This window comes from Streptomyces sp. NPDC005496, from assembly GCF_042872045.1.
Lineage (GTDB): Bacteria > Actinomycetota > Actinomycetes > Streptomycetales > Streptomycetaceae > Streptomyces.
Genome location: NZ_JBIAJQ010000001.1, coordinates 277,212 through 332,482 on the forward strand (window position 1 = coordinate 277,212; position 55,271 = coordinate 332,482).

The window sequence follows — 55,271 nt, forward strand, 5'->3', positions numbered from 1 at the left end:
CGAGAGGCATCCCGACTTCATCCGCCTGGTGAGCATCGAGAACATCCACGGCGCCGAGCACATCGCCGCGTCCGAGGAGCTGGGCAGGATCGGCTCGCCCGCACTGGACGTGATCCGCCGCATCCTGGAGGCGGGCCGCAGCTCGGGCCTGTTCACGGCCGACGTCGACGCCGTGGACCTGCACGCGATGATCAGCGCGTTCTGCTTCTTCCGGGTCGCCAACAGGCATACCTTCGGCGCCCTGTTCGGCCGTGACCTGGTCGCCTCCGGCCGGCGCGAGCACTACCGCACCATGCTCGGCGACATGGTCATCGCCTATCTGACGGCCGACCGCTCCGCGGACTGAGCTCGCCGCCGCCCGGCCACCGACCCACCATCAACAGCGCGCCCGAGCTGCGCTTTCGCCGCCGGTCGTCAGCCGAGGGGCGATCAGCGGACCGCGGGCCGGGGGCCGGCATGGGTCCCGAGGTCCCCCGGCGCGACCTCTTGACAGGACGGAAACGCGGGCGCAACATCCGTAGCCAATCCGCTACTAACTATCCAGTGGGTTAATTAGCCGGGGCGCGCACCCGGCGCAGCCGACCCGCACACCCCAGGGATCCGGCTCCTCCCCCTCCGTCACTCCCGTCCCCGGAGTTCCCTCGAAGGAGCACGCCGTGCCTGCCCCCGCCACACCGCTCGACGCCCCTCCCGGCCAGCCCCGGAAGGCCGCCATGGCCGCCTGGATCGGCAGCGCCCTGGAGTACTACGACTTCTTCATCTACGGCAGCGCCGCCGCGCTGATCTTCCCCAAGGTCTTCTTCGACGAGTCGGACCCGGCCACCGCGACGCTGCTGTCGCTGGCCACGTTCGGTGTCGCCTACGCCGCGCGCCCGGTCGGCGCGCTGTTCCTCGGGCACTTCGGCGACCGCGTCGGCCGCAAACGGATCATGGTCTTCACACTGATGCTGATGGGCCTCTCCACGTTCCTCATCGGCTGTCTGCCGACCCGGAGCCAGGTGGGCGACCTCGCGCCGGTCCTGCTCGTGCTGTGCCGGGTGCTCCAGGGCATCTCCGCGGCCGGCGAGCAGGCCAGCGCCAACTCCATGTCCCTGGAACACGCTCCGGCGGACCGGCGCGGCTTCTTCACCAGCTTCACCCTCAGCGGCACCCAGGGCGGGCAGCTCCTGGCGACCCTGGTCTTCCTGCCGATCGCCGCGCTCCCCGAGGACCAGCTCCTGTCGTGGGGCTGGCGCGTCCCGTTCTGGCTGAGCGTCGCGGTCGCCGTCGTCGGCTTCGTCATCCGCCGCACGCTCCAGGAGACTCCGGCCTTCACGCAGCAGGCCGCCACGGAAGGGGTGGTCCGGCTGCCGCTGGCCGTACTGCTGCGCGACCACCGCGCGGACGTGCTCCGGGTCGTCGCGGGCGCCGTCATCGCCTCCGTGAGCACGATCTTCACGGTGTGGGCGCTGGCGTACGCGACCAGCGACGCGGTCGGCATGTCCCGCTCCGGGATGCTGTGGGTGGGCGCGCTCGCCAACGTCGTCGCCCTCGGCGCCATCCCGCTGTGGGCGACGCTCTCCGACCGCATCGGCCGGCGTCCGGTCTTCCTCGTCGGCGCCGTCGGCAGCGCGGTCGCCATGTTCGGTTACCTGTGGGCCATCTCGACGGGCTCCTACCCGCTGGTGCTCGTGCTGGGCATCGTCGCCTTCGGTGTCGTCTACAGCGCCGCGAACGGCGTGTGGCCCGCCTTCTACGGCGAGATGTTCTCCACCCGGGTGCGGCTGTCCGGCATGGCCATCGGCACCCAGATCGGCTTCGCCGTGGCCGGGTTCGCCGTCACGTTCGCGGCGCGGATCGCCGGCCCGGACGGCGACGACTGGTCCGCCGTGGCCCTGTTCACGGCGGCCCTGTGCGTCCCGCCGGTCATCGCCGCCGTCACCGCCCGCGAGACGCACAAGGTGCCGACCGAGGAACTCGGCGTGCGGACGCCGCGCACGGCCTCCCGACAGGAGTCCGTCCCCGCCTGACCGTACCGAGGCCGCCCGGTCCCCGACCGCACAGCGCAGTTGGGGACCGTGGGCAACGGCGGCCCCCTCAAGTCCCTTCTCCTGTACGGCTGTTCAGGACGCCGGCGACATCCGACACCCTTCGTCCGTCGCCCCCGTCGCCCGGCACGGACCGTCGCTCAGGTGGTCCGCCCGGGCACCGAATCCCTCACACCGGAGCGATCAAGGCGCCGCTACGGGCGGACACCGCACGCCCGGCGTCGTAGAGTTCGACTTCGCGCACACCGGCCGGGTTCAGGGACGGCCGGTGTGCGCGGAGCGCGCCGCCCCACGGTGAGGGCGGCGAACGACACTCGGCACCACGGCTCCCCCGGCCCGCTCACACGAGAGCGCGCGGAGCTGCCGGCGAACTCCAGCGCGGCGAGAGCCACTTGGCAGCGGTCACGCCCCGCGGTCGACACTCGCGTCCAGCAAGGGGCCCAGCTCACGGGCCACGGTCGTCAGGGCGCGTACGTCCTGTTCGGTCCTGGCGATCAGCAAAGCGCCCTCCAGCGCGCTGATCATGAGCGTCGCGAGGGGCTCGGCCCGGTCGGCCGGTACACCCATGTCCGTCAACGCCCCCGCCACCGGCCCGGTCCAGGACGCGAACGCGGCGGCGGCGGCGGCGGCGGTGCGGGTGGACTCGGTGGATCCCACGCAGTCCACCGTCGCGGCGGCCACCGGGCAGCCCGACGCGAAGCCGAGCGAGCCGTACTCGTCGGTCCACTGCCGCACCATCGCGGCGAACAGCCCACTCGGGCTCGGTTCGTCCAGTTCGGCGAGGAAACGCGCGACGCGCCGTCCGGCGTAGCGCCCCGCCCAGCCGACCGCCTCGTTGACCAACTGCTCCTTGCCGCCCGGGAAGTAGTGCTGGAGCGATCCGCGTGGCGCGCCCGCGTGCGCGGCGACGTCCCGCATCCCGGTGGCGGTGACGCCCTGGCGGCGGATGAGCTGGGCCGCGCTGAAGACCATCCGCTCGCGCGGCCCCCGCTCGGAATCCTTCATGTCCGACCTCCCGTCGCGCCCGCGTCACTCTCGCCCGGCTGGACCGGGCGTCCGTGGAAGCCCCCGGGCACGGGCCGCCGGGCGGCCCGGCGGGAAACGTCCACTCCCACTATGACAGCTGTCATGAAGCTGGCTACTATGACAGCTGTCATAGTCGGCGAGCGGTGGCCCACGGGCCGGCCGGAGAAGGCGGTGCGTCGTGCGGGTGGGATTCCTCGGCCTCGGGGTCATGGGGCAGCCGATGGCCCTCAATCTGGCCCGGGCCGGTACGCCCCTGATCGTGTGGAACCGCACCGCCGCCAGGGCGGAGCCCCTGCGCGCCGCGGGTGCCGACGTCGCCGCCGGTCCCGCCGAGGTCCTGGCCCGCGCGGACGTCACGTTCCTGATGCTGGCCCACGAGACGGCCACCGACGAGGTCCTCGGCCGCGGTACCCCCGGCTTCGCGGCCCGCGTCGAGGGGCGCACCCTCGTGCACATGGGCACGACGTCACCGGAGTACTCGCGGGAACTCGGAGCCGACGTGCTGGCGGCGGGCGGCCGTTACGCGGAGGCGCCCGTGTCGGGTTCCCGGGTGCCCGCCCAGGAGGGACGGCTCGTGGCGATGCTGGCCGGGGACGAGGCGACCGCGGCGGCCGTACGCCCGCTCCTCGCCCCGATGTGCCACGAGACGTTCGACTGCGGTCCGGTGCCGAACGCCCTGCTGATGAAGCTCTCGGTGAACCTGTTCCTGATCACGCTCGTCACCGGTCTCGGCGAGGCCTTCCACTTCGCCGAACGGCAGGGTCTGGACCGGAAGTTGTTCCTCGACGTGCTCGACGCGGGCCCGATGGCGAGCGGGGTCTCCCGGATGAAGGCGCCCAAGCTGCTGACCGGGGACTTCTCGGTCCAGGCGGCCGTCCAGGACGTACTGATGAACAACCAGCTGATCGCCGGGGCCGCCCGCCGGGCGGGGCTCGCCTCGCCCCTCCTGGACGTCTGCCACGCCCTGTTCGGCGAGGCCGTGTCGCAGGGGCACGGGGGCGCGGACATGATCGCCGTCCTGCGCGCGATCGAGGCCCGGACCGACGCCGGCGCGAGGTCCGACGACGGCCGGGACGCCTCGCCCGGCTCCGGGTCAGCGCTCGCGCGGGATGCCGTACGCGCGCTCCACCCGCAGCCGTAGGACGAGACGGCGGTCGCGGACCATCGCGGCGCGGTAGTCGTCCCAGTCCGGGTGCTCGCCCTGGACGTCCCGGTAGAGCCGGATCAGTTCCTCGACGGTCTCGTCGTGCGGGTCCCGCGCCACGGGCGTGAGGTCCGCCGTGCCCTCGGCCACCGTGTACGCCCACCGGTCGTCGCTGGTCACGTGGTACGACGCCCGCGGGTCCCGGCGCAGGTTCCGGGTCTTGGCGCGGTCGTCGGTGAGCGAGACCCGGACGGTCCGCTCGTCCGGGTAGTACGCGTGGTTCACGTTCGACAGCTGGGGCCTGCCGTCGCGCTTGAGGGTGACCAGCACTCCCCCGTCGTGCTCGGTGAGCAGAGCGAGCAGGGCGTCCTGCGCATCGTCGGGCCGCCCGCCCGCCCCGGTCCGGAGCGGGGTGGTCACGTCGTTCACGTCGTCGTGCGCTTCGTGGGTCATGCCTGCTCAACGCCGCGCCGCGCGTGGGGCATTCCGCGCGGGCGAGGCCGGTCCGACAGGGCGCCCTCCCGCCCGGCCCAGGCACCGAACGGCGTCAACCGCCCGGTCGCCGCGCCGCTTCCCATGGGACCGGCGGCGGAGTAGACAGTGTCCACTCGATCCCGCCACATCCGTAGACACTGTCTACTCGGCCTGGTAGACAGTGTTTATGCATGAGCCGGAACCGGGGCTGCGGGCCCGTCTGATCCAGGTCGGGGTCGACCTGGTCACCACCGAGGGAGCGCAGGCCCTGTCCCTGCGGGAGATCGCCCGGCGCGCGGGCGTCTCGCACGGCGCCCCGCGGCGCCACTTCCCGACGCACCTCGCCCTCCTGTCGGCGATCGCGCGCCGCGGCTTCGAGGACCTGGGCGCCCGCGCGGCACAGGCGCTCGGCGACGGCGGGACGGACCCGCGCACCCGCCTGATGACGCTGGGGCGCGTCTATCTGGACTTCGCCTTCGACAACCCCGGCATGTACGAGTTGATGTTCCGTCACGACCTGCTGCGCAGTGACCAACTGGGGCTGCGTGAGACGAGCCTGCCCCTGTTCGGCGTCTGGGTGGACCTGGTCGGGGAGGCGTGCCCGCGGGCCGACGCGCCGCTCGTGGCGGGCGCGTTGTGGGCCAACCTGCACGGCATCGCCCAGCTGTGGAGCTGGGGCAGTCTGCAACTGGCCACGGGGAGCGACGACTTCACACCTCTGCTGCGGGCGGCGCTGGACGCGTATCTCGGGGCGGAGGCCCGATGACCCCGCACCGCCTGCTCGTCCTCACGAGCAGCGTCGCCGGCGCGGCGATCGTCGCCCTGGACGGCACCGTGCTGACCATCGCGCAGCCCACGCTCCGCCGGGAGCTGCACGCCTCCTTCGCCCAGGTCCAGTGGACCAGCACCGGCTATCTCATCGCGGTGGCCGCGCTGCTGGTGTTCTCCGGACGGCTCGGCGACCGCTACGGGCACCAGCGGGTCTTCGCCACCGGAGTCCTCGGCTTCGGCGCGGCCTCGGCCGGGATCGGCCTCTCGTCGGGCATCGGCTGGGTGATCGGGCTGCGTGTGGCCCAGGGCGTCTTCGGCGCGCTGCTCCAGCCGGCCACGCTCGGGATGCTCCGGGCGGCGTTCCCGCCGGACCGGCTCGGCATGCCCGTCGCGCTGCGCACCAGCGCCATCGGCGTGGCGGCGGCGGCCGGTCCTCTCGTCGGCGGGGTGCTGGTCACCCACCTGGGCTGGCGCTCGGTCTTCTTCCTCAACGTCGTGCCGGCCCTGGTGCTCGGCGCGCTGGCCCTCGCCGTCCGTGCCCCCGCCCCGGCCGTTTCCGCGCCCGGCGACGCGAAAAGCGCGGTTGGCGCGCCTGGGGCGGGGACGGAACCCACCCCGCTCGACGTGCCCGGCGCCTGCCTGCTCGCCACCGCGCTCGCCCTCCTGGTGCACACGCTCGTCGGCACCTCGACGGGGAGCGGCGCGACGGGCACCGTGCTCGGACTGCTCGCGGTCCTGGTGCTGGCAGCCGTGTTCGTCCGCCACGAACGGCGCACCGAAGGCCCGCTGCTGCCCGCCGAGATCGTCGGTTCGGCGACCATCGGCGCGGCGCTCGGCATCCTGGTCACCGCGTCGGCGGCGATGCTCGGCGCCCTCTTCGTCGGGACCTACTTCCTCCAGGACGTCCTCGGGCTCGACCCGCTCCAGAGCAGCCTGCGCGCCCTTCCCGGACCCGTGATGATGATCCTGGGCGCACCGGTCGCCGCGGTCGTGATGCGGCGCTTCGGACCCCGGCGGACGGCCCTCGCCGGGACGGCGCTCCTCACCGTCGGCATCCTCGCGCTGTCCCGGCTCGGACCGGGTTCGGGCGCCCCGCAGATCGGGTTCGGCTTCCTGCTGCTCGGCGCCGGCTTCGGGACGGTGATGGTCACGGCGACGGCCGTCGTCGTGCGGCAGGTGTCCCCGGGGTCGGCCGGTGTCGCGGGCGGGCTCCAGCAGACGGCGATGAACGTCGGACCCACGGTCGGGGTGGCCGTCGCGACCACGCTGATGACGCATACCGGCGTCGAGATGGGCCCCGCGCTGACCGTCCTCGCCGCGGTCTCCGCCCTGGGGCTCCCGCTCTCCCGCGCCCTGCCGGGACGGCCCGCCGTCACCGCCGCGGCGACGGCGGCCGTCGCCCCGGGGGCGCATCCGCCAGCGCGCGTGGGGGAAGCCCCGTAGGACCCGGTGATCTCTGGGTACAGGACCATCAAGGTCAGCCAGTCCACGAGCCGCAGCCCGGAGGAATGCCATGGGAGCCCTGCAGCAGGAGGTCGAGCCCGGCGAGGCCGGACTCGATCCCAAGGCGCTCGTCCGGCTGGACGAGCACTTCGCCCACCTCGTCGACTCGGGCCGCCTGCCCGGGTACCTGGTGTCCGTGTCCCGGCACGGCCGCGTCGCGCATCTGACGGCGTACGGCCACCGCGACCTCGCGGCGCACCTGCCGGTCACCACCGACACGCTGTGGCGGATCTACTCGATGACCAAGCCCGTCACCTCGGTGGCCGCGCTGATGCTGCTGGAGGAGGGGCGGATCGCTCTGGACGACCCGGTCGGCCGCCACCTCCCCGCCTTCGCCGACCCGCGGGTCTACGTGGCGGGCGAAGGAACCGGGGTCATAACCCGGCCTGCCGCCCGGCCCCTGCTGGTCCGGCACCTGCTGACGCACACCGCCGGTCTGACCTTCGGCTTCTACCGCACGCATCCCGTCGACGCGCTCTACCGGGCGGCCGGAGTGCGGACGTCGGTGGTCGAGGGCACGGACCTCGCCGCGACCTGCGAGGTCTACGCGAGTCTGCCGCTGCAGTTCGAGCCGGGCACCCGGTGGAACTACTCCGTCGCGACGAACGTCCTCGGCCACCTGGTCGAGGTGGTCTCGGGGCGGCCCCTCGACGCGTTCTTCGCCGAGCGGATCTTCGGCCCGCTCGGGATGACCGACGCCGGGTTCCACGTGGACGAGGAGCAGTCCGGACGGCTCGCCGAGCTGTACGGAGAGGACGGCGAGGGCGGCATCACGCCGATCCCGGGCCTGCCCCTGCACGGCCGGCCGCGGCTGCTGTCCGGGAGCGGCGGCCTGGTGGCCACCGCCCGCGACTACCACCGCTTCATGGAGTTCCTGCGCCGCCGGGGCGAACTCGACGGCGTCCGGCTGCTGACCCCCAGGACCGTGGACCTGATGACCTCCAACCACCTCCCGGGCGGCGTCGACATCCGCACCCACGGCAGCCCCGGCCACGACGAGCCCGGCAACGCGGGCCTCGGCTTCGGCCTCGGGGTCTCGGTCGTGACCGACCCCGCCGTCACCGCGGCCCCGGCGGGCCCGGGCACGTACGGCTGGAACGGCGTGGCCAGTACGACGTTCCTGGTCGACCCGGGCCGGGACCTGACCGTGCAGTTCATGACCCAGCTGCGTCCCACCGGGTCGCACACGGTCTTCCCCGACGTCCGGCGCCTGGTGCACGAGGCGGTCGTCGACTGAGAAGCCTGCCCGCCGCCCGGGACACGGGGCCGGGGTCCGGGGCGCCCCCGTCACTCCTCGGCGGCGCCCGCCTTCGCCGAACCGCAGAAGACCGCCTCCTGCCGGGCACCGTCCAGGTGGGGCAGGTAGTGGTCGAGGCGCTCGCGCTTGGTGAGCAGGTAGGCGAGGTTCTCCTCGCAGGGCGGGATCAGCAGCGGGACCTGCTCGGTGACCCTGATGCCGTGCCGCAGCAGCGCCTCGCGCTTGCGCGGGTTGTTCGACAGCAGCCGCACCGACCGCACCCCGAGGTCGTGCAGCATGTCCGCCGCCACCCGGTAGTCGCGGGCGTCCACCGGAAGCCCGAGGGCGAGGTTCGCCTCGACGGTGTCGAGGCCCTCCGCCTGGAGCTTCATCGCCCGCAGCTTGCCGAGCAGACCTATCCCCCGGCCCTCGTGGCCGCGGAGGTAGACGAGGACCCCGCGGCCCTCCGCGACGATCTCCCGCAGCGCCGTGACGAGTTGGGGACCGCATTCGCAGTGGGTGGAGCCGAACGCGTCCCCGGTCAGGCACTCGGAATGCAGCCGGGTGAGGACCTCCTCCTCACCGATGTCCCCGTACACCAGGACCATCTGTTCCTCGCCGCGGTGGTGATCGAGATAACCGACGGCCTGGAAATCTCCGTACACCGTGGGCAAGGGGGCGGTCACGACTCGGGTGACACCCGTGGAGTGGGCATTTCCGCCGAGCACGCCGACGTTCTCTGTCATGATCTGTTTCCTATCTGCCGAGCGCGAACGCGGGCGGTACGAGACGAAAGGCCGGGACAACATGAGCACTTCGGGCATCGAGCCGACGGAGGCCGGGACGGTACCGGCGGGGAATTCCGCGTCGCCCGCCGGAAACCAGCCTTTCCCCGGTCGCGACTTCCCGACACCCCTGCCCAACTCCCTGGCCCCGTCGGACACTTCGGAAGACGTACGCAATCGCCGGGACGGTGTGCGCCGCGAGGTCGCCGTCCTGCCGGTCGGCAGCTTCGAGCAGCACGGCGCCCATCTGCCGCTGGCGACCGACACCTTGGTGGCCTGCGCGATCGCCCGTGAGATAGCCGCTGCCCATCCCGTCCACCTCCTCCCTCCGGTGACCATCTCCTGCTCCCACGAGCACGCCGGGTGGCCGGGGACCGTCAGCATCTCCTCCGTCACCCTGCACGCGGTAGTACGGGACATCGCCGAATCCCTGCGCCGGTCCGGGGTCGACGCCCTGGTCCTGGTCAACGGCCACGGCGGAAATTACGTGCTGGGCAATGTCGTTCAGGAATCCGTCGGCAGCGGGACGCGTATGGCGCTTTTCCCCGCTCCCGAGGACTGGGAGGCGGCGCGCGTCGCGGCCGGTGTACAGACCTCCCTGCTCAGCGATATGCACGCCGGGGAAATCGAGACCTCCATCCTTCTGCACACTCATCCGGAGTCGGTGCGGCCGGGTTACGAGACCACCGATTTCCTCGCCGACGACCGGCGGCATCTCCTCACCACCGGCATGGCGGCCTATACCGAGTCCGGTGTCATCGGGCGGCCCTCACTGGCCTCCGCCGAAAAGGGAAAGGCACTGCTGGCGGAGCTGGCCGACTCCTTCGACGCGTATTTCTCCCTGCTCACCTCGGACGCGGTGCTCCCCGGGGACACGGCCGCCGACCGTCGCCGGCCGTGACGCGCCGCCGGCTTCGGCCGGGCGGGAGGTGAGCGCGGGAAGGGCGCGGGAGACACGGGGTGGCCGCGCAGGTGCCCGGCACCGGGCACGGCCACCGGGACGGCCCCGCGCACGGCGGTGGCGGGAACGGCCCCCGGCGTACGCGATGGGCCGGTCGGCTCGTACGACGGGACGGGCCGCGCGGGTCCGGTGACCGGGGCGGGACGGACCGCCGTCGCACCGGACCCCGCGTCCCGGACACCGGGCGGGACGAGGTCCGGCACGGCACTGGCGACGCGGACCGGGCCGGCCTCCCGGGCGGAGCGCGCCCCGGCGGGAACCGGCTCGCCCACGAGGACGGCGCTCACCCCCGCGAGCGGCGGAACGGACTCCGGACCGGTGCTCGTCCCGGTGACGGCGGGGGACGGGTGGGGCTCCGCGAGCGGGCGGGCCGGGGCCACGGTGGCCGCCCGGGAGGCGAAAGAGTGCCCGCCGGGGCGCCGGACTCCGGCGTACCAGCGGACGACCAGCACGAGGACGCCCGGCAGGGCCGCCACGAAGCTGAGCACGCCGTACACGACGGCGACGGTCAGTCCCGTGCTCGCTCCGAGGCCCGCCGCGCCGAAGGCCCAGGCGGTGACGCCCTCCCGGGGACCCCAGCCGCCGATGTTGAGCGGCAGGCCCATGGCGAGCAGCGCCATCAGGGCGAGGGGCAGCAGCTCGGCGGCGGACGCGGTGGATCCGGCGACCCGGGCGGCGAGCAGGAACATGGCGAGGTGGCCCGCCAGCACCACCGTCGAGGACACCAGCACGCCGGACCGGCTGCCGCGGCCGAGGAGCGCCTGACGGGCCTCGGCGAGGGCGGCCCGTACCGCGCGGCGACGCGAGGAGGAGCCGGGAGTGCGGCCCATCCGGACCGCCGCCAGCACCGCGAGGGCGCCCAGCGCGGCCGGCGCGAGCAGCCCCGTGAGGTGACGGGCCTGCTCCAGCACCGGCGAGGGCTGGGTGAGCAGGACCGCCGCGCCGAAGACGACCAGGACCGCCTGGCCCGCCGTCCGTTCGAGGACCACCGCGCGGACGCCGCGGCCGAGGTCGCCGGCGCTCTGCCCGTGCCGTACCGCGCGGTGGACGTCGCCGAGGACGCCGCCGGGCAGTGCGGCGTTCAGGAACAGGGCCCGGTAGTAGTCGGCGACGGCCGCGCCGAGCGGAAGCCGGAGGCCGAGGCCGCGGGCGACCAGGCGCCAGCGCCAGGCGCTGAACACGGTGGTGAGCAGGCCGAGGCCGAGCCCCAGGAGGAGCGCCGGCCCGTCGACGCGCCGCAGGCCGTCCAGGAAGACACCGGTGCCGAGCCGCCACAGCAGCACGGCCATGATGGCGGTTCCGGCGACCGTGCCGAGATGGGCCCGCACGAGCCGGAGGCCCGCCCGCCCGCGGCCGCCCGGCGCACCGGTCCGGCCCCGCGACGCCCGCGCCTGCGGACCTGTCCCGGCGTCGGGCGCACCCGTGCCGTCCGCCAGGTCCTCGGGCCGCGCCTTCCCGAGGCCGGCCGTCCCGCGGGAGCGGTGCCCGGCCCCCGTCGGACCGGCGTCGGAGTCCAGCAGCCCGACGGACCCGGGCCCGCTCACCGACGGCCGGAGCGTCTTCGCCACCTCGGGCGCTCCCGCTCCCGTCCGCGCCCCCCGTGTGTTCATGAGTGGCCGCCCTCCGGTCCCGGCAGTGCCAGGAGGTCGGTGTGCTGGACGTCGACCAGCAGCTCGCCCGCCTCGCACGCGGCGAGACGGCGGCGCAGAAACGCCTCGGCGGCGTCGGCCAGCTCGGGCCGCTGCTCGACGGCCGCCGCCACCCAGCCGCGCAGCCACTCGGCGGTCAGCGCGGCGTGCGCGGCGCCGAGCCGCCAGGGGCTCGCGTGCTCGCGTACCGTCGCGCCGTGCCGGACGAAGGTCTCGCGGGCGACGGTGACGGCGTCGGGTCCGAGGAGTCCGCCGCGCCGCTGGTGCGCGTTGAAGGCGTCGGCGATCTCGTCGTCCAGCGGGTCGGCCGGGGTGAGCCGCACACGGCCCGCGACGGACAGGGTGAGCAGCGCCGGGCAGCCCGCGTCGACGCAGGCCGCGGCGAGCACCTCCACCTCGTCGCGGGTGAGCACGTCCAGCAGGGCGGACGCCGTCACCAGGGACGCGCCGGCCAGCCCGTCCGCGGTGAGCCGTCCGATGTCGCCGCGCTGCGTGGTGACGGTGACCGGGCTGCCGTCGGCGGCGGCGCGGGGTGCCCGCACGCTGGCGAAGTGCAGCAGGTAGGGGTCGCGGTCGTGCAGGACCCAGTGCTGGGGGCCGTCGAGCAGTGGCGCGAGCCAGCGGCCCATGGAGCCGGTCCCGCAGCCGAGGTCGTGGACGACCAGGCCGTTGCCCCCGCGCGACAGGTCGGCGAGCCGCGTCCGCAGCGGGCCGAGCAGGTCGTGCGCCCGGGCGGCGGCGTCCGCGGCCTCCCGCAACTCCAGCCAGCGGGGCGCGAACCGGGGGACCTCGACGGATTCCTGACCCGCGGAGTCCGTGTCGTCCCCGTGCGCGTCGGCCGCCCGCGTCCGTTCCGGTGATCCTGACGGAGTCGTCACGTTCATGCCGCCCTCCGCGGTTCCTGCCCGAGGTGTTTGAGGACGCCCGCGAGGCTCCGTGCCGTCGCCGCCCAGCCGCCGAGAGCGGCCCGGCGTCCCCGTGCGGCCGACTTCAGCCGGCGCCGCACGTCGGCCTCGCCGAACCAGCCGCGCAGTTCGGCGGCCAGGGCGGCCGGGTCCTCAGGCGGTACGAGGATGCCGGGCACCCCGCCGTCCGGGGCGCGGCCCACCGCTTCCGGGACTCCGCCGACGTCGGTGGCCAGCACGGGGATTCCGCGCGCGAGGGCCTCGGTGACCGCCATGCCGTACGTCTCGGCGTAGGAGGTGAGGACCATCAGGTCGGCGGCGGCGTAGCTCGCGTCGAGTTCCGCGCCGGCCTGCGGTCCCGCGAGGCGCAGCCGGTCCTCGAGTCCGAACTTCGCGATGAGGGCGCGGAGTTGGGTGACGTACTCCGGGTCGTGGCCGAGCGGGCCGACGCAGACGCAGTTCCAGGGCAGGTCGGTGACGGTCGCGAGGGCCTCGACCAGCCGGTGCTGGCCCTTGCGGGGGGTGACCGCGGCGACGCACAGCAGTTGGGAGACGCCGTCGGTGCCGGCCGCGAGGGGGGCGATGTCGGCGCCGGGGACGGCGACATGGACGCGCTCGGGGGCGAGTCCGTGGTGGGCGACGAGCCGGCGGACGGCCCAGTCGCTGGTGGCCACGACCGCGGACACGGCCCGCAGCGTGGTGCGTTCCAGCGCGTCCAGCTCCGCCGCGACGGCGGGAGCCAGTCCGCGTTCGTCGCCGAGCGGCAGGTGCACGAGGACGGCCAGCCGCAGCCGCCCGGCCTCGGGGACGACGACCTCGGGGACGCCGCAGGCGACGAGGCCGTCCAGCAGGACGACGGTGCCGTCGGGCAACTCCGCGAGGGTGCGCGCCAGTTCGGCGCGGGCCGCGGGCTCCGGCCGGGGCCAGGAGCCCGCGACGGCGTGCCGGCGGACCTGCCAGCCGAAGCCGGGCAGGTCGAGACAGACCCGCCGGTCGTAGGCGTTGCCGCCGCTCGGCGCGGTGGGGTCGTCGACGCCGCCGGGCATCACGAAGTGCACGGAGCTGAGGGACATGGGGATGATCTCGGCGTTCTTCAGGGCCGCGTGCTGTACGGGCACGTAGTCGAGGCGGCCCTCGGCGGCCTGTTCCAGGGTCACGTCGGTCACAGGCCACGCTCGTAACTCGCCCACGCGATGTGCGACTCGTGCAGCGTGACGGTGATGCCGGCGAGGCCGCGGGCGCCCTCGCCGAGCGCCCCGGCGTGCACGCGGTCGGCGAGGCGGTCGGCGATCACCTTGGCGAGGAACTCCGTCGAGGTGTTGGTACCGGCGAAGTCGGGCTCGTTGTCGAGGTTGCGGTAGTTCAGCTCGCTCACCACGGCGCCGAGCTCCTGTGTGGCCAGTCCGATGTCGACGACGATGTTGTCGTCGTCCAGCTCGGCGCGCCGGAAGGTGGCGTCCACGAGGAACGTCGCACCGTGCAGGCGCTGGGCGGGTCCGAAGACCTCGCCCTGGAAGCTGTGGGCGATCATGAGGTGATCGCGGACGGTGATACTGAACAACGGACGACCCTCCAGGTGCGGTGCGTCTGATCCCCTGCCGGGGGCCATGCCGTGTAGTACGGCTGGCCCGTTCGCGTTGTTCAGCCGCCCGTTCTCCTTCTTTCCGGGGCCCTCGCGGGGTTTCCCCTGAGGTCAGGCGGCCGTGCGGGGAATCAGCCGGCTCGGTAACGGACTCGGTGGCACAGCCCCGGGATCTCACCGGAGGCGAGCCGGGGCAGGACGTCGGGCAGCTCCTCGAAGGCGCACTCGCCGGTGATCAGCGCGTCGAAGGCGGGATCGGCGAGCAGTTCGAGGGCGAGGGCGAGCCGGTCGGCGTAACCGCGGCTGCCGCGCCGGGCCGGGGAGACGGAGCCGACCTGGCTGCTGCGCAGGACGAGCCGGCGGGAGTGGAACGCCTCGCCGAGCGGCACCCCGACCCTGCGGTCGCCGTACCAGCTCAGTTCGAGCACGGTCCCCTCGGTGACGGCGAGTTCGAGCGACCGGGCGAGGCCGGCGTCGGTGGCGCTGGCGTGGACGACGAGGTCGCGGTCGCCCGCCGCGTCCTCGGGCAGGGCGAAGTCGGCACCGATCGCCCGGGCGACCTCCGCGCGCGCGGGGTTCGCGTCGACGAGCTGGACGCGTACGCCGGGGAACCGCGCGAGCAGCGCCGCGACCGAGGAGCCGACCATGCCGCCGCCGACCACGGCGATGCGGTCGCCGATGAGGGGGGCCGCGTCCCAGAGGGCGTTCACGGCGGTCTCGACGGTCCCGGCGAGGATCGCCCGGCCGGCCGGGACGTCGTCGGGGACGACGGTGACGGAGCTCGCGGGGACGACGTAGCGGGTCTGGTGCGGAGCGAGGCAGAAGACGGTCCTGCCGAGCAGGTCGGCCGGGCCCTCCTCCACCTCCCCGACGCTCAGGTAGCCGTATTTCACCGGGCCGGGGAAGTCGCCTTCCTGGAACGGCGCCCGCATGGCGCCGTACTGGCTCTCCGGCACCCCGCCACGGAAGACGAGGGTCTCCGTGCCCCGGCTGACCCCGGAGTACAGCGACCGCACCAGGACCTCCTCGCCGGTGGGCGCGGACAGGGCCGACTCCCTGATCTCGCCGTGCCCCGGGGACCTGAGCCAGAAGGCGCGGGCCGTGGGTTGCATGTGCGTCCTCCTGAACGATCGGCCGACTCCCCACGTACGCAGCTGTGAGAAGTCGCGGACAACGTACGCGGCGTTGATCGAATCTGTCACTCGGCCGGAGGGTGAGCGGTGGCCCTGAACAACACGTACGACGCGAGGCTCGCGCAGCAGGAGACGGCGGTGGGAGCCGGCGCGCAGCTGCTGCTCCTCGCGTTCCTGGGGGCGGCGATCGGGCTGGGACCCGCGGGCTGGCTCACGGGCCTGGCCTTCGGGATCGCGACCTGGGCCGTCCTGAACCGGGCCCTGCGCCGTTCGCAGCCGCTGCCCTTCGGGCCGGCGAACCGCGTCACCCTCGGCCGGGCGATCCTGGTCGGTGGTGTGACCGCGCTGGTCGCCGACTCCTTCGAGAGTTCGCCGCCGCTGACGCTGTTCGTCGGTCTGACGGCGGTGGCGCTCATCCTGGACGGCGTGGACGGCAAGGTGGCCCGCCGGACCGGCACCTCGTCCGCGCTGGGCGCCCGCTTCGACATGGAGGTCGACGCGTTCCTGATCCTCGTGCTGAGCGTGTACGTCGCCATGGCGCTGGGGCCGTGGGTGCTGCTGATCGGCACGATGCGGTACGTGTTCGTGGCGGCGGCGCGGGTCCTGCCGTGGCTGAACGGCGCGCTGCCGCCGAGCATGGCGCGCAAGACCGTGGCGGCGCTCCAGGGTGTCGTGCTGCTGGTCGCGGCGGCGGGCGTGCTGGCCCGCCCGCTGACGTTCGCGCTGGTCCTGCTGGCGCTGGCCCTGCTGAGCTGGTCCTTCGGGAGGGACATCGCGTGGCTGTGGCGGACGGCGGCCCGCCGGGCCGGGAGTGCCGGGTACGGGGCCGCGGTGCCGTCGCCGGTTCGCGCGGCCGAGGTCAGCGCTGCCGGGCGAGGAAGGTCTTGACCTGCTTCCACACGTCCGGCTGCTGGGTGAGGATGTCGTTCCCGTGGGCGGCTCCCGGCACCAGCCGGAGTCTCCCGCCCCGCGACCTCTTCGCCAGCCCGTGCAGTTCCTCGGCGTCCTCGCCGAACGTCCCGTCGCCGCGCGCCGCCACCAGGTAGAGGGGCATGGTCAGCCCGGGCACCGCCTCCGTGGCGTCGAGGCCGTGGTAGAAGCCGGGGCCGGAGAGCGAGACGACCGCGGCCACCTCGGGCTCGATCTCCGCGGCGGCGACCAGCGAGGCGGTACCGCCCTTGGAGGCCCCCATCAGGATGATCTTCTCGGCCCCCTCGTGCCGCAGCCGGGCGGCGGCGGCCACGAGTTCCGGCACCTCCGACCCGCTGCTGTCGACGGCGAGCACGCGGTACCCGTCCCCGGCCAGCTCGTCGGCGGCCGGGACCCAGGAACAGACGTTGTTGTTCGACTGGTGGGACAGGACGACGCCGGCGGCACCGCTGCCCGTGGCGTAGCCGCCGACCTCGTTGCCCTCGGTGTCCTCGAACGTCACCGATCTCTTGAGCTGCTTGCCGGTCAGGCACCCGAAGTCGTCGGCCGCGTCCTCGGCCGTCGAAGTCGCCGTCGCCGGTTCGCGGCCGGTGCGGTCGTCGGTGCCCCCGCCCCCGTCGTCGCAGCCCGACAGCGCGAGCGCCGCCGCGCAGACCGCCGTGACGGCGGCCAGGACCGGTCGCTTCATGTCTCTCCCCCCGCAGGAAACTCGCCGCAAGCTAACGGCCGGGCGGGACCGCGTCAACGGAATGGACGGGCCCGCCGCCGCGAAGGGGGCGGCCCTGTCGTGCGAGGGGGCGCCCGGAGGGGCGCACAGCCGTCGTGCGCCCCTCCGGGCGCCTGTCACTTCCGCCACGACTTTCCCACTGATCACATTTTTTGTTTCCCGTCACGTACATCCCTTTTGTGGGCGTGGGTACTCCGGTGCCAGTCACATCACGCCGCTCCGTAGCGGCCGACCCACAGGGAGACATCCGTGAAGACCCTCGTGGACCCCACGCCGGCGACGCCGCGGACGGCACGGCCCGAGCGCCGGGTCCGCGTCGCGTCCGTACCGGCCGGGCACGTGTACGTGGCGCACCTCCTGTCACCCGACGGGAACGGTGTGGTGGACCTGCTGGCCGATCCGCGCCCCAACGGTGCCCCCAGCACCTCCCAGCGCTGGTGGCCGCCCGTCATGCTCGACCCGGCCTGGGTCGAGGCGCACCACGGGGACTTCGACGTCTACCACCTGCACTTCGGCTTCGACGCGCAGTCGCCGGACGAGCTGCGGGCGCTGGTGGCGGCGCTGCGCCGGCACGGCAAGCCGTTCGTGCAGACGGTGCACGACCTGCGCAACCCGCACCAGCCCGACCCGCGCCCGCACCGGGCCGCGCTCGACGTGCTGATCCCGGCGGCCGACCGGCTGATCACGCTCACCCAGGGCGCGGCCGACCAGATCGAACGGCACTGGGGGCGCACGGCCCGGGTGCTCCCCCACCCGCACGTGGTGGAGGAGCCGGAGCTGTCGGCGCCGCGCCCCTCGCACCCCGGCTTCGTGATCGGCGTGCACGCCAAGAGCATCCGCCCGAACATGCGCCCGCTGCCGGTGATCCGCGCCCTCGCCGACCTGGTGACGGACCTGCCCGGGGCGAGACTGCGGGTCGACATCCACAAGGAGACCGCCGACCCCGGCGCCCACGCCTACGCGCCCGAGACCCTGACCGCCCTGCGTTCCCTGGCCGACGCCGGCCGCGTCGACCTGCACGTCCACGACTACTTCGACGACGCCGAGCTGTGGCGCTATCTGCGCTCCCTGGACCTGTCGGTCCTGCCGTACGCGTTCGGCACGCACTCGGGGTGGCTGGAGGCCTGCCACGACCTGGGGACGGCCGTCGCGGTCTCCGACCGCGGCCACTACGCCGAGCAGCGCCCCTGCCACACGTACCGCATGGCCGACGAGGGGCCCGACCCCGTCTCGCTGCGCGCCGCCGTCGAGGCCGCCTACCGGGGGCGTCCCGCGCCCCGGGCCGACCCCGCCGCCCGCGGGGCGGAACGGCGTGCCGTGGCCGCCGCGCACCGGGCGCTCTACGAGGACCTGCTGCGATGAGCGCCCGCCTCAAGATCGCGCTCATCGCGTCCGCGCGCCATCCCATCCGCGAGCCGTTCGCCGGCGGTCTGGAGGCCCACACATGGTCGCTGGCCCGGGACCTCGGCGAACGCGGGCACCATGTCACCCTCTTCGCCGGAGCGGGCTCCGATCCGGCCCTCGGCGTCCACGAACTGCCGGTCCACCGTGCCGTGTTCAGCGACGCGGCGCGGGCGGACCTGTCCATGACGGACCCCTCGTCGCTCGCCGAGCACCACGCCTACCTGCGGCTGATGGTCGACCTGTGCCAGGACGGCGGCTCGCCCTACGACGTCATCCACAACAACAGCCTCCACTATCTGCCGGTGGCCATGGCGCCGGCCCTGCGCACGCCGGTGGTGACCACGCTGCACACCCCGCCCACGCCGTGGCTGGAGTCGGCCGTCCAGACGAGCCCCGGGTACCGCGGGAACTTCACGGCGGTGAGCGACCACACGGCACGGGCCTGGGCGCCGCTCATCCCCTCCGCGCGCGTGATCCACAACGGCGTCGACACCCGGCACTGGCGTCCGGGCCCCGGCGGCACGGACCTGGTCTGGTTCGGGCGGCTCGTGCCCGAGAAGGGCCCGCACCTGGCGATCGAGGCGGCGCGCGAGGCCGGACTGCCGCTGCGGTTGGCCGGCCCGACACCGGACCGCGCCTACTTCGACCGCCGGATCGCCCCCCGGCTGGGCGACGGCGTCTCCTACGAGGGGCACCTCACCCGGGACGAGCTGATCGCCCTGGTCGGCCGTGCCGGGGCGGCCCTGGCCACGCCCTGCTGGGACGAGCCGTACGGACTGGTGGTGGCGGAGGCCCTGGCCTGCGGCACCCCGGTGTGCGGCTTCGACCGGGGCGCGCTGCGGGAGATCCTCACCCCCGAGTGCGGCCGGCTCGTCCCCTGGCCGGACACGTCGGCGCTGGCCGAGGCGATCGGGGAGACGCTGACGCTCGACCGGGCGGCCTGCCGGGAGCGCGCCGTACGGCACTGCTCGCTGGAGGCCATGACCGACCGGTACGAGCTGCTGTACGAGGAGCTGATGGCGGCATGATCGGCTACTACGTCCACCACCAGGGGCGCGGTCATCTGCACCGGGCCGGCTGCGTCGCCCGGCACACCGCGCAGCCGGTGACCGGACTGTCCAGCCTGCCCCGCCCGGCGGACTGGCGGGGGCCCTGGGTGCGGCTGCCCCTCGACACCGGCGGCACCCCACGTGACGTCGAGGCGGGCGGCCGGCTGCACTGGGCGCCCGTTGGCCACGACGGCTACCGGAGCCGGATGGGCATGGTCGCCGAGTGGATCACGCGCGAGCGGCCCTCGCTGCTGGTCAGCGACGTGTCCGTGGAGATCGCCGGGCTCGGCAGGCTGATGGGCGTGCCCGTCGTCGTCGCCGCGATGCGCGGCGAGCGCCTGGACCCCGCCCACGTCCTCGCGTACGACCTCGCCCTCGGACTGCTCGCCCCCTGGCCCGCCGCCCTGCCGGAACCGGGCTGGCCCGAGCACTGGTACGCCAAGACCCTGCACGCCGGGGCCTTCTCCCGCCACGACGGCCGGCCGCGGCTCACCGGAGCGCCCCGCTCCGACGGACGGCGCCGGGTGCTGGTGATGCTGGGCGCCGGGGGCGACGACATCGACGAGGCCCGGCTGGCGGAGGCCCGGCGCTCGGCACCGGACTGGGAGTGGACCGTCCTCGGCGGGAGCGCCGGCTGGTCCGCGGACCCATGGCCGCTGCTCTGCGCCGCGGACGTCGTCGTCACCCACGCCGGCCAGAACGCCCTGGCCGAGTGCGCGGCGGCGCGCCGGCCGGCCGTCGTGATCCCGCAGGACCGGCCCTTCGGCGAGCAGCGGGCCACCGGCCGCGCGCTGGCCGAGGGCGGTGTCGCGTTGGTCCGGCCGGACTGGCCCGCCGGTCCGCTGTGGCCCGGGGTCCTGTCCGAGGCGGTCCGGCTCGGCGGCGCCGGCTGGACCCGCTGGTCCCACGGCGACGGCGCCCGGCGCGCCGCCTCGTTCCTGGACCGCCTGGCCGGTCCGGCCCTGGAGGAGGCGTCGTGCGTCGCGTAGCCGTGATCACCCCGGTGTCCGGGCGGCACGAGCACCTGCTGCTCCAGCAGCGGGCGCTGGCCGTCGGCAGCCGTCGCCCGGACCACTACGTCGTGGTGACCATGGACGACCCGGTCGCGGGAGAGCTGGTGGCCCGCCGGGAACCCCCCGGGGACGCCGTCGCCGTGGAGCGGCGCCCGGACGCGCCCGGACTGCCGCTCGCCGCGGCCCGCAACGCCGGGGCCCGGCGGGCACTGGAGCGAGGCGCCGACTGTCTCGTCTTCCTCGACGTGGACTGCGTGCCCGGCCCGGAGACGATCGCCCGCTACGCCGAACTCGCCCGCGACGACGGCATCCTGTGCGGCACGGTCAGCTACCTGCCCCCGCCGCCGCCCGGCGGCTACCGGCTCGACGACCTGCCCGCCATGGCCGAGCCGCACCCCGCCCGGCCCGCACCCGGCCCGGGCGAGATCGTCCCCGAGGCGGACCCGGCCCTCTTCTGGTCGCTGTCCTTCGCCACGACGGCGACGGCCTGGGAGCGCATCGGCGGCTTCTGCGAGGAGTACACCGGGTACGGCGGCGAGGACACGGACTTCGCGCTGCTGGCCGCGGAGGCGGGCGTCGGCGTCGCGTGGCTCGGCGGCGCCCCGGCCTACCACCAGCATCACGCCGTGAGCCGTCCGCCCGTCGAGCACCTGGACGACATCCTGCGCAACGGCGCCCTGTTCAACCGGCGATGGGGCCACTGGCCGATGCGGGGATGGCTGGAGGACTTCGCCCGGCTGGGTCTCGTCCGGCACGACCCGCGCAGCGACGGCTGGGTCAGGACGGCGGCCGCGCCACGGCGGGCGGACCCGGCGGGCAGGCCGTGAGCCCGTACCCGGTCCGGTGGGGTCCGGGGGCCGGGGGAGGCCGCCGTGTCGAAACGGGCGAGCCGGGTACCGGAACGGGTACCCAAGTGTCCAAACCGGTCTCGGGACACGGAAACGGAGCAGCAATGACGCAGAACGCGGACGACGCCGCTCTCGACCAGCGGCAGATCTCTCCTGAACTGCGACTGGCGGCGGTACGCCCCAAGGAGGCCGGCCGGCTGCTCGACCCGCACGAGCTGGATCTGCCCCGCGACCGCAATCAGGCGATCCTGGAGGCGGCCAAGCAGGTCGGCGCGATCCTGAAGCGGAACGAATACGAGTTCGCCCTGGCCGGCAGCGTCGCCGTGTACGCGCACGGCGGCACCGGGAACCTCCAGCACGACGCGGACTTCTGCGTCAAACCCGAGGACGCGGGGCCGGTCGCGGACACCCTGCGCGCGTCCGGTCTCGAGGTGTTCGCGCCCCCGGAGGACTGGCTGCTGAAGGCCAAGTGCCTCGGGCAGGACATCGACCTGATCTTCGAACTGGCGCACCAGCCGGTGGACAGCGACATGCTGCACCGGGCGGACACCCTGTCCGTCGACTCGGTGCAGATGCCGGTCCTGGCACCGACCGACCTGATGCGGAGTCTGCTGTCCGCCTTCTCCGAGCACCACTGCGACTTCGGCGCGGTGCTGCCCATCGCGCGGGCGCTGCGCGAGAAGGTCGACTGGGGGCAGGTGCGCGAGACCTGCGGGAACGCGCCGATGCCGGACGCGTTCCTCTACCTGCTGGAACGCCTGGAAGTCATCGCACCGCAGAAGGATGGACGATGAGCGAGCACACAGCGGACCACGCGAGCCGGGACCCGGCCGCCCCGGGCGGCGCCGGGCAGAACGTCGAGTACCGGGTGGCGCACCTGCGCGACCGGCTGGCGGCCGACGACCTGGGGGAACTGGGCGTCCGGGCCGAGGTGCGGTCCGGGGCGGTCATGCTCACGGGCACCGTCTCCTCCTCGCACTGCCGGGACGAGATCCTGCGGATCGCACAGGACGAGCTGGCGGGTCTGACGGTGCACTGCGACATCGTGGTGGCCGAGACCAACGCCCCCGACCACACGGAGGAACTGGCATGATCCGGGTCGCAGCCGTCGGGGACATCCACATGGGGCCCGACAGTCGGGGCCTGCTCCGGCCGGCTTTCGACACCCTGCCCGAATGCGCGGACATCCTGCTGCTGGCGGGTGACCTCACCCGGCACGGCACGCCCGAGGAGGCGCGCGTGGTGGCCGACGAGGTCCGGGGGCTCGGCGTGCCCGTGGTGGCCGTCCTGGGCAACCACGACCACCACGACGAACGGCCGGAGGAGGTCACCGCGATCCTCAAGGACGCGGGTGTCGAGGTGCTGGAGGGCGAAGCGAGCGTCGTGGAGACCGGCTCCGGGCGCGTCGGTGTCGCCGGCACCAAGGGGTTCGGCGGCGGCTTCGTCGGCCGCAACGCCGGGGAGTTCGGCGAGCCGCTGATGAAGGAGTTCGTCCGCTACAGCCGGCGCTGCGCGGACGGTCTGCGGACCTCGCTGGAGTCACTGGCCCGGGAGGACTGCGACGTGCGGATCGCGCTGACGCACTTCTCCCCCGTGCCGGACACGCTGGCGGGCGAGCCGCTGGAGATCTACCCCTTCCTCGGCAGCTACCTCCTCGCCGAGGCCGTCGACACGGCCGGCGCGGACCTCGCCGTGCACGGGCACGCGCACGCGGGCACCGAGCACGGGATGACCAGCGGCGGGGTCCGGGTGCGCAACGTGGCGCAGCCGGTCATCCGGCGCGCCTTCAGCGTGTACGAGCTCCACGCCCACCGCCGGGCCGGGGAGGGTGTCCCGACCGGGACGTCCGTCTGAGCCCCGGCTCCCGCGCGTACCACCGCGTCCGCCGCCGGGCCCTCTGTCACGAGGGTCCCGGCGGCGGACGCTGTCGTGCCGGGCGCGGTTCAGCCGCGTACGGCCGGTGCCGGGGCCGCCGCGGTGCCCGCCGGGGCGCCGGCCCGGGGCGTGCCGGTGACGCGGCGGGCGCGCTGGACCGGGACGAGCAGCGCGGCGAGGGCCGCGCCGAGGCAGAGCAGGGCGAGCAGGGCGAACGCGTGGGTGTAGCCGGAGGCGTAGGGCAGGCCGGAGGGCTGGAGCCGGCCGGTCACCAGCACGCTGGTGACCGCCGCGCCGATCGATCCGCCGATGGTCCTGATGTTGGCGTTCATGCCGGTCGCGGCACCGGTCTGGGCGGCCGGGACGCTGCCGACGATGAGGTTGGCCATCGAGGCGAAGGCCAGTCCGATGCCGAGGCCGAACACGCCCGCGGCGAACGCGGCCTGCCACGGCCGGTCGTGCCACAGGGCGAGGAAGGCGCAGGCGACCGCACCGAGCGCGGCCCCGGCGACCAGCAGTTTCTTGGCGCCGAGCACGGGCTCCAGGCGTCCGCTGAGCACGCCGGAGCAGAACATGGCGACCAGCATCGGCAGCATGAGCAGTCCGGCCGTGGTGACGCTCGCGCCGAAGCCGTATCCCGCGGAGCGCGGGGTCTGCACGAAGGCGGGCAGGAAGGACCAGATCGCGTACATGCCCGCGCCGAAGAGAAGGGCGGCGGTGTTGGTGGTCCACACGGCGGGCAGCCGCATGACGCGCAGGTCGATCAGCGGGCTGCGCGAGCGGGCCTCGGCGAGGAGCCACAGGGCGAAGAGGACGACGGCGGCGGCGAAGAGGGCGACGACGCGGGCCGATCCCCAGCCCCAGCGGGTCGCCTGGCTGAGCGGCAGCAGCAGCGCCACCAGCCATCCGGACAGCAGGACCGCGCCGAGCCAGTTGACGCGCCCCTCGGCCCGGCCGGGCGACTCCGGGACGTAGCGCAGGGCGATCAGGGTGGTGAGCGCGACGACGCCGACGGGGAGCCAGAACAGCCAGCGGTAGTCGAGCGCGGTCACGATGGGGCCGGCGGCCACGATGCCCACGCCGCCGCCCGCGGCGATCACGGCGGACAGGTTGCTGATGGCGGGGCTCACCTCGGCGGCGGCGAACTCGTCCCGGATGATGCCGAAGGACAGCGGGAACAGCGCGCCGCCGATGCCCTGGACGACGCGGGCGACGATCAGGACACCGATGGTCGGGGCGAGCGCGGCCAGCAGACAGCCGGCGGTGACGGTCACCAGGACGGCGACGAGGGTGCGTTTCCTGCCGACGAGGTCGCCGACGCGGCCGAGGATCGGGGTGCAGACCGAGGCGGACAGCAGATAGGCCGTCATCACCCAGGTCGCGGTGGACTGCGAGGTGTGCAGGGCGTGCTGGACGGTCGGCAGGGCCGGCGCGATCAGCGACTGGAGCATGGAGAAGACGCCCGCACCGGTCGCGAGGACCGCGAAGGTGAGGCGGGTGGACTTGCGGGGCATGGAGGAGCCTCTCCGAACAGGGTGCGGCCGGAAGAAGGCCGGCCGCGGTCGTACGGACCGGACGGGCTGCGGGCAGCCCGGGGAGCGGCGCCGGGGACCGCGCGGGGCGGTTGTACGGGGCGCCGGGGTCGGGGGTGCAGGGGTACGGCCACGTCGTTGCGGGCCGTCGAGGGATGTGCGGCCACGGGTGCGGTCGCGAGGGAGGCGTGGAGTGGGGCGGGGCGCTCGGTACGCGGCTGTCGACGTGCCGTCGTACGAGCGGGGCCGGCGGTGCGTACGGCCGTACGCAGCGTCGGAGAACCGCCCCGACTGTTAAAGTGGAGGTACGCCTCCACTCTAGCGGAGGCACCCCTCCGCTTCAACCACCTTCCCGGCCTGGAGGCAGCAGTGACGGCTCAGCGGTTCCCGGTCGGCGAGATCGTCGCGTCGCAGCGCCCGCACCGCAAGGACGCGGCCCGCAACTACGACGCCCTGCTGGCCGCCGCCCGCGAGGCGTTCGCCGAGAACGGCGCGGAAGCCTCGCTGGAGGACATCGCCCGCCGCGCGGGCGTGGGCATCGGCACGCTGTACCGGAACTTCCCGACCCGCCGCCACCTCTTCGAGAGCGTCTACGCCGACGAGGTGAACGAGCTGTGCCGCACGGCACTGGACGTCGCCGCGCTGGAGCCGTGGCAGGCGCTGGCGGCCTGGCTGCGCCGGTTCGTGGACTACACCGTGACCAAGCGCGCCGTCCGCGAGGCCCTCAGCAGCGAGTCGGACGTCTCCCTCGCCTGCCGCGACTCGATGTACCAGGCGGGCGGCCCGCTCTTCACGCGCGCCCAGCAGGCCGGCGAGGCGCGCGCGGACATCGACTTCGACGACCTGCTGCGGATGGTCGCCGGGATCACCGCGACGAACTTCCTCGACGACGCCCAGCGCGACCGCGTGCTCGCCGTCGCCCTCGACGGCGTCCGCACCCACCACTGACCCGCCCGCCGGCGCGGCCCCGAGGGGCCGGCGGGACCGGCATGCGAGCACCGGAGCCGCCGGTGGCCGACCGCACCCGGGCGCCCCCGGTCACCGGAACGGCCGCACACCGACCGGCAGTTGCGCGACCCGCGCCGGACGCCGGTGGCCCGGCCGGACCATCCGCTCCACGAGTGCCGGCCCCGCACCGCGTGCGCGGCCCCGCGATCAGCCCGTTGACAACTTTCCGTTGCCGCTCATGTACGTTGCGTATATGAGTGCCCCAACTACACCGCCTGCCCCCGGTCCTAGCGCCGCCGCGGTCCTGACCGGCGTGGGCTCCTGGCTCCCGCCCCGCCGGGTCACGAACGAGGAGCTGTGCACGCGGCTGGACAGCAGCGACCAGTGGATCCGGGAGCGGATCGGCATCCACGAGCGCCGTCGGGCGGACGAGGCCGTGTCCACCGGCGACATGTCGGTGGAGGCCGGGCGCCGGGCGATGCGCTCGGCCGGGGTGGACACCGTCGACGCCGTGGTCCTCGCCACCACCACCCCCGACCACCACTGCCCCGCCACCGCGCCTGCCGTGGCGCACCGGCTCGGTCTGTCCGGCGCGGTCGCCTTCGACATCACCGCGGGCTGTGCCGGGTTCGTGCACGCCGCGGCCGTCGCCGCCGGGCTGATCGCGGCCGGCAGCGCCCGCCGGGTCCTCGTCGTGGGCGCCGAGACGATGTCCGCCATCATCGACCCCGACGACCGCGCGACGGCCCCCCTCTTCGGCGACGGGGCGGGAGCCGTGGTCCTGGAGGCCGGCACCCCCGGCGGCGACGGCACCCTCGGCCCGTTCGCCTGGGGCAGCGACGGTTCGCTCGGTGACGCCATCGAGATCCCGGCCGGCGGCGCCCGCGAGCGGCACCGGCGTCACTCCGCTCCCCCGGCCGACTTCTTCGTTCACATGCGCGGGAACGAGGTCTTCCGGCACGCCGTGCGCCGGATGACCCAGGCGGCCCGGGACGCGGTCGCGGCGGCCGGCTGGACCCTCGACGAGGTGGACCGGCTCGTCGTCCACCAGGCCAACGGGCGCATCGGCGCCTGCGTCGCCGACGCCCTCGGCATCCCCGCCGAGCGCACCCCGTCCAACATCGACCGGGTCGGCAACACCGCGGCCGCGTCGGTGCCCCTGCTGCTCAACCACGCCGCGGACGAGGGTCGGCTGAAGCCGGGGCACCGCGTGCTGGTGGTCGCCTTCGGCAGCGGTCTGGCCTGGGCCGCCACGACGCTGGTCTGGCCCCCGGGGATCACCGCGGAGCTGTGAGGCCCGTCCGCTCGGTACACAAGGAGACGCACACGTTGCTGGAAGAACTCAAGGGAATCCTTACCACCCAGGCGGGCCTGCCCGCCGGCCCGATCACCCCGGACGCGACGCTGGCCCGCGCGGGCATCGACTCCATGGCGGTGACCGTGCTGTCCATGCATCTGGAGGACCGGATGGGACTGGTGATCCCGGAGAAGGAACTCGCCGGGGTCCCCACGGTCAGCGCCCTGGCGGACCTCATCGCCGGGCGGGCCGCGGAGACCTCGTGATGCCCCCCACCACCACCGCCCCCTGGACCGCACCGCCCTGGATCCCTCCGGAACACACGCGCGAAGAGGTCGTACGGCTGAACTGGCGCGGTCTGCGCTACACCTGCCGCGTCGTCACCTCCGACGCGGCCCCGGTCACCGAGCCCCTGGTGCTGCTCGGCGGCGCGCTGCAGGACATGTACGCCTGGCCCCGGCTGGAGCGCAGGCTCACCGGGCACACCTCGCTGGTGCTGGTCGACCTGCCCGGCACCGGCACCGCGGACGACCTGCCCGCCGAGGAGGGCTTCGACGTCCTCGCCGACGCCGCCCTGCACCTCGCGGACCGCCTCGGCCACGACCGCGTCAACCTCCTCGGCGCCTCCTACGGCGCACCGATCGCCTACCGCGCGGCGCTGCGCCGGCCCGACCGCGTGGCCCGGCTCGTGCTGGTCGGCGCGGCCCGCGGGATGAACCCCCGGCTGCGGGCGCTGTGCGAGGACATGCGGGGTGTCGGCGCCGTCCTCGGCCGGGAGGACGCCGACGCGGAGGCCGCGGTGGAACGAGCCGTCGCGGGGCTGCTCAACACGGCCCGCGCCGACCGGGTGGCGCAGGCGCCGGCCGTGGCCCGGCTGCTGCGGCGGCAGTTCGCGGGGATCACCCCGGCCGAGGCGCGGCGTCACGCCGTCTGCCACGAGCGGCTGGTCGCGGCGGACCCCATCCCGAGCGAGCGCATCGACTCCGTCCCGGCACTGGTGTTCACCGGCGAGCACGACCACACCAGTACGCCCGAGGAGAACCGTGCCGTGGCGGCCTCGATCACCGGGTCGACCTTCCTCCTCGTACGGGACGCCGACCACATGGTGCATCTCGAACGGGAGGCGGAGTACGCGGATCTGCTGCTCCGTTTCCTGACGGACCGTCCCCTCGACGGCCTGCCCTACGGCACGGCGCCGGAGCACCCGGGAGCGCCGGACCCCGCGGACTGACGCGCCCGCTCCCCCCGCCCCGATCCCCCTCCGCACACCTTCCCCGGACGCCGGAAGACTGTATTCTGTATACGACCTCAGTCCGGCGAGCCCCTGCGCGGAGGAACCATGGAAGATCTGAGTCCCGAGGTGGTGCTGGGCATGGCGGCCCACGCACCCGACGGCATAGTGATCATCGACCATGAAGGACTGATCCGGTACTGGAACCGGGGCGCGGAGCGCATCTTCGGGTTCCCGGCGGCCGACGTCGCGGGCCGCAGCCTGGACGTCATCATCCCCGAGCGGCACCGGCAGCGGCACTGGGACGGCTTCCACACGGCCATGGCCGAGGGCGCCACCAAGTACGGGGAGAGCGACCTGCTGTCGGTGCCCGCCGTGGACGCGGACGGCAAGACCCTCTCCATCGAGTTCAGCGTGGTGCTGCTGGCCGATCCCGGCGGCGGCCCCGGCCACGTGGGGGCGGTCGTCCGGGATGTGACCGCGCGGCGGGCCCGCGAGCGGGAGGTGATGCGCCGGCGCCAGGAGCGGGCGGCGGACAGCACCCCGGTCTGACGGCGCGCACGACTCGACCGGCGCACTCCTCACGGGAGGCGCCGGCCGAGTCGTGTGCGCACGCCGATGCCCCGCGCACGGCACGCGCGCGGGGCATCGGAGCGGTACGGGTCAGGCGACGACCCTGCCGGCGTGCAGCTTGCGGATGTCGTCCGCGTCGTAGCCGAGGTCCGCCAGCACCTCGTCCGTGTGCTCGCCCAGCAGCGGCGCCCCGAGGATCTCGGGCTTGAAGTCCGAGAACTTGATCGGGCTGCCCACCGTCAGGTAGGTGCCGCGCTCCTTCTGCTCGACCTCGACGATCGTGCCGCTCTTGCGCATGTCGGGGTCCTCGGCGAGTTCCTTCATGCTGAGCACAGGGGCGCAGGGCACCTCGAACGTGCGCAGGATGTCCACCGCCTCGTACTTGGTCTTGTCGGCCAGCCACTTCTCGATCTCGCCGAAGATGTCCATGATGTGCGGCTGGCGCGCCAGGGCGGTGCTGTACTCCGGGTCCTCGGCCCACTCGGGCCTGCCGATGGCCTCGCAGGTGCGCGCCCAGTTCTGCTCCTGGACGGTGAAGTAGATGTAGGCGTTGGGGTCGGTCTCCCAGCCCTTGCACTTCAGGATCCAGCCCGGCTGCCCGCCGCCGCCCGCGTTGCCGCCGCGCGGCACCGCGTCGCCGAACTCGCCGTTCGGGTACTGCGGGTACTCCTCCAGGTAGCCGACCTTCTCCAGGCGCTGCTGGTCGCGCAGCTTGACCCGGGTCAGGTTGAGGACGGCGTCCTGCATGGACACGGAGACCTTCTGGCCGAGGCCGGTCGCCTCGCGCTGGATGATCGCGGTCAGCAGCCCGATCATCAGGTGCATACCGCTGTTGCTGTCGCCGAGGGCCGAGCCGCTGATGGTGGGCGGACCGTCCCAGAAGCCGGTGGTGGACGCGGCGCCGCCGGCGGCCTGGGCGACGTTCTCGTAGACCTTGAGGTCGTTCCACTTGGAGTCGTCGTTGAAGCCCTTGACGGAGCCGAAGATGAGCCGCGGGTTCAGCTCGGGGAGGCGGTCCCAGCCGAGCCCCATGCGGTCCATGGCACCCGGCGCGAAGTTCTCCACCAGGATGTCCGCCTCGCGGATCAGCTTCTCCATGACCTCCTTGCCCTCGGGGGACTTGGTGTTGATGGCCAGCGAGCGCTTGTTGCTGTTCAGCATGGTGAAGTAGAGGGCGTCCAGGTCGGGGATGTCACGCAGCTGACGGCGCGTCACGTCGCCGCCGTCGATGCGCTCGACCTTGATGACGTCGGCGCCGAACCAGGCGAGCATCTGGGTGCATGCGGGACCGGCCTGGACCCCGGTGAAGTCGATCACCTTGATTCCGGCGAGCGGCTTTTCACTCATCGTGGCTTCCTTCTCGTGGAGGTCTCGTGCGAGGGCGTGCGGTGCGGGAAGGGCTGCGAGGGTCCGGGGCGCTCACTTCTTCGGCGGCGTGATGTTGCCGACGGTGATGCCCTTCGGGTTGAGGTGCGAGATGTGCCCGCTCTCGGTGCCGGCCGAGGGGTCGATGACACAGTCGATGAGGGCGGGGCCGCCCGAGGCCAGCGCCTCGGTGAGGGCCGCGGTGACCTCGGCGGGCGTGGTGGCGCGGTAGCCCTTGCCGCCGAACGCCTCGATCATCAGGTCGTGGCGTGCCGCGGCCATCAGGGTCGTGGGAGAGGGGGCGTCACCGAGGGGGTTCACGTCGTCGCCGCGGTAGACGCCGCCGTTGTTCATGACGACCGTCACGACGGGGAGTCCGTAGCGGCAGACGGTCTCCAGCTCCATGCCGCTGAAGCCGAGGGCGCTGTCGCCCTCCACGGCCACGACCGGCGCGCCGCTCTCGACGGCGGCGGCGATCGCATAGCCCATGCCGATGCCCATGACGCCCCAGGTGCCGCTGTCGAGGCGGTGCCGCGGTACGTGCATGTCGATCACGTTGCGCGCGATGTCCAGCGCGTTGGCGCCCTCGTTGACGAGGTAGGTCTCAGGGCGCTCGCGGAGGACGTCGCGGACCGCCTTCAGCGCGCCCATGAACTGCATCGGGCTGGGGTCGGCCGCCAGGCGCTTCGCCATCTTGGCGACGTTCTGCGCCGAGCGGGCCGCCAGCTCCTCCCGCCAGGCCGCCGGGGCCGCGATCCGGCCGGGCTTGGTGCGTTCGGCGAGCGCGTCGAAGACCGACTCGATGTCGCCGACGAGCGGGGCGGCGATGGGCTGGTTGCTGTCCATCTCCCGGGGCTCGATGTCCACCTGGATGAACCGGGCGTCCGGGTTCCACTGCGGTGCCTCGCCGTGACCGAGCAGCCAGTTGAGGCGGGCGCCGACGAGCATCACGACGTCGGCCTTCTTCAGCGCCAGCGAGCGGGCGGTGGCCGCCGACTGCGGGTGGTCGTCGGGCAGCAGCCCCTTGGCCATCGACATCGGTACGTAGGGCACGCCCGTGGACTCGACGAACTCGCGGATCCGCTCGTCCGCCCTGGCGTACGCGGCGCCCTTGCCGAGCACCACCAGCGGCCGCTCGGCGCCGGCGAGCAGCTCGATCGCGCGGTCCACCGCCTCGGGCGCGGGCAGCTGGCGGGGCGCGGGGTCGACGAGCCGGCTCAGCGTCCTCGCGCCCTCCCGCGCGTCCATGACCGAGCCGAGCACCGCGGCCGGGATGTCCAGGTAGACGCCGCCGGGGCGGCCCGATATCGCGGTGCGCAGCGCACGGGCGATCCCGCGGCCGATGTCCTCCACGCGGCTGATCCGGTACGCGGCCTTGACGAACGGCTGCGCGGCGGCGAGCTGGTCCATCTCCTCGTAGTCGCCCTGCCTGAGGTCCACCAGGTGCCGTTCGCTGGAGCCCGAGATCTGCACCATCGGGAAGCAGTTGGTGGTGGCGTTGGCCAGCGCGACGAGGCCGTTGAGGAAGCCCGGCGCGGACACCGTCAGGGCCACCCCGGGCTTCTTGGTGAGGAAGCCGGCGGCCGCCGCCGCGTGTCCCGCGTTGCTCTCGTGGCGGAAGCCGAGGTAGCGGATGCCCTGGGCCTGGGCGAGGCGGGCCAGGTCGGTGATCGGGATGCCGACCACCCCGTAGACGGTGTCGACGTCGTTCATCTTGAGCGCGTCGACGACCAGGTGGTACCCGTCGGTGAGCTCGGTCGGAACGTCGGCTGCTGCCGCGGTCTCCATGGACGAGGGGGCGGTCATGATCGGAGGTCCTCCTTGGGCAGGTCCTGCCGGTGCGGCTACTGCTCTCACCTTCGGTAGCGCGCGCGTCCGCGTCCAAGACCCATCGGCGACCAGCCGATAAACAGCGTCTATCGACGGCAGGTGGCGCGCCGCTGCCAGGCCCCGCAACTCCCTTGATAGACGGCCGCTATCGGCCGTTCGCCAGTGGGTATTGGACGCGCGCCGCGCACCGCCGCAGGCTCGCAGAGGACTGCTTCACCGAGCGCGGGGAGATGGGGTCATGGCCGTTCCGGCAGCGGCTTTCGAGCGCGGCGCCGACCGGTACCGGACGCCCGGCGTCACCGGGCTCACCGACCTCCTAGACCGGCATGTGCGCGAGCGTCCGCACGCCGGGGCGCTGATCGTCACCGGGGAGCGGGTGCGGCTGTCGTACCGGACCCTGGACGCGCTCGCCGACGAGGTGGCGGCGCGGCTCGGCGGCACGCGGCTGCGGCGCGGCGACGCGGTCGGCCTGGTCTGCGCCGACACGGCGGAGTTCGTCGTCGCGCTGCTGGGCGCGGCGCGGGCCGGTCTCGTGGCCGCGCCGGTCGACCCCGCGCTGCCCGGACCGCGGCTGTCGGCCCGTCTGGAGGCCCTGGGCGCGCGGGCCGCCCTGGTGGGACCGCCCGCGTCGGGCGCGCCGGCGGTGGCGCGGGCCGGTGTCCCGGTCTGGCCGCTGCGGGTGGACGTCGCCCCGGGCGGGGCGGCCACGGTCGCGCTCGACACCGGCGCGCGCCCGCTGCCCCACGCCGGGGGCGCGGCGCACGAGCTGACGGACGGGGACGCCCTGGTCCTGTTCACCGCGGGCACCACCGACCGGGCCAGGATGGTCCCGCTGACCCACGCGAACGTGGCGGCGTCGGTGCGCAACATCTGCGAGGCCTACGCGCTGGGGCCCGCCGACGCGACGGTCGCGGTGATGCCGTTCTTCCACGGGCACGGGCTGTTCGCCGGGCTCGTGTCGTCGCTGGCCGCCGGGGGCTGCGTGCTGCTGCCGGAGCGGGGCCGGTTCTCGGCCCGGACGTTCTGGGACGACGTACGGGCGGCGGGCGCCACCTGGTTCACCGCGGTCCCGACGGTCCACGAGATCCTCCTGGACCGGTCGGCGGACGGGTTCCCGGTCCCGCAGGCGCCGCCCATGCGGTTCGTCCGCAGTTGCAGCGCGCCCCTGAACGCCGCGACGCAGCGGGCGCTGGAGCGAACGCTCGGGGTGCCGCTGCTGTCCGCGTACGGGATGACGGAGTCCACGCACCAGGCGACGAGCGAATCCCTGCCCCAGCACGGGTCGTTGCGGCAGGGCACGGTGGGCCGGCCGACCGGCGTGGACGTCCGGGTCGTCGCCCCCGACGGGCGGACCCGGCGGGCCGGCACGGAGGGTGAGGTGTGGGTGCGGGGACCGACCGTCGCCCGCGGCTATCTCGGCGACCCGGCGGAGACCGCGCGGTGCTTCACCGACGGCTGGTTCCACACGGGCGACCTGGGGCTGCTGGACGAGGACGGCTGCCTGACCCTGACCGGGCGCATCAAGAACCTCATCGTGCGCGGGGGCGAGAAGATCTCCCCCGAGTACGTGGAGGACGTCCTCGCCGGATGCCCGGGGGTCGTGGAGGCGGCGGTGTTCGCGGTGCCCGACGCCAGGTACGGGCAGCGGGTGGGCGCCGCCGTGGTCGTACGCGAGGGCGAGTGCCTGGAGTCCGCGCACATCCTGGAGTACGCGCGCGGCCGGCTGGCGTCCTTCGAGGTGCCCGAGCGGCTGCACGTCGTCGCCACGCTGCCGCACACCGCCAAGGGCGCCCTGGACCGGGGCGCGGTGGCGGCCCGGTACGCGGGGTGAGCCCGGGCGGTCACCGTACGCGGTGCTCCGGCGGCAGCGGCTGGTCGAAGAAGTCGTCCAGCGACAGGCTTGTCGCCGCGTTGACGAAGGCGCGGGCGGCGACCGAACCGGGGGTCGCCGCGTGGATGGCCACCGAGACCTGGGCGCCCGCGGCCGGTTCGACCAGCCGCAGCGCCCGCGTCCTGCCGACCACCGGCATCGCCCGCAGCCAGGTGTGGGGCACGATGCTCGCCCAGTCGCCGACGCCGACGTGCGCGTAGAGGGAGGCGATCGAGTCCGTCTCGACCTGCGGGGTCACCACGAACCCCTGGGCCGCGAAGACCGAGTCGATGATCTGCCGGATACGCATGTCGGGGGTCAGCAGCGCCAGCGGCAGCTGCGCGGCCTCCGCCCATGTCATCACCGAGGCCTGGGAGGTCAGCTGGTCGCCGGAGACCAGCAGCGTGTACCTCTCCTCGTACAGCGGGACGACCTGGAGGCCCTCCTGGTCGCCGGGATCGAACTGGGCGATGGCCACGTCCAGTTCGTAGTCGCGCAGCTGGCGGTGCAGCTCCTTGGTGGACAGCCGCGAGCGGACCTGCACCTTGGCCAGCGGGTGGGCGGCGCAGAACGCGGCGACGGGCAGCGCGAGGGTCGTGGAGGCGGTGGGGTCGGTGCCCAGCCGCAGTGTCCCGGTGATCCCGGACTGGACGGCGGCCACCTCGGCCTTGAACGCGTCCTGTTCGGCGAGGATCCGCTTGGCCCACACGACGAGCCGCTCGCCCTCGGGAGTGAGGCCCTGGTAGTTGTGGCCGCGGTTGATCAGCGTGACGTTCAGTTCCCGCTCCAGCTTGGCGATCGCCGCCGAGAGCGCGGGCTGCGACACGTAGCAGGCCTCCGCCGCCCGGGCGAAGTGCCTCTCCCTGGCCACCGCCACGAAGTACTCCAGCTGGCGGAACAGCATGCACGACTCCTCTCACCGGGGCCGGCCCAGCCTACCCAGCGCGCGCCGCCCCCGGCCCGCGCGAGTACCGCGGGCCGGGGGCCTGGCGTCAGGGGCGCAGGAGCCCCACCGCCGCGACGACGAGGGGGTCGAGGCCGTCCGCTCCGGCGTCGACGAACGCGTGGAGCCGGCTGCGCATGCGCGGGTCCCAGAACCGGTCGATGTGCCCGGCGACCGCCCTCGCGGCCTCCTCCCCCGGCAGGTGCCGGAGGTTCGCCGCGATGTCGTTGGCCATCCGGCGCTCCGGCGGGACGCCGGCGGTCACCGGTCCACCGCCGCGGCAGGCACGCCGTCCCCGGCGGGCTCCGCGCCGCGCGGCGCGAGGCCCACCTGCACCGCGGTCACCTTGTACTCCGGGCAGTTGGTCGCCCAGTCGGAGTTCTCGGTGGTCACCACGTTGGCCCCGGTCACGGGGTGGTGGAACGTGGTGTAGACGACGCCGGTGGGCATCCGGTCGGAGATCTCCGCGCGCAGCGTCGTCCGTCCGACGCGGCTGGCGAGCGTCACCATGTCGCCGTCGTTGATGCCCCGCACCTCCGCGTCGTGCGGGTGCAGTTCGAGTACGTCCTCGGGATGCCAGGCGACGTTCGCGGTCCGGCGGGTCTGGGCGCCGACGTTGTACTGGCTGAGGATGCGGCCCGTGGTCAGGACCAGCGGGAAGCGCCGGGTGCTGCGCTCGTTCGTCGGGACGAAGGAGGTGACGACGAACCTGCCCTTGCCGCGCACGAACTCGTCCACGTGCATGACGGGAGTCCCCTCGGGCGCCGACTCGTTGCACGGCCACTGCACGCTGCCGAGCTTGTCGAGCACCTCGAAGGAGACGCCGGTGAAGGTGGGCGTGACCGAGGCGATCTCGTCCATGATCCGGCCCGGGTGGTCGTAGGACATGGGGTGGCCCATCGCCGTGGCGATCTCGCTGACGATCTGCCACTCGTGCTTGCCGGTCTTCGGCTTCATCACCGCGCGCACCCGGTTGATCCGGCGCTCGGCGTTGGTGAACGTGCCGTCCTTCTCCAGGAAGGAGGCGCCGGGCAGGAAGACGTGCGCGAACTTGGCCGTCTCGTTGAGGAACAGATCCTGGACGACGACCAGTTCCATCGCCCGCAACGCGGCGGTGACGTGCTTGAGGTTCGGGTCGGACTGGGCGATGTCCTCGCCGTGGACGAAGAGCCCCCGGAACGTCCCGTCGATCGCGGCGTCGAACATGTTGGGGATGCGCAGCCCCGGTTCGGCCAGGATCGTGCCACCCCACAGGTTCTCGAAGACGGTGCGTACGGCGTCGTCGGAGACGTGTCGGTAGCCGGGCAGTTCGTGCGGGAAGGAGCCCATGTCGCACGAGCCCTGCACGTTGTTCTGGCCGCGCAGCGGGTTCACGCCGACGCCGTCGCGGCCGATGTTGCCGCACGCCATCGCGAGGTTGGCCATTCCCATGACCATGGTGGAGCCCTGGCTGTGCTCGGTGACACCGAGGCCGTAGTAGATCGCCCCGTTGGGCGCCTGGGCGTACAGCCGGGCGGCGGCCCGCAGTTCACCGGCCGGGACGCCGGTGACCGGCTCCACGGCCTCGGGGCTGTTCTCCGGCAGCGCGATGAACTCGGCCCACTCGTCGAAGCCTTCGCAGCGGCGGTCCACGAAGTCCCGGTCGACCAGGCCCTCGGTGACCACGACGTGCGCCATGGCGTTCACCACGGCGACATTGGTGCTCGGCCGCAGCTGGAGGTGGTGGCGCGCCTCGATGTGCGGCGAGCGCACCAGGTCGATCCGGCGGGGGTCGACGACGATGAGTTCCGCGCCGTCGCGCAGGCGCCGCTTCATCCGCGAGGCGAACACCGGGTGCCCGTCGGTGGGGTTGGCCCCGATCACCATGATGACGTCGGCCTGGGCCACGGAACGGAAGTCCTGAGTGCCGGCGGACTCGCCGAAGGTCTGCTTGAGCCCGTAGCCCGTCGGGGAGTGGCATACCCGGGCGCAGGTGTCCACGTTGTTGTTGCCGAAGGCCGCGCGGACCATCTTCTGGACGACGTAGACCTCCTCGTTGGTGCACCGCGAGGAGGTGATGGCGCCGACCGAGTTCGGCCCGTACGCCGCCTGGAGCTCGCGCATCCTGCGGGCGACCGTGCCGATCGCCTCGTCCCACTCGACCTCGCGCCAGGGGTCGGTGATGCGCTCCCGCACCATGGGCTTGAGCACCCGGTCGGGGTGCGTGGCGTAGCCGAACGCGAAGCGGCCCTTCACACAGGAGTGGCCCTCGTTGGCGCCGCCGTCCTTGTGCGGCACCATCCGCACGAGTTCGTCGCCGCGCAGCTCGGCCTTGAAGGAGCAGCCGACCCCGCAGTAGGCGCAGGTGGTCACCACGGACCGGGTCGGCATGCCGAGTTCGACGACCGACTTCTCCTGGAGGGTGGACGTCGGGCAGGCCTGGACGCAGGCCCCGCAGGAGACGCACTCGGAGTCCATGAAGCTCTCGCCGGCGCCCGCCGCCACCTTGGACTCGAAGCCGCGCCCCTCGATGGTCAGCGCGAACGTGCCCTGCACCTCGCCGCAGGCGCGTACGCAGCGGGAGCACGCGATGCACTTGGCCGGGTCGAAGTCGAAGTAGGGGTTGGACGTGTCCTTCTCGGCGTCGAGGTGGTTCTCGCCCTCGTAGCCGTACCTGACCTGCCGCAGTCCCACCACGCCCGCCATGTCCTGCAGTTCGCAGTCGCCGTTGGCGGGGCAGGTGAGGCAGTCCAGCGGATGGTCGGAGATGTACAGCTCCATGACGCCCTGGCGCAGCTTCTCCACCTTGGGCGTCTGCGTGCTGACCCGCATCCCGTCCGCGACCGGCGTGGTGCAGGACGCCGGGGTGCCGCGCCGGCCGTCGATCTCCACCACGCACAGCCGGCAGGAACCGAACGGCTCCAGGCTGTCGGTGGCGCACAGCTTGGGTATGTCGATGCCGGCGAGCGCGGCGGCGCGCATCACCGAGGTGCCCTCGGGGACGGTGACGGGCAGGCCGTCCACCTCCACCGAGACCGTGGCCGCCCCGGGCTTCTCCGGGGTGCCGAAGTCGGGTTCCTTGAGCAGTGTCATGCCGTGCCCTCCGTCCTGGCGCCGGTCGTGTGTACGGGTCGGATCTCCAGGACTCGGCGGCGAGCGAGGAAATCGTCGGGGAAGTGCGCGAGGGCGCTGCGCACGGGCATCGGCGTCAGTCCGCCCATGGCGCACAGCGAGCCCTCGGTCATCAGGTCGCAGAGGTCCTCCAGCAGCGCCAGGTTCTCCTCCCGGTGCTGCCCGGCCACGATCCTGTCGATCACCTCGACGCCGCGGACCGAACCGACGCGGCAGGGCGTGCACTTGCCGCACGACTCCTCGGCGCAGAACTCCATCGCGAACCGCGCCTGGGCCGCCATGTCGACGGAGTCGTCGAAGACCACGATGCCGCCGTGGCCGACCATGGCCCCGGCGGCGGCGAACGCCTCGTAGTCCATCGGGAGGTCGAACATCGACGTCGGCAGGTACGCGCCGAGCGGCCCGCCGACCTGCACCGTGCGCACGGGGCGCCCGGAGAAGGTGCCGCCGCCGTAGTCCTCGACGAGTTCGCGCAGGGTGACGCCGAACGCCGTCTCGACGATGCCGCCGTGCGCGACGTTGCCGCCGAGCTGGAAGACCTGGGTGCCGCGCGAGCGTTCCACGCCGAGGTCCTGGTAGGCGTCGGCGCCCTCGGCGAGGACGACGGGCACGGTGGCGAGGGTGAGCACGTTGTTCACCACGGTCGGTTTCCCGAACAGCCCCTCGACGGCCGGGATCGGGGGTTTCGCGCGGACGGTGCCGCGCTTGCCCTCCAGGCTCTCCAGCATGGAGGTCTCCTCGCCGCAGATGTACGCGCCGGCACCGACGCGGACGTGCAGGTCGAAGTCAAGCGCGGAGCCGAGGATGCCTCGCCCGAGCCAGCCGTGCTCGCGCGCGACACCGATCGCGGCGCGCATCGTGGCCACGGCGTCGGGATACTCGGAGCGGATGTAGAGGTAGCCCTCGCTCGCGCCGACCGCGTGGGCGGCGATCGTCATGCCCTCGATGAGCATGAAGGGGTCGCCCTCCATGACCATGCGGTCGGCGAAGGTGCCGCTGTCCCCTTCGTCGGCGTTGCAGCAGACGAACTTCAGCTCGTCGGCGCACTCCAGCACGGTCTTCCACTTGATCCCGGCCGGGAAGCCGGCGCCGCCCCGGCCGCGCAGTCCGGAGCGGGTCACCTCGGCGACGACGTCGGCGGGGGCGAGTGCCAGCGCCGCGCGCAGTCCGGCGAGGCCGCCGTGGTCCAGGTAGTCGCGCGTGGACAGCGGGTCGGTCACGCCGACCCGGGCGAAGGTGACCCGTGTCTGGCGGGCCAGCCAGGGCAGTTCGTCCACGACGCCGAGCCGCAGCGGGTGGTCCGCGCCGTCCAGCAGACCGGCGGCGAGCAGATCCGCCACGTCCTCGGGGGCCACCGGCCCGTAGCCGACCCGGCCGTCCGGGGTCGCCACCTCGACGAGGGGCTCCAGCCAGAGCATGCCGCGTGATCCGTTGCGTACGACGTCGATGTCCGGCCCGCCGTCCGGGGCGGCCTGCCGCAGGGCGTCGGCGACCTCGTCCGCGCCGACGGACCTGGCCGCCGAGTCGCGGGGGACGTAGACCGTCACGGCCGGGCGCCGTTCGCCGCGCGTGGCGGTGTCCTGGGTGACAGGGTCCGTGGAGCCCGTCGTCCCGCCGCCCGTCGAGTCCTTCATGATGAGACCGCCCCCTTGAGGATCGAGCCGAGCCGGGCCGTGCCCACGCGGCCGTGCAGCCGTCCGTCGACCTCCACGGCGGGCCCCAGCGCGCAGTTGCCGAGGCAGAAGACCTGCTCGACGGTGACCGAGCCGTCCGCGGCCGTCTCCCCCAGGGCCAGTCCGGCCTCGCGGACGTAGCCCACCAGGCGGTCGGCGCCCAGGGCCTGGCACGCCTCGGCGCGGCAGATGCGGACCGTCGTGCGGCCCGCCGGCTCGCGGCGGAAGTCGTGGTAGAAGGTCACCACCCCGTGGACGTCCGCCCGGGAGAGGTTGAGTTCCTCGGCGAGGACGGGGACCGCCTCCTGCGGCACATGCCCCAACTCGGCCTGTACGGCGTGCAGTACGGGCAGCAGCGAACCGCGCTGATCCCGGTGACCGGCCACGAGTCTGCGGACCACGCTCTCGACCGTCACATCACTCCCGCTGGTCGTCATGATCGCTTCGCCTTCCGTCTCCTGCGGATCCGCGGGGTCCGTGACCGACGAACAGAGCCGCTCTTCCCAGCGATGCTGGCGGGACATCGCGACCATACCCCATACAGACTTCTGTATACAGAAGCCCGACGAAGAAGGTTCACCCAGAGCCTCCAGGGGCCGATGTGGCTCCACTCCCCGGCCTTGAGCGCCGCTCAAGGCACTCGCCATCTTGCATACGAAAACCTGTATGCTCGCCCTGCCCGCCGACCGTGAGCGCACGGGCGGCCACCTCTGGCAGAGCCGCCGGCCCACCGGCCGTCGGCGGAACGGGGAACCATGCGCGAGGCCCTGTCGGCTGCGGCGTCCCGCCGCGTCGCCCGCCCGGCACCGCTGCGCCAGGCCGTCTACGACGCCCTGACCGAGCTGATCGTCAACGGCTCCCTCAAGCCCGGCCAGCACCTGGTCGAGGCCGAGCTGGCCGAGCACCTCGGCGTCAGCCGCCAGCCGGTGCGCGAGGCGCTGCAACGCCTCCAGACCAACGGCTGGGTCGATCTGCGCCCCTCCCAGGGCGCCTTCGTGCACTCCCCCACCGAGGAGGAGGCGGCCCAACTCCTCGGCGTACGCGCCGTGCTGGAGACGTACTCGGCCCAGCTCGCCGCCGAGAACGCGAAGCCCGAGGACGTCGAGCGCCTGTGGGAGCTCCACCAGGAGGGCGTCGACGCGCTCGCCGCCGGGGACGTCGACCGGCTGGTCGCCGCCAACACCGCGCTGCACGCCTGCCTCACCGCGGTCGCCGACAACGCCGTACTGGCCGACCTGATCTCCCAGGTGGGCCAGAAGGTGCGCTGGTACTACACGCCCATCGCGCGGCCCCGCGGCAAGGAGGCGTGGAACGAGCACGCCCAGCTCATCAAGGCCATCGCCAAGGGTGACGCGGACCGGGCTAGCGAGATCATGCGCAGGCACACCCAGCGCACCACCGACTTCTACCGCAAGCAGATCGCCGCCGGCCCGGAGCAGGACTGACCGCGCGTCCTCAGGACGGCGCGAGAGTGCCGACGGCCGGAGTGCGGGTGTCGGCCACCGCGTGGTCGTCGGCGGCGGTGCGCAGTTCGAGCAGCCAGGGCGTGACCGTGCGCACCACGATGTCCAGCCCACCGCCGTCCGGCCCGAGCATCGCGTCGGCGGGGACGAGGACCGGATCGGCGCACACGGTCGAGGTCGCGCTGCCTCGGGGCCCCGGCCCGCCGGGCCGGGCGGGGACGAACAGGTCGGGGGCGTGGGCCGGGACGGTCCACAGGGTCAGGCCGTCCGGCGCGGCCAGCGGCAGGGACGACCACACGTAGCTGTCGGCCTCGCCCGCCGCGACCACCCGCCGCTTGTGCGCGCGCAGGGCGACGACCTCGCCGGTGCGGACGGCCGTGGGGCCACCGGACCGCGACTCGCCCCGCGCAGTCGGCTGTTCGTCCCCGACCTCGGCCAGGGCGAGGCTGCTGAGGTGGCGTCCGGCGGCGATCTCACGGCGGAGCCACGGGCTGCCGTACGCCTCGACGACCGCGACGGCCGCGTAGTGGGACCGCAGCACGGCGGCGGTCGCCGGGCAGACGCGCGCGACCTCGGCCACCACCTCGGCGGCCTCCGGCAGCCCGCGCCCGCCGCCGCCCGACTCGGCGGAGACGGTGAGGCCGAGCAGCCCGGCCCGCCCCAGTTCCGTCACGGCGCCGCGGGGGAACCTCCCCTCGGCTCCGGTCCGGGCGGCACCGGGCGCTATGACGGTGCTGAGGACGTGGGTGAGCGTGGTGCGGTACGACACGGGGCGACCCCCTCGGGAGTGGTGTGCGGGTCCGCCGTCGGACGGCGGCCCGGTCGGGCGAGGCGTCAGACCCGAGGGTCGACCTCTTTCAGCAGGCCCGTCCTGACGTCGAAGACGAAGCCGCGTACGTCCTCGGTGTGCGGCAGGAACGGTGAGGTGCGCACGCGCTGCATGGACTGCCGTACGTCCTGCTCGACGTCGGCGAAGGCCTCCACCGCCCAGGCGGGGCGCTGGCCGACCTCCAGCTCCAGGTCGTGCCGGAAGCCCTCGGTGAGGGACTCCAGACCGCAGCCCGTGTGGTGGATGAGGACGACCGCCCGGGTGCCGAGGGCGCGCTGGCTGATCGTGAGGGAGCGGATCACGTCGTCGGTGACCACGCCGCCCGCGTTGCGGATCGTGTGGCAGTCGCCCAGTTCCAGGCCGAGAGCGGCGTGCAGGTCGAGGCGGGCGTCCATGCAGGCCACCACGGCCACGCCCAGCACCGGCCGGGCGCCCATGCCGGGGTCGGCGAAGCTCGCGGCGTAGACCCTGTTGGCCTCCACGAGCCGCTCCGTGACCGGCACGTCGTCGACGGCGGTCCCGGCGGTTCGCGTGGGGCGGTGCGCTGAAGTCGACATGGTGGGTTACCTCACTCGGGTCGGATCGGAACCGCGTCACCGTCGAACGGAGAGCAAACTGCATACAGTATGGAGTAGTCAGTATTCTGGAGCGGGTCGGCGGTGTTGTCCAGAGGTCCGCCGCGGTTTCCACGGACGCGGGCGAGCGGGCGGCGCGACGCGGGCGCCCCGAGGGCGCTTCAGCCCCCGCACAGACCGGAAGGCCGCCCGGCGCGGGCGGCCTTCCGGCGGACGACGCCGACGGGGCGACGAGTACTCCCTAGGCGGGGAACCGGCCGCAGAGATAGTTGCCGGGTTCCGTCGGCTCGTCGCTGATCCAGTACTGGCGCCACAGCGACGCGAACCGCTCGCGGCCGAGGTGGCCCTCGCCCTGCGGATCGAGCAGGTCGAAGACGCCGGTCAGGTCCATGGGCCGCCCCGTCCAGGTCTCGACCAGCGCGCGGTGCTCCTGGGGGGAGATACGGCCGTCACCGTCGGCGTCCACGACATCGAAGAGGGTGTCGGCGGTCGCCGTGACGGCGTCGGCCATGGCCGGCAGCCGGTCGACGAGGGCGAGCATCTCGCCGAGATCGACGGAGCCGTCCCCGTTGGCGTCCCCGGCCATCAGGAGCGCCGCCCACCAGCCCATGAGCAGCGTCTCCACCCGGCCGCGCAGCTGCGTGCCGGGCTCCACCCCCGGCAGTCGGCTCCAGCGGGCGACCAGCTCCGTGAAATCGCCCTCGCGCAGAAAGCCGTCACCGTCCGCGTCGAACGCCGCGAACATCCCCCGCAACTTGCGCTCCTGGAACGTACTGGCCATGAGCGGCCTCCCCTCGACACCGGACCGGACGGCGGATCCGCCTGCCGCGGCCGCCGCCGTGTGCCTTCCCCAGCCGCCCCCACAGCGCGCCTCGGCCACCTCGGGCACATCTGCGCGAAAGGTCACCTCGGCCTGCCCGTCGCGGAGATCCATCGCGCCCGCCGCACCGGCAGCGCAGGAAATATGCGCCGCCGAAGTGAGAAATACGGCCTCAGGGCACGACACGACGCTCCGAAAGTCGTACTTGCCGCGCCCCCAAGCGCACATCATGCTAGGCTCAATCTCAGTTGCAGTTGTGGTTCCCGTAAACTTCAAGTGCCTTGGACGACATATCGTCGTCGGGCACTTTTGTATTTCCGGTGCTGTTTTTCCGGACGGGGTTCATTACGGCGACGCCGGGGTCCACACAGTGCGGGCCCCTGGGCACAGCCCCGAAGGAGAATTAGACATGGCTACTGGCACCGTTAAGTGGTTCAACGCGGAAAAGGGCTTCGGCTTCATCGAGCAGGAGGGTGGCGGCCCGGACGTCTTCGCCCACTACTCGAACATCGCCGCCCAGGGCTTCCGCGAGCTCCAGGAAGGCCAGAAGGTGAACTTCGACGTCACGCAGGGCCAGAAGGGCCCCCAGGCGGAGAACATCACTCCCGCCTGACGCTGACAGCGCACTAGACAGCTGGGGCCCGCACCTCGCGGTGCGGGCCCCAGCTTGTCGCTTTCCCGGGTGTCCCGCCGATGTACGCAGGGTGAACCGCGTACCTCCGGGCCTCGGGCACGGGGCCGCGGACGCGGGCCGGTCGTCCATTCCAGTGGATTTCCGGCCCTCTTCCGCCGGCCCCTCCGTCTTCCCGCGCCGGGCGACCGGCCGGGTTTTATTTGCATTCGGCTCGTTCTTGCAATTCGTTCGGCCCACGGCTGCCGAGAATTCCTCGATACGTGCCATATCGAGGAAGGTTCTCCATGAACCGTTCAGCTCGCACGAACGACCGTTACTCCGGAAAGCGTAAAGACGGCTTCGCCGGTTCCGACCGGGGTGCCCGCTTCCGCCCGCAGGGCCAGGGGCGTCCCGTCACCCGTCCGGACGGCTCCGGGCGCCGCCCCTCCGCACCGCAGGGTGAGTTCGCGCCGCCGGTAACCGTCACGCCCGCTCTCCCCGCCGTCACGGCGTTCGGGGAACTCGATCTTCCCGCCGAGCTGCTCGGGAAGCTCACCGAGCTGGGCATGCACGAGCCGTTCCCCATCCAGGCCGCCACGCTGCCGAACTCCCTCGCGGGCCGTGACGTGCTCGGCCGCGGGCGCACCGGGTCCGGCAAGACGCTCGCGTTCGGCCTCGCCCTCCTCGCCCGTACGGCCGGTCAGCGCGCCGAGGCCCGCAAGCCGCTGGCCCTCGTGCTCGTCCCCACGCGCGAGCTGGCCCAGCAGGTCACCGACGCGCTCACGCCCTTCGCCCGGCTGCTGAAGCTGCGGCTCACCACCGTCGTCGGCGGGATGTCGATCGGACGCCAGGCCAGTGCGCTGCGCTCGGGCGCCGAGGTCGTCGTCGCGACCCCCGGCCGCCTCACCGACCTCATCGAGCGCAAGGACTGCCGTCTGGACCGGGTGAGCATCACCGTCCTGGACGAGGCGGACCAGATGGCCGACATGGGCTTCATGCCGCAGGTCACCGAGCTGCTCGACCAGGTCCGCCCGGACGGCCAGCGCATGCTGTTCTCCGCGACGCTGGACCGCAACATCGACCTGCTGGTCCGTCGCTACCTGAACGACCCGGTCGTCCACTCGGTCGACCCGTCGGCGGGCGCGGTCACCACGATGGAGCACCACGTGCTGCACGTGCACGGCACCGACAAGTACGCCACGGCCACCGAGATCGCCGCCCGTGACGGGCGCGTCCTCATGTTCCTCGACACCAAGCACGCGGTCGACCAGTTCACCCGGCACCTGCTGAGCAGCGGGGTGAAGGCCGCGGCGCTGCACGGCGGCAAGTCGCAGCCCCAACGCACCCGTACGCTCGCCCAGTTCAAGTCCGGTGGCGTCTCGGTGCTGGTCGCGACCAACGTCGCGGCGCGCGGCATCCACGTCGACGACCTCGACCTCGTGGTGAACGTGGACCCGCCGGCCGACCACAAGGACTACCTGCACCGCGGCGGCCGTACCGCCCGCGCCGGGGAGTCCGGCAGCGTCGTCACGCTGGTGACGCCCAACCAGCGCCGTGACATGAGCCGCCTGATGTCCGTGGCGGGCATCCGGCCGCAGGTCACCCAAGTGCGGTCAGGCGAGGCCGAGTTGAGCCGGATCACCGGGGCGCAGACGCCGTCCGGGGTGCCGGTCGGCGGCGCCCCGGTCATCGAGCGTCCGAAGCGGGGCGGCACCCCGTTCCGCGGCATGGGCACCCGCCCGGGCCGCGTCGGCGGCGAGTCCCGCCGGGCCACCGAGGCCCGCCAGACCGCCGAGGCCCGCAAGGCCGCCCGGATCCGCCGGGGCGTCTAGCCGCCGCGGGGTGGCGCGTCAGGCGGGCCCCGCGGGACCGCCCGGGGAGATCAGCCCCGTCTCGTAGGCGAGGACGACGGCCTGGACGCGGTCGCGGAGGCCGAGCTTGGACAGGATGCGGCCCACGTGTGTCTTGACCGTCGTCGGGCTGAGGAACAGCCGCTCCGCGAGCTCCGCGTTGCTCAGCCCCGTCGCCAGCAGGCGCAGCACCTCCAGTTCGCGCGGGGTCAGTTCGGACAGGTCGCTGTGGACGCCGGGCGTCGGCGCCTCCTCCCGGTGGGCGAAGCGTTCGATGAGCCGGCGGGTGATGGCGGGCGCGAGCAGGGCGTCCCCGGACCGCACCAGGCGTACGGCGGCCACCAGATGCTCCGGGGTGACGTCCTTGAGCAGGAACCCGCTCGCGCCCGCGGTCAGCGCCGCGTAGACGTAGTGGTCCAGGTCGTACGTGGTGAGGATGACGACCCGGGTCCCCGCCAGGCCCGCGTCGCCCAGGATGTGCCGGGTGGCCTCGATGCCGTCCATGTTCGGCATCCGGATGTCCATGAGGACGACGTCGGGCCGGGTGCGGCGGACGGCGGCGACGGCCTCGGCCCCGTCCGCCGCCTCGGCCGTCACCTCGATGCCGTCGGCGGCCAGGATCATCCCGAAGCCCGTGCGGACCAGGGCCTGGTCGTCCGCGATGACCGCGCGCAGCGCCGGCTCGTTCACGCGGTCCGCCACGGCACCCGGGCCTTGATCCGGTAGCCGCCGGCGAGGGTCGGGCCGGCGGTGAGGTCGCCGCCGTAGACCGCCAGGCGCTCACGCAGTCCGATCAGCCCGCGGCCGTTGCCGTCCACCGGCGGACGGTCCTGTGCCCCGCCGGTGTCGACGACCTCGATCTCCAGGCGGTCGTCGGTGTAGCCGATCACGACCGACGCCTCGGCGCCCGCCGCGTGCTTGAGCGTGTTCGTCAGCGCCTCCTGCACCACCCGGTACGCCGTGAGGTCCACGCCGGGCGGCAGGGGGTCCGGGGGCAGCGAGACCGCGACGCCGACCGGTGTCCCGGCCGCGCGGACCTGCACGACCAGGGCGTCGAGCCGGGCCAGACCGGGCTGCGGTTCGAGGCCGTCGGCGGGGGTCTCGGCGCGGCCCGCGTCGGGTCCGGCGAGCAGGCCCATCACGTGCCGCAGTTCCGCCATGGCGGCCCGGCCGCCGGCCTCGACCGCCAGCAGCGCCTCCTTCGAGCGCTCCGGCGCGGCGTCCATCACCGTACGGGCCGCGCCCGCCTGAATGACCATCACGCTCACATTGTGGGTGACGACGTCGTGGAGTTCGGCGGCGATCCGGGCGCGTTCCTCCTCCACCGCCCGGCGCATGGCCTCCTCCTGTCCCTGCTGCAACGCGGTGAAGCGTTCCCGGCTGGCGGCGAGCCGGCTCTGCCAGAAGCGGACCAGACCGGCCAGCACCCCCGCGACCAGCAGCACGACCGCGGGGCTCGACCATCCCGGAAGCATGGGTTCCGTCTCCCGGAACGCGAAGGCCGCGAGGACGGCGGCCACGATCAGCCCGACCGTCGCGCGCGCCCGGTGGCGGCTGTGGACGACCGCGCCGTAGGCCGCGATGACGCAGGTCAGCACGTTGATCCAGGAGGCGTCGTCCCCGATGACCAGCGCGGCGCCGAGCACCACCGTGAACACGGCCAGCGGACGGCGGCGCATCGCCGCCAGCGGCAGCGCCGACAGCACGACCAGCGCCCAGTGCGCGGTGGGGGGCCGCTCCTCCAGCAGCGGCCCTCCGGGGGCCGGGGGCAGGGGCGGCTCAGGAGGGACCGGAGGCATCGGGCCGTAAGCGCCGCCAGGCCCGACCCGTACCGGTCCGTCGCCGGGGTAACGCGCCGCCACGTACAGGGCGATGACGGTCAGTACGACCGCCAGCGCCACGTCCGCGTAGACGGCGCGCCTCGGCGGCGGGGGCGGCTGCCCCTCCGGTGCGAGCGCGTCCCGCAGTCGTCGCCGCCACGCCGGTCGGCCGTCCGTCTCCATCCGGTCATTGTGGAGCCCGCTCCCCCGGCGCCGCGTCCGCCTGTGCGACCGGACCTCCGTACCCGGGGAGTACGCCGCAGGGAGGACCCCGCGCCGGGTCCTCCGCGGGGAGGGCCGGATGTCGGTGCCGCGGCCGACGCGCCCCCGGCCGTCCGGCCCCTACGTTCACCTGGCCGGCACCGCACGTCCCGTACCGACCGATCCGAAGGACGGACCACTCCCATGACCCAGGTGATCCAGCTGGAGGGCGCCGCCAAGCGCTACGACAGCGCCGGCGCACCCGTGCTCGGCCCGCTCACGCTCTCCGTGGACCGGGGCGAGGCACTCGCCGTGACCGGCCCCTCCGGCAGCGGCAAGTCCACGCTGCTGAACCTCGTCGCGGGCCTGGACCAGCCGACCGCGGGCACGGTGACCGTGGCCGGGCGGCGGATCGACGGGCTCGGCGAGCACGCGCTGGCCCGCTTCCGGCGCGAACACGTCGGCATGGTCTTCCAGTTCTTCAACCTCCTCGACGACCTCACCGTCGCCGACAACATCCAGCTTCCCGCCCAGCTCACCGGAACCTCCCGGCGGACGGCGGCGGCCCGGGCCGCGGAACTCATGGAGCTGCTCCACATCCACCAGCACGCCCGCGCCTACCCGGGACGGCTCTCCGGCGGCGAGCGCCAGCGGGTCGCGGTGGCCCGGGCACTGGTGAACCGGCCCGCGCTGCTCCTCGCCGACGAGCCGACCGGCGCGCTGGACACCGCCTCGGGACAGGACGTACGGGACCTGCTGGTGGACCTGCACCAAGGCGGCCAGACCGTCGTCCTGGTCACGCACGACCTCGCGCTCGCCGAGGCCTGCGCGAGCCGCACGATCCACCTGGTCGACGGGCACCTCGCCCTCGACTCGCGGGCGGAGGCGGTCCGTTGAGCCCCCTCGGCACCGGCGCGCTCGGCCGCGTCGTACGGTCCGGCGTGGGCCGGCGGCGCGTGCAGACGGTGGTCGTCGCGGTCGCCACGATGATGGCGGTGGCCTCGGCCGTGGTCGCCGGCTCGCTCATGGTCGCCGCCCACGCGCCCTTCGACCGGGCCTTCGCCCGACAGCACGGCGCACACCTGACCGCGCATTTCGACCCGGGGAAGGCGAGCGCGGACCGGGTAGCGGCCACCGCACGGCAGGAGGGCGTCGGCGCGAGCGCGGGACCGTACCCCGCCACGACGGTCAGCCCGGTGGACGAGGGCGGCGGTCATCTGCCGCGCCTCACCCTGGTCGGGCGGTCCGCGCCGCACGCCGACGTGGACGATCTGGACCTGACGTCGGGCCGCTGGGCGGCCGGGCCCGGCGAGATCGTGCTCTCCGCGTCCTTCGCCGGCCCCGCCTTCAGACTCGGCACCGTGCTGCGCGCCTCGGACGCGGCGGACGGCAGGGCGCTGACCGTCGTCGGCCTTGCCGTGTCGACGAGCAGGACCGCCGACGCCTGGGCAACTCCCGCTCAGGTCGAGGCACTTGCCTCGGCGGACAACCCGCTCACCCGTCAGATGCTCTACCGGCTGGACTCCGCGGGCACGAGCGCGGACCTCACCGCCGGGCTGAAGCGGATCGCCGCCGCCGTGCCGTCCGGGGCGCTGCTGGGCAGCCAGTCCTACCTGGACACCAAGCGGGAGAGCGACCGGGGCGCGGCGCCGACCATCCCGTTCCTCGTCGCCTTCGGTGTACTCGGCATCGTCATGTCGGTGATCATCGTCGGCAGTGTCATCGGCGGCGCCGTCGGCACCGGCCTGCGCAGGATCGGCATCCTCAAGGCGATCGGTTTCACACCGCGCGAGGTGGTGCGCGCCTATGTCGCGCAGGCGCTGATCCCGGCGAGCGCGGGTATCGCCCTCGGGGTGGTGCTGGGCAACCTGCTGGCCGTGCCGCTGCTTCAGGACACCGAGCAGGCGTACGGCGGCGCCTCGCTGTCGGTGGCGTGGTGGGTGGACGTCGTGGTTCCGGCGGCGGCGCTGCTGGTCGTCGCGCTCGCGGCGCTGGTGCCGGCGCTGCGGGCCGGGCGGCTGCGGACGGTCGAGGCCATCGCGGTCGGCCGGGCGCCCAGGACCGGACGCGGCCGGTGGGCCCACCGGGCGGCGGGGCGGCTCCCGTTGCCGCGGGCCGTGACCTACGGTCTCGCCGCCCCCTTCACGCACCCGGTCCGCGCGGCGGCGCTGCTGCTGGCGGTGTCCTTCGGGACGGTCGCCGCGACGTTCGCGGTCGGACTCACCGCGTCGCTCAACGCGGTCGGCGACGCGCAGGACCCCGAGGACCGGGTCGCGGTCACCGTGATCACCGGCGGCGGCGCGCCCCGCGACGGGAGTGGGCCCGTCCGCAGGGAGAAGGACGGGACGCCGGGGCCGGCCGCGGACCCGGCGCGGGTACGTGCCGCCGTCGAGGCGCAGCCCGGCACGGCCTCCGCGTACGGCACGAGCGAGGTGGACGTGAGCGCGACCGGTCTCGCCGGCCCGACGCGGGCCACCCTCTACGAGGGCGACTCCGGGGACGCGGGCTACGAGATGATCTCCGGGCACTGGATCGAGCGCGCCGGGCAGATCGTCGTGCCCACGCGTTTCCTGGAGAAGACCGCGACCGCAGTCGGTGACTCGGTGCGGGTGACGTACGCCGGGCGGACGCGGGCGCTGCGGATCGTCGGCGAGGTCTTCGACACGTCGGACGGCGGTCTGCGCGTCCACGCGCGGATGGCCGACTTCGCCGGCGCCGAGCCCCAGGTGTACCAGGTCGACGTGAAGCCGGGCGTCGTCCCCGCCGAGTACGCCGCGAAGCTGGCCGCGGTGGTACGTCCGCTGGGCGGCGACGCGATCGCCGGCACCCCCTCGGAGCGGGAGAACATGATCCTGCTCCTGGAGGCGATGGCGGGCCTGCTCACCCTCATGCTGGTCTCCGTGGCCGGCCTCGGGGTGCTCAACTCCGTCGTCATCGACACCCGGGAACGCGTCCACGACCTCGGTGTCTGCAAGGCGCTCGGCATGTCGCCGCGGCAGACCGTGGGGCTCGTCCTCGCCTCGGTGGGCGTGATCGGCGTGCTGGGCGCCCTGCTCGGCGTACCGGCCGGACTCGCGCTGCACGGCCATGTCCTGCCGGTGATGGGACGCGCCGCGGGCACCGGACTCCCGCCGTCGGTCCTCGACGTCTACGCGCCCTGGCACCTGGCCCTGCTGGGCCTGGCCGGTCTCGCGATCGCCCTCCTCGGCGCGCTGCTCCCGGCGGGCTGGGCGGCCCGGACCCGTTTGGCGACGGCACTGCGCACGGAGTAGGCGTGGGCGGTGGTCGCCGGGGCCCCCGGTGCGGTGCCGCCCGGTCCGTGCCGACGTCAACTACCCGTCGAGCTCAGAGATTTGGCCGTCGCACTCGGCACCCGGGTCAGGCGGCCGGGGTGGCCTGGGCGATGAGCCGCTGGAGGTGCAGGCCGCGCCGGGCGTCGAGTTCCGGGCTCCTGCCGGTGCGCACGGCCACGGCGAAGTCGCGGCGCAGCACGGGCCAGCACTCCTCGTGGTCCAGTTCGGCGGTGTCGTAGACGAGTTCGGGGTGCGGGCCGAAGAGTTCGACGCGGGTGACGGCGTGCGGGAGGTTCACCGAGCCGGACAGGGAGGCCTGGCTGATCGCGCCGTTGACGTGTTCGCAGGTCAGCTCGATCCAGCGGCGCGGGTCCCCCGTCCCGCGGACGTGGGCGATGGGTCCGACGGCGGCGTCCAGCAGGTCCAGGAGGTGCGGGCCGAGGTCGAGCAGGGCGCCGTGCTCAAGGCGCCAGGTCGTGGCGAAGTCGCCGCCCAGGAAGGCGCCGTGGAGGTAGCAGGAGCGTGCCCCGGCGACGTCGAGTCGCCGGGCGGCGTCGACGAAGGCACGGGTGACCGGGTGGTACCGCTTGGTCAGCACGAGCTGGGAGACGACGCCGGCCTCGTCCACCGCGTCGGCCAGCCGCTCGGCGGAGGAGAGGTCCGGGCCGAGGGGCTTCTCCAGGAGCAGGGCCTTGCCCGCCTTGGCCGCGCGCGGGGCGAGTTCGGCCTGGACGGCGGGCGGCACCGCGAAGGCGACGGCCTCGCAGCTGTCGAGCAGTTCCTCGAACGTGGCGACGGCACGGGCGCCGTACGGTGCGGCGGTCTCGCGTGCGGCGTCCGGGCGGCGCGCCCAGACCGCGGCGAGGCGGGTCTCGGAGCCGGTGGCGAGCATGCGGGCGTGCATGGCGCGGGCCCACGGCCCGGCTCCGACGAGGCCGACCTCGACCGGGCGGTCGGTCCACGCTGCTGGTGCGGCGGTCACGGGGGGTGTCCTGTCTGTGCGGGCGCCGTCAGCCGGTGTGCGCGGTGAGGCGGACGTCGGCGCGTTCGGGAGAGTAGAGGAACTCGACGACCATGGCGGCGGCCCCGATGAGGCCGGCGTGGTCGCCGAGTCGGGAGGTGACGATCTGGAGGTTGGCGGTGGTGCGCGGCATGGCGCGCTGGTAGAGCAGTTCGCGGACGCCGGTCATGAAGGGGACCCCGGAGAGGTCGCCGGCGAGCATGAGGACTCCGGGGTTGAGCAGGGTCACGACGGTCACGAGGACCTCCCCGGCGCGCCGTCCGGCCTCCCGGGCCAGCCGGATGGCGTCGGGGTGCCCGTCGGCGAGCAGCCGTCTGACGTCCGACCCCGAGGCGGTGTCGAGGCCGAGCTCGGACAGTTCACGGGCGAGTGCGCGCCCGCTGGCCACGGCGGCCAGGCAGCCGTGGGAGCCGCACATGCACAGGGCGTCCGGGCGGTCGTGCAGGCGGATGTGCCCGATGTCGCCGGCGCCGCCGTCGACACCGCGGTACACCTCGCCGTTGACGACGACTCCGGCGCCGATGCCGGTGGAGACCTTCACCAGGACGAAGGCGGAGCACTCCCGGTGGCTCGCCTGGTACTCGGCGAGCGCCATCAGGTTGGCGTCGTTGTCGACGAAGACGGGCACGGGCCCGTCCTCCAGGCTGCGTCCCACGTGCTGGGTGTACGCCTCCTGCATGCGCTCGCGGATGGGGTACTGGTCCCAGCCCGGCATGATCGGCGGCTGGACGACCCGGCCGGTCTCCCACTCGACCGGGCCGGGGACGGACAGCCCGATCCCGCAGATGTGCGCGGGGTCGGTCCCGGCGGCGGCGATCAGGTCGGGAAACCAGCCGGCGAGCCGGTCGAGGACTTGGTCGGGGCCGTCGCTGATGTGCAGCGGGGCGGTGTGCTCGGCGAGGATCGTGCCGGCCAGGTCGAGCACGGCCGCGCGGGCGTGGCGGGTCTCCAGGTCGATGGCGATGACCGAGGCGTGCGTCGGGTCGAAGACCAGCCGGTGGGAGGGACGCCCGCCGGTGGAGGTGCCTTCGGCGTGGCGGAGCCAGCCCGCGCGGTTCAGGAGGTCCAGGCGCTGTCCCACGGTGGAGCGGGACAGGCCCGTGACGCGTTGCAGGTCGGCCCGGGTGTTGGCCCGGCCACTGCGGATCAGGTCGAGCAGTTCGCCCGGACTGGCCTGGTTCGGCGTCATCATGTGCTCCCCCATTGTTCAGCTCTTGTCGGCGCCGCTGGTGAGGCCCTCGGTGAGCAGGCGTTCGGCGGCGAAGAACAGAAGTACCACGGGGATGGTGAGCACCACGGATCCGGCCATGAGGACCGTCTTGGGCACCTCGATGCCGTTGGACAGCTGGGCGAGGCCGAGGGACACGGTCCACTTGTCCGGGTCGGCGGCGAGGAACAGCAGGGCGAACAGGAACTCGTTCCAGGCGATCATGAAGACGTACAGCCCGGTCGCCATCAGGGACGGCAGGGCGAGCGGCAGGATCACCTTGCGCATGGTCTGGAGCCGGGAGGCTCCGTCGAGGGCCGCCGCCTCCTCGATGGAGTAGGGGATGGTGACGAGGTAGTTCTTCAGCATGTAGATCGTCACGGGCACGGTCTGGGCGACGTAGACGATCGCGAGGCCGACCAGGCTGGAGGACAGGCCGATCCTGGCGAAGATGACGAAGAGCGGGACGGCCAGCAGCGTCGTCGGGAACAGGTACACGGCGAGGAAGAACGCGCTGATCTGGCGGTGGCCGAAGAACTTCAGCCGGCTGACGGCGTAGGCGCCGGGCACGGCGGCGACGAGGGTCAGGATCACGGTGCCGAGCGACACAAGCGCGGAGTTGAGCAGGAAGTTCAGGAATCCCTGGCCGCCGTCGTCGGCGGAGCGCAGGACGTCCTGGTAGGTGGAGAGGGTGAAGTCCTTGCCCGACACCCACAGGGAGCCGGGGTCGAGCAGGAGCGCGTCGATGGGCTTCAGCGACAGCAGCACCATGTAGTAGAAGGGCAGGACGGTGATCACCACGAGGAACGCGATGACGAACCAGCGCAGGACGCCGAAGAACCGCTCCTCGAATCGGGCCCGGGTCAGGGCCGCCTTGCGGGTCACGCTTCCTCCTGGACCTTGTTGCCGAAGAACTTGAAGTAGAGGCCCAGCAGGATCACCAGGCAGCCGGCCAGGACGAGGGCCTGGGCCGCCGCCGCTCCCACGTCGTAGCGGGCGGTGAGGAAGTCGTAGACGCGCACGGCGGCGACGTCGGTGCCCGCGCCGCCTCCGGTGAGCAGGTAGACGTCGTCGAACTTGTTGAACGTCAGGATGAAGCGCAGCACGCACAGCAGGGCGATCACGGGCATCAGCTGCGGGAGCAGGATGTGCCGGAAGCGCTGGCTGGGGGTGGCGCCGTCGACCAGCGCGGCCTCCTCCAGGCCGTCGGGCACCGCCTGGAGCCGGGCCAGGATGAAGAGGAAGGCGAACGGGAAGTAGCGCCAGGTCTCGAAGGCGATGACGGTCAGCAGGGCCAGCGGGATGTCGAAGTGCAGGCCCAGCAGGTGGACTTCGTACTCGCGGGTGGAGAGGAAGGCGATGGGGTCGTCCCAGCCGAACAGGCGCCGGCCCCAGTCGTTGACCACGCCGTACTGCGGGCTGAGGGCGACCTCCCAGACGAACGCGACGGCCACGACCGGCGCGACGTAGGGCAGGAGCATCGCGGCGCGCAGCAGGCCCCGGCCGCGGAAGGGCTTGCGCAGGGCGAGCGCCGCGATCAGTCCGAGCAGTACGGAACCGCCGGTGGCGCCGACGGTGTAGACGAGGGTCGTGGACAGGCTCGACCAGAAACCCTCGGAGCCGAAGACCTGGCTGAAGTTGTCCAGGGACCAGTTGCCGAACAGGCCCATGCCCTGGATGTCGACGAGCTTGGCGTCCTGGAAGGCGAGCAGCACCGTCCACAGGATGGGCAGGACCACCACGACGAGCACGACGAGGAAGGTGGGTGAGACGAAGGCGAGTCCCGCGCGGTTCGCGCGCCGGCTCGCGGTCATCGGCCGGCGGGGAGCCGCGGGGGTGTCGGGCTTCCTGTCGGACGGACCCGGGGGCTGGGGGCGCTGCTTCGCGCCCGATGGGGCTGTTGTCATGACGAGACCTCTGGTGACGTGCGGCGAACGGCTACTGCAGGGACTTCTTCAGGGCGGCGACTTCGTCGTCGGCCTCGCGGGCCGCTTCGGTGGGGGTGAGCTGGCCGCCGGTCATGGCGCCGATGACCTTGGGGACGGGCAGTTCGCCGTTGGTGGCCCCGACGAGGGCTCCTTCGCCCTGGGTGATGCCCCAGCGGCGCATGTTCGTGACCCCGTCGGCGAGTTGGGTGAGGAGCCGGTCGGAGTAGACCTGGTC

52 protein-coding genes and 1 pseudogene (2 of these 53 cut by a window edge) are annotated in these 55,271 nt (G+C 73.5%); 26 read left to right on the plus strand and 27 right to left on the minus strand.

The genetic code is table 11. The annotated features are described in order from the left end of the window. Both ACFYQQ_RS01425 and ACFYQQ_RS01430 read left to right on the plus strand, forming a co-directional pair. On the plus strand, positions 1-346 hold the 3' portion of the coding sequence (locus tag ACFYQQ_RS01425) for a TetR/AcrR family transcriptional regulator (protein WP_355794116.1). It extends 320 nt beyond the left edge of the window; the window shows 346 of its 666 coding nt (coding positions 321-666); its start codon lies off the left edge, out of view; its stop codon occupies positions 344-346. A 367-nt stretch (positions 347-713) separates the two neighbouring features. After that, positions 714-2,009: an MFS transporter gene (locus ACFYQQ_RS01430; protein ID WP_356171582.1), complete on the plus strand. Its 1,296-nt coding sequence runs from the start codon at positions 714-716 to the stop codon at positions 2,007-2,009. A gap of 420 nt (positions 2,010-2,429) precedes the next feature. Here ACFYQQ_RS01430 and ACFYQQ_RS01435 read toward each other — a convergent pair whose 3' ends face one another. Continuing rightward, positions 2,430-3,032, minus strand: a complete 603-nt coding sequence (locus ACFYQQ_RS01435) for a TetR/AcrR family transcriptional regulator (protein WP_355793461.1) — start codon at positions 3,030-3,032, stop codon at positions 2,430-2,432. 199 nt (positions 3,033-3,231) lie between these two features. Here ACFYQQ_RS01435 and ACFYQQ_RS01440 point away from each other — a divergent pair, with 199 nt between their 5' ends. Further along, positions 3,232-4,194, plus strand: a complete 963-nt coding sequence (locus ACFYQQ_RS01440; protein ID WP_355793459.1) for an NAD(P)-dependent oxidoreductase — start codon at positions 3,232-3,234, stop codon at positions 4,192-4,194. On the opposite strand, the gene ACFYQQ_RS01445 is transcribed toward ACFYQQ_RS01440, so the two are convergent. After that, positions 4,147-4,650, minus strand: coding sequence for a TIGR03618 family F420-dependent PPOX class oxidoreductase (locus tag ACFYQQ_RS01445; RefSeq protein ID WP_355793457.1), 504 nt, complete (start codon positions 4,648-4,650; stop codon positions 4,147-4,149). The genes ACFYQQ_RS01440 and ACFYQQ_RS01445 overlap by 48 nt on opposite strands. A 208-nt stretch (positions 4,651-4,858) precedes the next feature. Between ACFYQQ_RS01445 and ACFYQQ_RS01450 the strand changes: the two genes are divergently transcribed. The 3 genes from ACFYQQ_RS01450 (at position 4,859) to ACFYQQ_RS01460 (ending at position 8,182) form a co-directional block, all read left to right on the plus strand. Then, positions 4,859-5,437, plus strand: coding sequence for a TetR/AcrR family transcriptional regulator (locus ACFYQQ_RS01450; RefSeq protein ID WP_355793455.1), 579 nt, complete (start codon positions 4,859-4,861; stop codon positions 5,435-5,437). Then, positions 5,434-6,885, plus strand: a complete 1,452-nt coding sequence (locus ACFYQQ_RS01455) for an MFS transporter (protein WP_388902822.1) — start codon at positions 5,434-5,436, stop codon at positions 6,883-6,885. The genes ACFYQQ_RS01450 and ACFYQQ_RS01455 overlap by 4 nt, the downstream gene beginning before the upstream one ends. Positions 6,886-6,955: 70 nt before the next feature. Then, the gene (locus tag ACFYQQ_RS01460; RefSeq protein ID WP_356171555.1) at positions 6,956-8,182 is read left to right on the plus strand and encodes a serine hydrolase domain-containing protein; all 1,227 of its coding nucleotides are present in this window, start codon (positions 6,956-6,958) and stop codon (positions 8,180-8,182) included. Positions 8,183-8,232: 50 nt separating this feature from the next. Here the strand turns inward: ACFYQQ_RS01460 and ribA are convergent, their stop codons facing one another. After that, on the minus strand, positions 8,233-8,928 hold the full coding sequence (gene ribA, locus ACFYQQ_RS01465; protein ID WP_355794089.1) for a GTP cyclohydrolase II: 696 nt from the start codon (positions 8,926-8,928) through the stop codon (positions 8,233-8,235). 61 nt (positions 8,929-8,989) lie between these two features. On the opposite strand from ribA, the gene ACFYQQ_RS01470 reads away from it, so the two are divergent. Then, entirely contained in the window at positions 8,990-9,868 is an 879-nt protein-coding gene (locus ACFYQQ_RS01470; protein ID WP_355794088.1) for a creatininase family protein, read from the plus strand. Positions 9,869-10,341: 473 nt separating this feature from the next. On the opposite strand, the pseudogene ACFYQQ_RS01475 reads toward ACFYQQ_RS01470, so the two are convergent. The 5 genes and pseudogenes from ACFYQQ_RS01475 to ACFYQQ_RS01495 all read right to left on the minus strand — a co-directional run. Beyond that, a pseudogene (locus ACFYQQ_RS01475) lies at positions 10,342-11,217 on the minus strand (YbhN family protein); the annotation flags it as partial. 317 nt (positions 11,218-11,534) lie between these two features. Next, on the minus strand, positions 11,535-12,461 hold the full coding sequence (locus tag ACFYQQ_RS01480) for a class I SAM-dependent methyltransferase (protein ID WP_356237899.1): 927 nt from the start codon (positions 12,459-12,461) through the stop codon (positions 11,535-11,537). Then, complete coding sequence (locus tag ACFYQQ_RS01485; protein ID WP_356171548.1) at positions 12,458-13,648, minus strand: glycosyltransferase family 4 protein; 1,191 nt, start codon at positions 13,646-13,648, stop codon at positions 12,458-12,460. Before ACFYQQ_RS01485 ends, ACFYQQ_RS01480 begins: the two co-directional genes overlap by 4 nt. Continuing rightward, positions 13,645-14,043: a 6-carboxytetrahydropterin synthase gene (locus ACFYQQ_RS01490; RefSeq protein ID WP_356171545.1), complete on the minus strand. Its 399-nt coding sequence runs from the start codon at positions 14,041-14,043 to the stop codon at positions 13,645-13,647. The genes ACFYQQ_RS01485 and ACFYQQ_RS01490 overlap by 4 nt, the downstream gene beginning before the upstream one ends. Positions 14,044-14,195: 152 nt before the next feature. After that, the gene (locus ACFYQQ_RS01495) at positions 14,196-15,176 is read right to left on the minus strand and encodes a zinc-binding alcohol dehydrogenase (RefSeq protein ID WP_356171542.1); all 981 of its coding nucleotides are present in this window, start codon (positions 15,174-15,176) and stop codon (positions 14,196-14,198) included. Positions 15,177-15,284: 108 nt separating this feature from the next. Here ACFYQQ_RS01495 and ACFYQQ_RS01500 point away from each other — a divergent pair, with 108 nt between their 5' ends. Next, positions 15,285-16,085, plus strand: coding sequence for a CDP-alcohol phosphatidyltransferase family protein (locus ACFYQQ_RS01500; protein WP_355792186.1), 801 nt, complete (start codon positions 15,285-15,287; stop codon positions 16,083-16,085). Here the strand turns inward: ACFYQQ_RS01500 and ACFYQQ_RS01505 are convergent. Continuing rightward, positions 16,057-16,815: a hypothetical protein gene (locus tag ACFYQQ_RS01505; protein ID WP_356237897.1), complete on the minus strand. Its 759-nt coding sequence runs from the start codon at positions 16,813-16,815 to the stop codon at positions 16,057-16,059. The two genes, ACFYQQ_RS01500 and ACFYQQ_RS01505, sit on opposite strands and share 29 nt — an antisense overlap. 288 nt (positions 16,816-17,103) lie before the next feature. Here ACFYQQ_RS01505 and ACFYQQ_RS01510 point away from each other — a divergent pair, with 288 nt between their 5' ends. The 7 genes from ACFYQQ_RS01510 (at position 17,104) to ACFYQQ_RS01540 (ending at position 23,022) form a co-directional block, all read left to right on the plus strand. Then, complete coding sequence (locus ACFYQQ_RS01510; protein WP_388902829.1) at positions 17,104-18,216, plus strand: glycosyltransferase; 1,113 nt, start codon at positions 17,104-17,106, stop codon at positions 18,214-18,216. Beyond that, positions 18,213-19,286, plus strand: a complete 1,074-nt coding sequence (locus ACFYQQ_RS01515) for a glycosyltransferase family 4 protein (RefSeq protein ID WP_356237895.1) — start codon at positions 18,213-18,215, stop codon at positions 19,284-19,286. The genes ACFYQQ_RS01510 and ACFYQQ_RS01515 overlap by 4 nt, the downstream gene beginning before the upstream one ends. Next, positions 19,283-20,296: a glycosyltransferase gene (locus ACFYQQ_RS01520; RefSeq protein ID WP_388902832.1), complete on the plus strand. Its 1,014-nt coding sequence runs from the start codon at positions 19,283-19,285 to the stop codon at positions 20,294-20,296. Before ACFYQQ_RS01515 ends, ACFYQQ_RS01520 begins: the two co-directional genes overlap by 4 nt. Next, positions 20,284-21,147, plus strand: coding sequence for a glycosyltransferase family 2 protein (locus ACFYQQ_RS01525; protein WP_388902835.1), 864 nt, complete (start codon positions 20,284-20,286; stop codon positions 21,145-21,147). The genes ACFYQQ_RS01520 and ACFYQQ_RS01525 overlap by 13 nt, the downstream gene beginning before the upstream one ends. Positions 21,148-21,272: 125 nt before the next feature. Beyond that, a complete protein-coding gene (locus ACFYQQ_RS01530; protein ID WP_355794159.1) occupies positions 21,273-21,962 on the plus strand; it encodes a hypothetical protein in 690 nt (229 codons plus the stop codon). Then, complete coding sequence (locus ACFYQQ_RS01535; protein WP_355794158.1) at positions 21,959-22,261, plus strand: BON domain-containing protein; 303 nt, start codon at positions 21,959-21,961, stop codon at positions 22,259-22,261. Before ACFYQQ_RS01530 ends, ACFYQQ_RS01535 begins: the two co-directional genes overlap by 4 nt. After that, positions 22,258-23,022, plus strand: a complete 765-nt coding sequence (locus ACFYQQ_RS01540) for a metallophosphoesterase (protein ID WP_388902839.1) — start codon at positions 22,258-22,260, stop codon at positions 23,020-23,022. The genes ACFYQQ_RS01535 and ACFYQQ_RS01540 overlap by 4 nt, the downstream gene beginning before the upstream one ends. Before the next feature lie 89 nt (positions 23,023-23,111). Here ACFYQQ_RS01540 and ACFYQQ_RS01545 read toward each other — a convergent pair whose 3' ends face one another. Then, entirely contained in the window at positions 23,112-24,557 is a 1,446-nt protein-coding gene (locus tag ACFYQQ_RS01545; protein WP_388902842.1) for an MFS transporter, read from the minus strand. Positions 24,558-24,944: 387 nt separating this feature from the next. Between ACFYQQ_RS01545 and ACFYQQ_RS01550 the strand changes: the two genes are divergently transcribed. From ACFYQQ_RS01550 to ACFYQQ_RS01570, 5 genes are all read left to right on the plus strand, one after another. Beyond that, positions 24,945-25,523, plus strand: a complete 579-nt coding sequence (locus ACFYQQ_RS01550; RefSeq protein ID WP_356171511.1) for a helix-turn-helix domain-containing protein — start codon at positions 24,945-24,947, stop codon at positions 25,521-25,523. A 253-nt stretch (positions 25,524-25,776) separates the two neighbouring features. After that, complete coding sequence (locus ACFYQQ_RS01555; RefSeq protein WP_355794347.1) at positions 25,777-26,817, plus strand: beta-ketoacyl-ACP synthase III; 1,041 nt, start codon at positions 25,777-25,779, stop codon at positions 26,815-26,817. A gap of 35 nt (positions 26,818-26,852) precedes the next feature. Next, entirely contained in the window at positions 26,853-27,086 is a 234-nt protein-coding gene (locus ACFYQQ_RS01560) for an acyl carrier protein (RefSeq protein WP_355794346.1), read from the plus strand. Further along, positions 27,086-28,051: an alpha/beta hydrolase gene (locus ACFYQQ_RS01565; RefSeq protein ID WP_356171505.1), complete on the plus strand. Its 966-nt coding sequence runs from the start codon at positions 27,086-27,088 to the stop codon at positions 28,049-28,051. The genes ACFYQQ_RS01560 and ACFYQQ_RS01565 overlap by 1 nt, the downstream gene beginning before the upstream one ends. A 108-nt stretch (positions 28,052-28,159) precedes the next feature. After that, positions 28,160-28,603 (plus strand): PAS domain S-box protein, encoded by a 444-nt coding sequence (locus ACFYQQ_RS01570; RefSeq protein ID WP_388902848.1) that lies wholly within the window; start codon positions 28,160-28,162, stop codon positions 28,601-28,603. Between the two features lie 111 nt (positions 28,604-28,714). On the opposite strand, the gene frc is transcribed toward ACFYQQ_RS01570, so the two are convergent. Together frc and oxc are read right to left on the minus strand one after the other, a co-directional pair. Beyond that, positions 28,715-29,971 (minus strand): formyl-CoA transferase, encoded by a 1,257-nt coding sequence (gene frc, locus ACFYQQ_RS01575; protein WP_355794215.1) that lies wholly within the window; start codon positions 29,969-29,971, stop codon positions 28,715-28,717. Positions 29,972-30,043: 72 nt separating this feature from the next. After that, positions 30,044-31,795 carry an oxalyl-CoA decarboxylase gene (gene oxc, locus ACFYQQ_RS01580; RefSeq protein ID WP_356171497.1) on the minus strand — a complete coding sequence of 584 codons (1,752 nt, stop codon included), beginning with the start codon at positions 31,793-31,795 and terminating at the stop codon, positions 30,044-30,046. A gap of 262 nt (positions 31,796-32,057) precedes the next feature. Here oxc and ACFYQQ_RS01585 point away from each other — a divergent pair, with 262 nt between their 5' ends. Further along, positions 32,058-33,650 (plus strand): FadD7 family fatty acid--CoA ligase, encoded by a 1,593-nt coding sequence (locus ACFYQQ_RS01585; RefSeq protein WP_388902852.1) that lies wholly within the window; start codon positions 32,058-32,060, stop codon positions 33,648-33,650. A 10-nt stretch (positions 33,651-33,660) separates the two neighbouring features. Here ACFYQQ_RS01585 and ACFYQQ_RS01590 read toward each other — a convergent pair whose 3' ends face one another. The 5 genes from ACFYQQ_RS01590 to ACFYQQ_RS01610 form a co-directional block, all read right to left on the minus strand. Further along, a complete protein-coding gene (locus ACFYQQ_RS01590; protein ID WP_355794333.1) occupies positions 33,661-34,593 on the minus strand; it encodes a LysR family transcriptional regulator in 933 nt (310 codons plus the stop codon). 88 nt (positions 34,594-34,681) lie between these two features. Further along, entirely contained in the window at positions 34,682-34,867 is a 186-nt protein-coding gene (locus ACFYQQ_RS01595; RefSeq protein WP_356171491.1) for a formate dehydrogenase subunit delta, read from the minus strand. Between the two features lie 26 nt (positions 34,868-34,893). Then, positions 34,894-37,704, minus strand: a complete 2,811-nt coding sequence (gene fdhF / locus ACFYQQ_RS01600) for a formate dehydrogenase subunit alpha (RefSeq protein WP_356171488.1) — start codon at positions 37,702-37,704, stop codon at positions 34,894-34,896. Continuing rightward, positions 37,701-39,377 carry an NADH-ubiquinone oxidoreductase-F iron-sulfur binding region domain-containing protein gene (locus ACFYQQ_RS01605; RefSeq protein WP_355785020.1) on the minus strand — a complete coding sequence of 559 codons (1,677 nt, stop codon included), beginning with the start codon at positions 39,375-39,377 and terminating at the stop codon, positions 37,701-37,703. The genes fdhF and ACFYQQ_RS01605 overlap by 4 nt, the downstream gene beginning before the upstream one ends. Further along, a complete protein-coding gene (locus ACFYQQ_RS01610; protein WP_355785017.1) occupies positions 39,374-39,853 on the minus strand; it encodes a formate dehydrogenase subunit gamma in 480 nt (159 codons plus the stop codon). Before ACFYQQ_RS01610 ends, ACFYQQ_RS01605 begins: the two co-directional genes overlap by 4 nt. 318 nt (positions 39,854-40,171) lie before the next feature. Here ACFYQQ_RS01610 and ACFYQQ_RS01615 point away from each other — a divergent pair, with 318 nt between their 5' ends. Then, entirely contained in the window at positions 40,172-40,861 is a 690-nt protein-coding gene (locus ACFYQQ_RS01615; RefSeq protein WP_356171481.1) for a GntR family transcriptional regulator, read from the plus strand. A gap of 10 nt (positions 40,862-40,871) precedes the next feature. On the opposite strand, the gene ACFYQQ_RS01620 is transcribed toward ACFYQQ_RS01615, so the two are convergent. From ACFYQQ_RS01620 to ACFYQQ_RS01630, 3 genes are all read right to left on the minus strand, one after another. Further along, a complete protein-coding gene (locus ACFYQQ_RS01620; protein ID WP_355795329.1) occupies positions 40,872-41,648 on the minus strand; it encodes an acyl-CoA dehydrogenase family protein in 777 nt (258 codons plus the stop codon). Positions 41,649-41,713: 65 nt separating this feature from the next. Next, positions 41,714-42,265 (minus strand): beta-class carbonic anhydrase, encoded by a 552-nt coding sequence (locus ACFYQQ_RS01625; protein ID WP_388902859.1) that lies wholly within the window; start codon positions 42,263-42,265, stop codon positions 41,714-41,716. Between the two features lie 259 nt (positions 42,266-42,524). Further along, positions 42,525-43,064 (minus strand): EF-hand domain-containing protein, encoded by a 540-nt coding sequence (locus ACFYQQ_RS01630; protein WP_356171473.1) that lies wholly within the window; start codon positions 43,062-43,064, stop codon positions 42,525-42,527. A 448-nt stretch (positions 43,065-43,512) separates the two neighbouring features. Here ACFYQQ_RS01630 and ACFYQQ_RS01635 point away from each other — a divergent pair, with 448 nt between their 5' ends. Continuing rightward, positions 43,513-43,716 carry a cold-shock protein gene (locus ACFYQQ_RS01635; RefSeq protein ID WP_100580096.1) on the plus strand — a complete coding sequence of 68 codons (204 nt, stop codon included), beginning with the start codon at positions 43,513-43,515 and terminating at the stop codon, positions 43,714-43,716. A 305-nt stretch (positions 43,717-44,021) separates the two neighbouring features. Further along, entirely contained in the window at positions 44,022-45,548 is a 1,527-nt protein-coding gene (locus ACFYQQ_RS01640) for a DEAD/DEAH box helicase (RefSeq protein WP_388902862.1), read from the plus strand. 18 nt (positions 45,549-45,566) lie between these two features. Here ACFYQQ_RS01640 and ACFYQQ_RS01645 read toward each other — a convergent pair whose 3' ends face one another. Beyond that, on the minus strand, positions 45,567-46,268 hold the full coding sequence (locus tag ACFYQQ_RS01645) for a response regulator transcription factor (RefSeq protein WP_356171466.1): 702 nt from the start codon (positions 46,266-46,268) through the stop codon (positions 45,567-45,569). Then, positions 46,253-47,569 carry a sensor histidine kinase gene (locus ACFYQQ_RS01650; RefSeq protein WP_388902866.1) on the minus strand — a complete coding sequence of 439 codons (1,317 nt, stop codon included), beginning with the start codon at positions 47,567-47,569 and terminating at the stop codon, positions 46,253-46,255. Before ACFYQQ_RS01650 ends, ACFYQQ_RS01645 begins: the two co-directional genes overlap by 16 nt. A 222-nt stretch (positions 47,570-47,791) precedes the next feature. On the opposite strand from ACFYQQ_RS01650, the gene ACFYQQ_RS01655 reads away from it, so the two are divergent. Both ACFYQQ_RS01655 and ACFYQQ_RS01660 read left to right on the plus strand, forming a co-directional pair. Beyond that, entirely contained in the window at positions 47,792-48,484 is a 693-nt protein-coding gene (locus tag ACFYQQ_RS01655; protein WP_355794595.1) for an ABC transporter ATP-binding protein, read from the plus strand. Beyond that, positions 48,481-50,859 carry an FtsX-like permease family protein gene (locus ACFYQQ_RS01660; RefSeq protein ID WP_388902870.1) on the plus strand — a complete coding sequence of 793 codons (2,379 nt, stop codon included), beginning with the start codon at positions 48,481-48,483 and terminating at the stop codon, positions 50,857-50,859. The genes ACFYQQ_RS01655 and ACFYQQ_RS01660 overlap by 4 nt, the downstream gene beginning before the upstream one ends. A gap of 106 nt (positions 50,860-50,965) precedes the next feature. Here ACFYQQ_RS01660 and ACFYQQ_RS01665 read toward each other — a convergent pair whose 3' ends face one another. The 5 genes in view from ACFYQQ_RS01665 to ACFYQQ_RS01685 are tightly spaced (at most 31 nt apart) and all read right to left on the minus strand, a layout consistent with a single transcriptional unit that may run on beyond the window. Continuing rightward, positions 50,966-51,862 carry a Gfo/Idh/MocA family oxidoreductase gene (locus tag ACFYQQ_RS01665; protein WP_355787153.1) on the minus strand — a complete coding sequence of 299 codons (897 nt, stop codon included), beginning with the start codon at positions 51,860-51,862 and terminating at the stop codon, positions 50,966-50,968. Between the two features lie 28 nt (positions 51,863-51,890). Further along, positions 51,891-53,105 carry an ROK family protein gene (locus ACFYQQ_RS01670; RefSeq protein ID WP_388902873.1) on the minus strand — a complete coding sequence of 405 codons (1,215 nt, stop codon included), beginning with the start codon at positions 53,103-53,105 and terminating at the stop codon, positions 51,891-51,893. 3 nt (positions 53,106-53,108) lie between these two features. Next, complete coding sequence (locus ACFYQQ_RS01675) at positions 53,109-53,993, minus strand: carbohydrate ABC transporter permease (protein WP_355787155.1); 885 nt, start codon at positions 53,991-53,993, stop codon at positions 53,109-53,111. Further along, positions 53,990-55,015: a sugar ABC transporter permease gene (locus tag ACFYQQ_RS01680; protein WP_355787158.1), complete on the minus strand. Its 1,026-nt coding sequence runs from the start codon at positions 55,013-55,015 to the stop codon at positions 53,990-53,992. The genes ACFYQQ_RS01675 and ACFYQQ_RS01680 overlap by 4 nt, the downstream gene beginning before the upstream one ends. Positions 55,016-55,046: 31 nt before the next feature. Continuing rightward, positions 55,047-55,271: the end of an extracellular solute-binding protein gene (locus ACFYQQ_RS01685; RefSeq protein WP_355787161.1), read on the minus strand. It continues 1,179 nt past the right edge of the window; only the last 225 of its 1,404 coding nucleotides appear in the window; its start codon lies beyond the right edge, outside the window — the gene reads right to left on this strand; the stop codon is at positions 55,047-55,049.

What these genes read in the sequence shown, in the direction of transcription:
- ACFYQQ_RS01555 (WP_355794347.1), top strand. Translation starts at nt 25,777, where the DNA reads ATGAGTGCCCCAACTACACCGCCTGCCCCCGGTCCTAGCGCCGCCGCG.
- ACFYQQ_RS01590 (WP_355794333.1), bottom strand. Translation starts at nt 34,593, where the DNA reads ATGCTGTTCCGCCAGCTGGAGTACTTCGTGGCGGTGGCCAGGGAGAGG.
- ACFYQQ_RS01625 (WP_388902859.1), bottom strand. Translation starts at nt 42,265, where the DNA reads ATGTCGACTTCAGCGCACCGCCCCACGCGAACCGCCGGGACCGCCGTC.
- ACFYQQ_RS01445 (WP_355793457.1), bottom strand. Translation starts at nt 4,650, where the DNA reads ATGACCCACGAAGCGCACGACGACGTGAACGACGTGACCACCCCGCTC.
- ACFYQQ_RS01635 (WP_100580096.1), top strand. Translation starts at nt 43,513, where the DNA reads ATGGCTACTGGCACCGTTAAGTGGTTCAACGCGGAAAAGGGCTTCGGC.
- fdhF (WP_356171488.1), bottom strand. Translation starts at nt 37,704, where the DNA reads ATGACACTGCTCAAGGAACCCGACTTCGGCACCCCGGAGAAGCCCGGG.
- ACFYQQ_RS01480 (WP_356237899.1), bottom strand. Translation starts at nt 12,461, where the DNA reads ATGAACGTGACGACTCCGTCAGGATCACCGGAACGGACGCGGGCGGCC.
- ACFYQQ_RS01595 (WP_356171491.1), bottom strand. Translation starts at nt 34,867, where the DNA reads ATGGCCAACGACATCGCGGCGAACCTCCGGCACCTGCCGGGGGAGGAG.
- ACFYQQ_RS01470 (WP_355794088.1), top strand. Translation starts at nt 8,990, where the DNA reads ATGAGCACTTCGGGCATCGAGCCGACGGAGGCCGGGACGGTACCGGCG.
- ACFYQQ_RS01670 (WP_388902873.1), bottom strand. Translation starts at nt 53,105, where the DNA reads ATGGGGGAGCACATGATGACGCCGAACCAGGCCAGTCCGGGCGAACTG.
- ACFYQQ_RS01630 (WP_356171473.1), bottom strand. Translation starts at nt 43,064, where the DNA reads ATGGCCAGTACGTTCCAGGAGCGCAAGTTGCGGGGGATGTTCGCGGCG.
- frc (WP_355794215.1), bottom strand. Translation starts at nt 29,971, where the DNA reads ATGAGTGAAAAGCCGCTCGCCGGAATCAAGGTGATCGACTTCACCGGG.
- ACFYQQ_RS01615 (WP_356171481.1), top strand. Translation starts at nt 40,172, where the DNA reads ATGCGCGAGGCCCTGTCGGCTGCGGCGTCCCGCCGCGTCGCCCGCCCG.
- ACFYQQ_RS01655 (WP_355794595.1), top strand. Translation starts at nt 47,792, where the DNA reads ATGACCCAGGTGATCCAGCTGGAGGGCGCCGCCAAGCGCTACGACAGC.
- ACFYQQ_RS01430 (WP_356171582.1), top strand. Translation starts at nt 714, where the DNA reads ATGGCCGCCTGGATCGGCAGCGCCCTGGAGTACTACGACTTCTTCATC.
- ACFYQQ_RS01610 (WP_355785017.1), bottom strand. Translation starts at nt 39,853, where the DNA reads ATGACGACCAGCGGGAGTGATGTGACGGTCGAGAGCGTGGTCCGCAGA.
- ACFYQQ_RS01545 (WP_388902842.1), bottom strand. Translation starts at nt 24,557, where the DNA reads ATGCCCCGCAAGTCCACCCGCCTCACCTTCGCGGTCCTCGCGACCGGT.
- ACFYQQ_RS01520 (WP_388902832.1), top strand. Translation starts at nt 19,283, where the DNA reads ATGATCGGCTACTACGTCCACCACCAGGGGCGCGGTCATCTGCACCGG.
- ACFYQQ_RS01460 (WP_356171555.1), top strand. Translation starts at nt 6,956, where the DNA reads ATGGGAGCCCTGCAGCAGGAGGTCGAGCCCGGCGAGGCCGGACTCGAT.
- ACFYQQ_RS01570 (WP_388902848.1), top strand. Translation starts at nt 28,160, where the DNA reads ATGGAAGATCTGAGTCCCGAGGTGGTGCTGGGCATGGCGGCCCACGCA.
- ACFYQQ_RS01650 (WP_388902866.1), bottom strand. Translation starts at nt 47,569, where the DNA reads ATGGAGACGGACGGCCGACCGGCGTGGCGGCGACGACTGCGGGACGCG.
- ACFYQQ_RS01640 (WP_388902862.1), top strand. Translation starts at nt 44,022, where the DNA reads ATGAACCGTTCAGCTCGCACGAACGACCGTTACTCCGGAAAGCGTAAA.
- ACFYQQ_RS01680 (WP_355787158.1), bottom strand. Translation starts at nt 55,015, where the DNA reads ATGACAACAGCCCCATCGGGCGCGAAGCAGCGCCCCCAGCCCCCGGGT.
- ribA (WP_355794089.1), bottom strand. Translation starts at nt 8,928, where the DNA reads ATGACAGAGAACGTCGGCGTGCTCGGCGGAAATGCCCACTCCACGGGT.
- ACFYQQ_RS01535 (WP_355794158.1), top strand. Translation starts at nt 21,959, where the DNA reads ATGAGCGAGCACACAGCGGACCACGCGAGCCGGGACCCGGCCGCCCCG.
- ACFYQQ_RS01435 (WP_355793461.1), bottom strand. Translation starts at nt 3,032, where the DNA reads ATGAAGGATTCCGAGCGGGGGCCGCGCGAGCGGATGGTCTTCAGCGCG.
- ACFYQQ_RS01540 (WP_388902839.1), top strand. Translation starts at nt 22,258, where the DNA reads ATGATCCGGGTCGCAGCCGTCGGGGACATCCACATGGGGCCCGACAGT.
- ACFYQQ_RS01515 (WP_356237895.1), top strand. Translation starts at nt 18,213, where the DNA reads ATGAGCGCCCGCCTCAAGATCGCGCTCATCGCGTCCGCGCGCCATCCC.
- ACFYQQ_RS01605 (WP_355785020.1), bottom strand. Translation starts at nt 39,377, where the DNA reads ATGAAGGACTCGACGGGCGGCGGGACGACGGGCTCCACGGACCCTGTC.
- oxc (WP_356171497.1), bottom strand. Translation starts at nt 31,795, where the DNA reads ATGACCGCCCCCTCGTCCATGGAGACCGCGGCAGCAGCCGACGTTCCG.
- ACFYQQ_RS01585 (WP_388902852.1), top strand. Translation starts at nt 32,058, where the DNA reads ATGGCCGTTCCGGCAGCGGCTTTCGAGCGCGGCGCCGACCGGTACCGG.
- ACFYQQ_RS01505 (WP_356237897.1), bottom strand. Translation starts at nt 16,815, where the DNA reads ATGAAGCGACCGGTCCTGGCCGCCGTCACGGCGGTCTGCGCGGCGGCG.
- ACFYQQ_RS01565 (WP_356171505.1), top strand. Translation starts at nt 27,086, where the DNA reads ATGCCCCCCACCACCACCGCCCCCTGGACCGCACCGCCCTGGATCCCT.
- ACFYQQ_RS01455 (WP_388902822.1), top strand. Translation starts at nt 5,434, where the DNA reads ATGACCCCGCACCGCCTGCTCGTCCTCACGAGCAGCGTCGCCGGCGCG.
- ACFYQQ_RS01450 (WP_355793455.1), top strand. Translation starts at nt 4,859, where the DNA reads ATGCATGAGCCGGAACCGGGGCTGCGGGCCCGTCTGATCCAGGTCGGG.
- ACFYQQ_RS01495 (WP_356171542.1), bottom strand. Translation starts at nt 15,176, where the DNA reads ATGCAACCCACGGCCCGCGCCTTCTGGCTCAGGTCCCCGGGGCACGGC.
- ACFYQQ_RS01530 (WP_355794159.1), top strand. Translation starts at nt 21,273, where the DNA reads ATGACGCAGAACGCGGACGACGCCGCTCTCGACCAGCGGCAGATCTCT.